The following is a 47,516-nucleotide window of genomic DNA, read 5'->3' as shown; positions in this document are numbered from 1 at the left end:
GAACATCGCGGGCTCTGGCCGCAACGGGCGTGTCACGCGCGCCGATCTCGCGGCTGCCGCGCGTCCTGCGCGTGCGACCTATCATGTTGAAACCGTGCATGGGAAAATCTTCTTCCGAGAATGGCCCGCGCAGGGCGTTGCCAGGGGTCACGCGCTTCTCATCCATGGGCTCTTTGCTGACTCACAGAGTTTCACCACGCTGGGACGAAAGCTTGCGGCGCAAGGATTTCGTACCTACGCACTCGATCTGCCCGGTCATGGCGAGACGGCCTGCAGCGCAACGAGCATCGATGACGTCTCATCTGCTGTATCGGCCAGCCTGCCTCCGGTAAAGTTCCATGTGGTGGCCCATTCCTATGGCGCGCTTATCGCCGCGAGATTGCTCGACAAGCTGTCCTCGCTCACGCTGCTGTCGCCCGCTGGCTGCGGCGAGGAAATCAACAGCGGCTTTGTTGCCGCAATGCTAAGCGGTGACATCGACAGGGCCATCCCCCTCCTCGGCGAAACAGTTCCAGCTGAGGCCCAGTCCGGACTTGCCGATCACATCGCGTTGCACGGCAATCAGCTCAAGGCCATCGCAGCTTCACTGGCCGAAGACGGATATCAGAAGGTTTCGATCCTCGCTGCATTGGCAAAAGCCACCTGTCCCGTGCAGGCCGTATTCCTCCGCGACGATGCGGTGATCCCGGCAACACATGTACTCAACCTGCCCTTCAACGTAGCGGGCCGGATCATGCCAGGCATGAGTCACCTGCCGCACTGGCGCGATCCGGATGCCGTTGCCGCGCTGGTTGCTGCCGTGTGATCAGAGCGGATTTTTCTCTTCCTGCAGACGCTTGTGGGCGGCGAGGGCCATCAGGCGTCTGTCTCGCCAGGCCGTGGCATCGTTGAGCTTTCCCTTCGAGACCACCGCGCGGCGTCCGGCATCGAGAATCTCGCCAATCGAATCCGGCCATGGCTTCGCCGCAGACTGGCTCTCGCCCACGCGGCGGATCGTTGGGCCATAGCGCTTCAGATAGTCCGCCACACCTTCCGGCGCATTGAGATCGATGGTCTCGATCGGCCCCATGAAGCTCCAGCGCAGGGCAAGTCCATCCTTTACTGTCTTGTCGAGGTCTTCGGCCGAAACATAGTCTTCCGAGATCAACCGGAATGCCTCGTTCAGCACGGCCAGCTGTAGCCGGTTCAGGATGAAGCCCTCGATCTCGCGCTTCACCGTGATGGGTGACATGCCGCAACTCGCCATGAAGACCCTAGTGCGCTCGAGCACCTCCGGAGAGGTGAAGTCCGCTCCGCACAGTTCCACGATAGGCGCCAGATGCGGTGGATTCAGGGGATGCGATACGAGGCAGCGAGACCGGCTCTTGAGTTCGCCGAAGATGATGGACGGCATGATCGCCGAGGTCGAACTCGACAGGATGCAGTCGGCGCTGGCGAGCCTCTCCATCTCCCCGAACAGCGCCTGTTTCGGCTCGGCTCGTTCCACGATGTTTTCCTGTACGAAGCCGGAACCGTCGAGCGCTTCTCCCAGAGTCGTCGCGCCCTTGATCCGTCTCCGGACGGAGTCCGGTTCGTCGATCAATCCTTCCTCTGCCATCTGTGGCAATGTCAGGGCGATGTGGGCCAACGCGCGGTCCACCTGTGCCGGATCCTGGTCCCACAGCGCCACCTCGTGGCCGCCGCGCGCAAACACCATGGCCCAGGACCTGCCGATGAGGCCCGAGCCCGCAATCGTCGCCTTCACTTCGGCACCGGTGCATCAGCCCGCAGCAATCCTTGCGCCTTGAGATCCTTCCACAGCGCCTTCGGCAGCTTCACGCTCATCGTCGCCGCGTTGAGCGCCACTTCCTTTGGCGTTACGCCGCCAGGAATGACACTCACCACTTGCGGATGGTGCAATGGGAAGCGCAGCGCCGCCTGTGGCAGCTTCACCTGGTGCGCCTTGCACACGGCCTCGATCCTCCGGACGCGATCGAGGATTTCCTTTGGCGCTGGATCGTAATTGTACCAGGCGCCAGGCTTGGGGCCGGTCGCAAGGATGCCGGAGTTATAGGGCCCGCCCAGCACGATGCCGACGCCGCGTTCCTCGCAGAGCGGCAAGAAGGAATTGAGCGCCTCCTGTTCTAGCAGCGTATAGCGTCCCGCCAGCAGGAAGATGTCGAAGTCGCCGGCGCGCGTCAGCGTCTCGGCCACCTGCCACTCGTTGATGCCAGCGCCGAAGGCCTTGATCACCTTCTGCTCGCGGAGCTTCACCAGCGCCTCGTAGCCGCCCGTCTTCTTCGCCATCAGTGTCTTCACGTGGGCATCGCGAGCCGCTTCGGACTTGTGGGTGAACACGTCCACATCATGTGCGAACACGATATCGATCGAATCGACGCCAAGCCGTTCCATTGAAAATTCCAGCGACCGCATCACGCCATCGTAGGTATAGTCGAAGCGCTCCTTGCGCGACGGCGTCTCGAAGAACTTGCCGATACCTGTCCGTTCCTCGGGCTTGCACACCTCCAGAAGACGGCCCACTTTCGTCGAGATGACGAAGTCCTTGCGCTTCTTGCCGACAAGGAAGCGGTTGAGTCGCGTTTCCGAAAGACCCAACCCATAGAGTGGAGCGGTGTCATAGTAGCGGATGCCGGCCTTCCAAGCCGCCTCCAGGGTCTTCTGCGCTTCTTCCGGATCAATGGCGCGATACAGATTGCCAAGCGGTGCCGCCCCGAAACCCAGCTCCGTGAAGCTGATGGTTTCGCCAGACGGCGCCTTGAAGTTGCGCTTCCTCATTTTGTCGTGCCTCCAGTGGTGTTGAGATCTGCAAAAAGTTCCGGCCGTTCGCGGGCGAAGGATTCGAGCTCCGCCAGAACAGCTTCAAGATGGTCGTTCATGGCGCGGGCAGCCTGATCGCCATCCCGCAACTCGATGGCGGCAACGATGGCCTGATGCTCGTTGAGGGTGAGCTCCATCCGACGCCTGGTGTTCAGCATTCGCCGCACGCGGTCAAGGCTGAGCCGCGCGGTCTCGGTCGCCATGCGCACGCGCTCGAAACCGAGTTGACCCTGCAGGGCCGCATGGAAGGCGAGATCGAAGCCATGAAAGCCATTCATGTCGCCGGTGTCGATGGCCGCCTCCTGGTAGCGGAGATTGCTGAGCAATTGTTCCACAAGCCCGGGCGCTGCGGTGGACGCAACCGTCCGTGCCGTCTCGACTTCCAGCGCGCGCCTGAGGAACATGTTTTCGCGCGCATCGGAAATCTTGATGAGCGCAACGCGAGACCCGCTCTGGGGAATGATGTCGACGAGCCCTTCCGTGGCCAGCCGGTTCATGGCCTCGCCGACCGGAAACCGTGAGACGCCCAGCCTTGTGGCGATCGCCTGCTTGTCGAGGAATTCGCCCGGCTTCAGGTCCAGCTGCACGATGGCTTCGCGGAGCGCCGTATGGACCCGTGCCGTCGCGCCTCCCTTGGCCGCCGCCCGGCCCGGAGACAGAAAATCATAGGTGACGGCGGCAACTGACATGCTAACATGTTAGTCAGATTCACGAGGCTGGCAAGCCCTGCAACGAAAAGAGAGACACCCATGATCGCCACCGTGCCGAAAGTGCCCCGCATGCTTCGCCTCACGCCCGAGGACAATGTCCTGGTGGCCATCGACACCGTCGACAAGGGAACGGTCGCTCCTGAGGGCATCACCGCGCTGGACCGCATCGGCAAAGGCCACAAGATGGCCTCGACCGACATCAAGTCAGGTGATGCCATCCGGAAGTTCGGCCAGATCATCGGTTTCGCCAAGCAGGACATTCCCAAGGGAACCTGGATCCACGAACACAACACCGGCATGCATGATTTCGCCCGCGACTATGCCTATGCCCAGGAAGCCAAGCCCGAGGACATCCTGCCGCTCGACAAGCAGGCCACTTTCCAGGGCCTTCGCCGCGCCAACGGCAAGGTTGGCACCCGCAACTACATCGGCGTCCTCACCTCGGTGAATTGTTCGGCCACGGTGGCGGGCTTCATCGCGGAGGAAGTGAAGCGGTCGGGCATGTTGAACGACTATCCCAACATCGACGGCGTGGTGGCGCTCAAGATGGACAATGGCTGCGTCGTCGATTATCGCGGTGCCATTTTCGACATCCTGAAGCGCACGGCATGGGGCTATGCCACCAACCCCAACATGGGCGGTGTCCTCATGGTGGGCCTCGGCTGCGAGGGCTTCCAGATTCCGCGATTCAAGGAAGCCTATAATGTTACCGAGAGCGAACTCTTCCGTACAATGACGATCCAGGAAACTGGCGGCACAAGAAAGACAGTCGCCGCCGGTGTTGCGGCCATCAAGGAAATGCTGCCGTACGTGAACAACGTGAAGCGTGAGACCTGCCATGCCTCCGAGCTCATCGTGGCGCTGCAATGCGGCGGCTCCGATGGCTATTCCGGCATCACTGCAAATCCGGCACTCGGCGCAGCGGTCGATATTCTGGTGAGGCACGGCGGCACCGGCATTCTCTCCGAGACACCTGAAATATATGGCGCCGAGCACCTTCTCACGCGCCGCGCCGCGAGCCGCGAAGTGGGCGAGAAGCTCGTCGACATCATCAAGTGGTGGGAAGACTACACGCAGCGCAACAACATGGAGATGAACAACAATCCGTCTCCGGGCAACAAGCTGGGCGGCCTTACAACCATTCTCGAAAAATCGCTCGGCGCGGCGGCGAAGGGCGGCACCACCACGCTCCGTCACGTCTATCGCTATGCAGAGCCGGTCACTGGCAAGGGCTTCGTCTTCATGGATACGCCCGGCTACGATCCGGTGGCGGCCACGGGCCAGGTCGCGGGCGGCGCCAATCTCCTGTGCTTCACCACGGGACGAGGCTCGGCTTACGGATGCAAGCCGGTGCCCTCGATCAAGCTCGCCACCAACTCCGACATCTACCATCGCATGATCGACGACATGGACATCAACTGCGGCGACATTCTCGACGGCGTCTCGATCCAGGAGAAGGGCCAGCAGATCTTCGACATGATGCTGAAGGTCGCCTCCGGCCAGCACACCAAGTCCGAAGACCTGGGCTATGGCGACAACGAATATGTTCCCTGGCACGTCGGCGCGATGATGTGAGGCCTCCGGGCCTCCAGTCATCATTGCACCATGATTCCAAGTGAAAGCAGTTCTGGCCCCGGCCAGGGCGGTTCACGATGCGTAAAGCGGGAACTGCTAGGTAGCCTCCGGGGAATGGGAGAACCGGGGTGAGATGGGCCTTTTCCGCTCGAAGAAGGTGAGCCGCGGAAAGCAGCGCGTCGAACCGCAGCTCTTCTCGGGCCGCGGACGCGAGCGCAAGGGTAGCTCCCGGACCAACAGTTCTCAAAAGAGCACCCGCCGCCGGTCGTTTTTCGGACGCCTCATCCGTTTTGGATTCATGCTGGCCTTTTTCGGCGCCGTCGGGCTGGCCGCGATTTTCGGCTACATCTGGGTCACCCTGAACGAGAATGGCCTGCTCAAGATTCCGGACCGCGAACCCGGGATCATGATTCTCGCATCGGATGGCACCGTGCTGGCCGAGCAAGGCGCATTCAACGGCGACGAAGCCCGCCTCGCCGATCTTCCGAGCTATGTGCCGAATGCCGTCATCGCCATCGAGGACCGCCGCTTCCGCAGCCACTATGGCGTCGATCCCATAGGCTTGATCCGCGCCTTCTATATCAACTATCGCGCGGGCCGACTCGTGCAGGGCGGTTCAACCCTCACCCAGCAGCTCGCCAAGAATCTCTTCCTCAGTCCCGACCGCACCATCGAGCGCAAGCTTCAGGAAGTGGTGCTGGCGGTCTGGCTCGAGACGAAGTTCACCAAGGACGAAATCCTCCAACTCTATCTCAACCGGGTCTATTTCGGCTCGGGCGCCACTGGCATCGAGAAGGCGGCCCGCACCTATTACCAGAAGCCGGCTTCCGAACTCACGATCACCGAGGCGGCGACGCTGGCCGGCGTTCTCAAGGCGCCCAGCGCCAACAATCCCGCCGCCAACCCGCAAGCCGCCGCCGATCGCGCCAGGCTCGTCATCCAGAGCATGGCCGATGCCGGCTTCATCACCAGCGGCGAGGCCGCCGAACTGGCGGACCATCCGGCGGAACTGAAAGCCAGCTCCTATGTTCCCGCCAAGCAGTACATCGTCGACTGGGTCGGCGAGCAGCTTCCAGAGTTCGTCAAGGACTACGAACAATCGCTGGTGATCGAAACCACCATCGATCCGCAGCTTCAATCCCAGGCGGAGACTTCGCTCCGCAAGCGCCTCAACACCGAGGGTGCAAAACTCGCGGCCTCCGAGGGTGCCATGGTGGTACTCGACGGCACCGGCGCCGTCCGTGCCATGGTCGGCGGCAAATCCTACAAGCGCAGCCAGTTCAACCGCGCCACCAAGGCCAAGCGTCAGCCGGGCTCGGCGTTCAAGCCCTTCCTCTATCTCGCCGCGCTGGAACAGGGTTTCACTCCCGACACGATCGAAGTCGACGAACCAGTTCGGATCGGCAACTGGAGCCCCGAGAACTACCGCAAGAAATATCTTGGCCCCGTGACGCTCGAGACAGCCCTTGCTCTCTCGCTGAACACGGTTGCCGCAAAACTCGTGATGCAGGTCGGCCCCGAAAACATGGTGGCCGTCGCGCATCGGCTCGGCATCACCTCCAAGCTCGGTACCGATGCCTCCATAGCGCTTGGCACGTCCGAAGTAAGCCTCCTCGAAATGACGTCGGCCTTCGTGCCCTTCTCCAACGGTGGCTATCCCGTGGTGCCCTTTGCCGTGACGCGAATTCTCACCCGCGACGGCAAGGTGGTCTACGAGCGTAACGGTTCTGGTTTCCCCAGGGCCATCACGCCCTCTGACCTCGGTGGCATGAACCGCATGATGCAGGCCGTCGTCACCGACGGCACCGGCAACCGTGCTTCCTTCGAGGGCTTCGAGATCGCTGGCAAGACCGGCACCAGCCAGGACTACCGCGATGCCTGGTTCGTCGGCTACACGAGCGAACTCATCGCCGGCGTCTGGGTCGGCAACGACGACAATTCACCGACAAAGAAGGTTACGGGTGGCCTGATCCCGGCCGAGATCTGGCACGATGTCATGGAGCCGGCCCACCGGAACCTCACGCCGAGGCCCCTGCCGGGCGATTCGCAAGTGATCGCCGGCGTGCCTTCCACCATCACGCAGGTGGACGTGCAGGAGGGGTCAGGCGACAGTGTTCCACCTCCCCGCTCCCAGAACGGCGGGTTCTTCGACAGCCTTTTTGGCAGCAAGAAGAAGACGCAGGCCGAACCCCAGCGCAAGCGCACCACCCTTACGGCGGCCGAGCGGACGAAGCGGGCGCAGGAAGAGCGCTGACGGTCTAGACGACCACGCGGTGCACGTCATGCCCGTGCGCTTTCAGCCATTTCTTGGCCCTGACGGCATCCGGACAATGGGTCAGAACCAGCCGCCAGAACCGCTGGCTGTGGTCGAGGTGCTTCAAGTGTGCCACCTCGTGGGCGGCGACATAGTCGAGAACATAGTCCGGCGTGAGAATGAGCCGCCACGAGTAGGAGAGGTCGCCCGCCGCGGTACATGATCCCCAGCGGGTCCGCTGGTCGCGGATGCTGATGCGCCGGAATTTCACGCCCATGAGCTTCGCATAGCGGTCCGAAGCCCTTGCCAGATCGGCACGCGCGGATGCCTTCAGCCAATCCAGCAAGCGGCGTTGCACATGGGCGCTGTCACCGGGAACATGGATCACGCCCCGTTCGGAATCGGCCGCGACCGTGCCGCGGCGGCTGTCGACATGGACGATCTCGTGCGTGAGGCCCCTGAAGGGAATGGCATGGCCGGGACGAAGATGGATGCTGCTGCCACGGCTCCGGACGTGCTGTTCGATCCAGCTTCGCGAGCGTTCGGTGAATTCGAGCGCCTTCGCGCGCGAGACGCCCTTCGGCACCGTCACCATCACGGCGGTGCCGCTGGTGCTGAGCCGCAGCACGAGGCGGCGCGCCTGCGCGTGGCGGCGAAACACCACGTCGAGGATGTCGCCGCCTATCTGGATTCGCGAAGGTTCAAGCGGTTTTGGCGCGACCGCCCGCTGCAGGCTTCGAAGCAGTCCGATCATGAGCGTTCTTATTCACGAACTCGACGATTCGCGGTACGATTTCTTTGCGGAATCGAGATCCGTTGAACACGCCATAATGTCCCACGCCCTGCTGCAAATGGTGCAGCTTCTTATCCTTGGCAAGGTTTGTGCAGAGATCCTGTGCCGCTTGCGTCTGGCCCACGCCGGAAATGTCGTCGCGTTCGCCTTCGATCGTCATCAGGGCCGTCTGAGTGATCTTTGACGGATCGACGAGCGCGTTGCGGTGTGTCAGCGTTCCCTTGGGCAGGTCATGGTTGACGAAGACCTTCTCCACCGTCTGCAGGTAGAATTCCGCGGTGAGGTCCATCACCGACATGTACTCGTCATAGAATTCGCGGTGCTTCTCGGCAGAATCGCCGTCGCCTTCGACGAGATGCCAGAACAGCTCGCGATGGGCATCGAGATGGCGGTCGAGGTTCATGGTCATGAAACCCCCGAGTTGCAGGAAGCCTGGATAGACGTCGCGCATCATGCCGGCATGGGGTGCCGGCACCTTCATGATGACATTGTTGCGGAACCAGTCGGAGCCCTTCTCCTGGGCCAGGTTGTTCACCGCTGTCGGGTTGCGGCGGGTATCGATGGGGCCGCCCATCAGGATCATGGTCTTGGGCGCGCAAGGGTCCTTCGCGGCATTCATCAGCGACACTGCCGCCATCACCGGAACGGAGGGCTGGCACACGGCCATGACGCTTGTGTCGGGTCCCAGGTGGCGCAGGAAGTAGGCCACGTAGTCCACGTAGTCATCGAGATCGAAGGTGCCTTCGAGAGCCGGAACTGTGCGCGCATCGACCCAGTCGGTGATGGACACGTCATAGTGCGGCAGCATCGCCTCGACTGTGCCGCGCAGCAACGTCGAATAGTGGCCGGACATCGGTGCCACGATCAGAAGCTTGTGCTGTGGGCGCTGCTTGCCCTCGATGAGCTTCTTGAAATTGAGAAGCTTGCAGAAAGGTTTCGTCAGCGCGATCTGTTCTTCGATGGCGATGAGATCGTCATCGACGATCGTGTCGGTGATGCCGAACTCAGGCTTGCCGTAGCGGCGTGTCGTCCGCTCGAACATTTCGATCGACGCGGCGCAGGAGCGGCCAAGCTGCGTTCCCGAAAGGGGATTGGCAGGATTTCTCCAGAAGTTCAGTCCAGCATCCGCCACGGCGCGCCACGGCGCCAGGGCAGCGTGGTTCATTTCGTAGAAATAATAAAGCACAAGCCTTTGCCCCCAAAATTAACACCGGACGCTAGCAACTCCGCCGGAACGGAGCAACCCGTCATTTCCTTCGACTTTAGGGGGAAACGGTTAGCGCGGCCTTTAAGTCCCGTGCCAGTCCGGGCGCATCTGCCGTATAGGTGAAATGCTTCACGTAACGTCCATCCGGCCCCATCAGGTAGATGATGCTGGAATGATCCATGAGATAGTCCCAGGGGCCGGAATTGCTTGCTTTCGCATAGTACACGCGATACGCCTTCGCCACGTCAGCGATCCTCTCAGCGCTTCCCGTGAGTCCCACGAGGCGTGGCCCAAAATTCTCAACGTAGGCCCTCAGCACCTCCGGAGTATCGCGTTCTGGGTCGATTGATATGAAAACCGGTGTGATCCTGTCCCCGGCAGGCCCCATCTGATCGATTGCCGCAGTCATCACCTGCAGTTCGGTAGGGCAGATGTCGGGGCAATAGGTGTAGCCAAAGAACACCAGCATGTATTGGCCGAGGAAATCCTTCTCGGTCACTCGCTTGCGATTCTGGTCGATGAGGCTGAAAGGCCCACCGTTGAGCGGCGTTCCACCGCCACCGGCGCCACCGGATCTCTGGGCAAAGAGGGCATAGGCGCCCACACCCATCGCGATGGCGAGAACGAGCACTGCAAACAGGAGGATCGAACGGCGCGGCATCTGGCTTCCACTTCCTTTCCTGAGGGAGATAGGCCTAGACTGGGAATAGCTCAACACAAACGGACGTTACCGATTACCGCATGTCTCTCGAGCTCATGAGCTATCCGCAGCTAATCTCCAGCGATGTGGAGATCGGAATGCTGCGCCTGAGAACCCTCGTGCGCCTGCGCTGGCTGGCCATTGTGGGCCAGGCGGGCGCCGTGCTGGGCGTCCATTTCGTGCTGGGCTTTCCAGTGCCGCTCGGCCTCTGCCTCGGCGCTATAGCGCTCAGCGCCTGGCTCAACATCTTTCTCACCATCCGCTGGAGAAAGAGCGTCCGGCTGCATGAAACCCATGCGGGCCTTCTTCTCGTCTATGACGTGATGCAGCTGGCCGTGCTGCTCTATCTCACGGGCGGCCTGGAAAATCCTTTCTCCTTCCTGTTCCTGGTGCCAGTGACGATCTCGGCGACTTCGCTGACGATGCGCTGGACGCTCTGGCTCGGCCTCATGGCCTTTGCCTGCGCCACATTCCTCGCCTTCAAGCACTACCCGCTTCCCTGGCTTCCTGGTGAAAGACTCGAACTGCCGGAGGTTTATATCGCCGGAATGTGGGCGGCCATCATCTGCGGCGTGGTGTTCTCCGCCATCTATGCCCGCCGCATCGCCGACGAGGCGCGCCAGATGTCGACGGCTCTTTCCGCTACCGAGATGGTGCTGGCCCGGGAGCAGCGCCTGTCCGCCCTGGATGGCCTCGCCGCCGCCGCCGCCCATGAGCTGGGAACGCCGCTGGCGACGATCGCCCTTGTGGCGAAGGAGCTGAAGCGCGAACTGCCGGCAAAAGGTCCGCATACGGAGGATATCGACCTCCTCATCAGCCAGACGGCGCGCTGCCGCGAAATCCTCGCGAGACTTTCGAACCGCGAGGCCCAGACCGACGAGATGTATCAGCGCACGAAAATCCTCGTCATGGTCGAGGATCTCATTGCGCCGCTCCGCGGCTCAGACGTGGTTATCGCGGTGACGAGCTCGGCCGATACCGACGAAAAGGCGCAGGAGAACGAACCGGTTCTGAAGCGAAATCCCGGCATCACCTACGGGCTCGGAAATCTTCTCGAGAATGCCGTCGACTTCGCCGAGACGAGAGTCGAAGTCGATGCGCGCTGGACCCCCGCTCAGGTCTCACTCACCGTCCGGGATGATGGACCGGGCTTCCACGAAAACATCTTCGATCGCCTCGGCGATCCCTTCGTGACCACGAGGCCAGGCTACGGAGAAGACACAGGCGAGCCCGGCCGCCACGAGGGCATGGGCCTCGGATTCTTCATCGCGAAGACCTTGCTCGAACGCTCCGGCGCCTCGGTTTCGCTCGCCAATCGCCCGGCACCCGAACATGGCGCGGTCGTCCATGTCGTGTGGCCGCGCTACCTTGTTGATCTTGGCAAGGCTTGAGCACGTAAGTGAAGTCATTGAACAGTCGGCTTTAAGGGTCTAGAGAGCCCTGAGGTTCTGTTGAAACAGCTGGACAGGTCACCCCTGGATGACAATCGCCGCCCTTCCCGCCGAGAAGACACTGCTGCTCGTCGATGACGACAAGCCTTTCGTCACCCGTCTCGCCCGCGCCATGGAAACGCGCGGCTTCGAAGTGCTGGTGGCTGAATCCGTGGCGGAAGGTGTAGCGCATGTGAAACGCTCGGCGCCCTCCTTCGCCGTGGTCGACTTGCGGCTGGGCGACGGCAACGGCCTTGACGTGATCGAGGCGCTGCATCAGGCAAGGCCGGATGCGCGCGCCGTGGTGCTTACGGGCTATGGCAACATTGCCACCGCCGTGACGGCTGTGAAGCTGGGCGCCATTGACTACCTGGCAAAGCCCGCCGATGCCGATGCCGTCTATGGCGCACTGGTGGGCGATACCGATAACCGGGCTGCCTTGCCCGACAACCCGATGTCGGCTGACCGCGTGCGCTGGGAACATATCCAGCGCGTCTACGAACTCTGCAACCGCAATGTGTCCGAGACGGCTCGCCGCCTCAACATGCACCGCCGCACTCTCCAGCGCATCCTCGCCAAGCGAGCGCCAAAGTAACGCTTCATTAACCGTACCGCACGCTGACCTTACAGTTTTGTAAGGTGAGGCATGGCGATTGCACCGTTTTCAGCAGACAGCGAAACGGAGACAGTTCCATGCCCTTCAAGCGCGACCTCGGTGCCTATCGTGAACAGTTGGAAAAGGATGGCTACGTCCTGCTGAAGGACATCCTCTCGGACAGCTTCATGGCATCCCTCCAGGCGTTTCTGGAGCGCTCGAAATCCGGACAGGTGGCCGAGTATGGCCAGTGGCGTATTGGCGGCAAGAAACACCAGTTCCTATATGATTTTCCCGACCAGATGATCGCGGAGCGCTTTCGTCAGGAACTCGCAGGCCTGACCGGCCTCAATGAGAATGGCTTCACCATCTCGGAGCGCCACCTCAAGCAATATGAGGACGATGCGCCGGACTACCCAGCCCCGCACAAGGACCGCGGCGCTTCCAAGTTTTCGATCGGCCTGCCGATCTTCCTCGGCCCCGAAACCAGCGTCTGCATGTTCCCCACCCTTGACCGGGCGCCCAACGAAAACGAGCGCGCCGTCTTCATGACGCCGCAGGACCATCCTGGCCTGGAAGGCATCTACAACTCGCCAGACGCCATGCCCCTCCACGAGGAGATGGGCGACATGATTGTGTTCCTCGGATCTGCGATCTATCACGAGCGCATTCGCCCGCGCGGAACGTCCGTGCTCTACATCAAGGTCAACGACGAGGGGTTCGATCCGCTGGGTGAGAACATCTACAAGCCTGCCAGGGAACTTGAACCAGCCTAAACGGCCGCCATCGGATCGTAGAGCCCATGAAGCCGCAGAGCCGCGGCCCTGGCGAAGGCCAGGGTCACGGCCTTTCGGCGTGAAGCGTGAAGCGCCATGGCCTCGGCCTGCCGCAAGATGTCGGCACCCCAGGCATCCGCCATGATCAGTCCGGTATCCGGGGGCATGATGTCGGGTTCCATGGTGGCGGGAATGGCGAAGAACAGACGGTCGCAATAATCGCGGTATTCCGGCCACTTGGTGTCGCAGCGGTAATCCTCGATCGAGGATTTGATCTCCACGATCCAGATTTCGCCGCTGCCGTTGAGGCCGATCAGATCTGCCCGCCGCCCGGTGGCGAGCGTGAACTCTGGGAGCACGGCAAATCTCGCAGCGCGCAACAGGCGTCCCACACCACGCTGGATCATCAGCGCCGTGTCTGACTGGCGTCCGTCGGATTTAAGTTGCAGGGGCATGATTGCCTCTTGTTCGTGTTGCCGTCCTGACCCTAATCTCTGCTCCATAATCATTGCGCCGGTCAACGGCGCGTCGAGACAATTGCGCCGGTCAACGGCGTGTCAGGGGAGAGGGACGATGGGAGCCTTGCTTGCCATCAGCCGCGGCATTGACGCGGTAACGCGCTTCGTTGGAGTACAAGTCCGCTGGCTCATTCTGGTCGCGGTCATCGTCTCGGCGGCCAATGCCATCATTCGAAAAACCTTCGACACCAGTTCCAATGCCTGGCTGGAGTTGCAATGGCTGCTCTTCGGCGCCGTCTTTATGCTGGCTGCCGCCTACACGCTCCAGAAAAATGCACATGTGCGGATCGATGTCATCTCCAGCCGCATCTCCAAGACCGCGCGTGATGTGATCGATCTCCTGGGGCACATCTTCATGCTGGCACCCATCACCCTTATCCTCATCTGGCTTTCAGCTCCCTATTTCGTTGACAGCTTTATGGAGGGCGAGAATTCCAACAATGCAGGCGGCCTGCCGGTCTGGCCCGCTAAGTTCCTCGTTTTTGCAGGGTTTCTTCTCCTCTTTTTCCAGATGATCTCAGAAATCATCAAGCGCTCTGCGGTGCTGATGGGCATCATTGCCGATCCTGCTGCCGAGACCGTTCATGGGCATTCGCCTTCCGACACGGCTCCCTCGGGAGGCCACAACGAATGATCGACCTCATTGCCCACAATCTCGCGCCGATCATGTTCCTGGCGCTCATCGCCTTCCTTCTGCTGGGCTATCCGGTCGCCTTCGCGTTGGCCGCCAATGGCCTCTTCTTCTTTTTCATCGCGGTCGAACTGTCGCCCTACTCGAACGAGATTTCGCTCTCCTGGCCGCTATTGCAGACCTTGCCGGGCCGCGTGCTCGATGTGATGCGGAACGATACACTACTCGCCATTCCTTTCTTCACATTCATGGGAATCATTCTCGAGAAATCCGGAATGGCGGAAGACCTGCTCGATACGGTGGGCCAGCTCTTCGGGCCCATCCGGGGTGGCCTGGCCTATGCGGTCATTCTCGTCGGCGCGCTTCTGGCGGCCACGACGGGCGTCGTCGCCGCCTCGGTCATCGCCATGGGCCTCATCTCGCTGCCCATCATGCTCCGTTATGGATATGACAGGCCGCTCGCCACCGGTGTCATCGCGGCCTCGGGTACACTGGCCCAGATCATCCCGCCCTCCCTCGTGCTCATCGTGCTGGCCGACCAGCTTGGCCGTTCCGTGGGCGACATGTATTCAGGCGCGCTCATTCCCGGCCTGATCCTCACGGCACTCTATTGCGCCTACGTACTCGTCATCTCCATCCTGCAACCGCAGAAGGTGCCAGCCCTGCCGCTTGCCGCGCGCACGCTGAGGGGAAGTGCGTTTCCTCTCCTGGTCCTCATGGTGGCCGCGCTGGCAATTGCGGTCGCTTGCTATCTGCTTTTACTGCCGCGCATCGAGAATGGCGCGGCCATCTGGGCCGCCACCATCGCAGTCGTCCTTGCCTATCTCTTCGCCTTTTCTGACAAGAAGTTCAGCCTGGGTTATCTGTCGGACCTGGCACAGCGTGTCGTCATCGTCCTCGTACCACCGCTCGCCCTCATCTTCCTCGTTCTCGGCACCATCTTTCTGGGGGTCGCGACCCCTACAGAAGGCGGCGCCATGGGCGCTGCGGGTGCGCTCGCCATGGCCATCGCGCGCCGTCGCCTGAGCTTTGGGCTTCTCAGCGAGGCGCTGGAGGCGACCACGCGGCTGTCCTGCTTCGTGCTCTTCATCCTCATCGGCAGCCGCATCTTCTCGCTCACCTTCTACGGCATCAACGGCCATGTGTGGGTGGAGGAACTGTTTCTGGGAATTCCGGGCGGCGCCTGGGGGTTCCTCATCGCAGTCAACGTGCTCGTTTTCATTCTCGGCTGCTTCATCGACTTCTTCGAGATCGCCTTCATCGTGGTGCCGCTGCTCGCACCCGTGGCGGCCAAGCTCGGCATCGATCTCGTCTGGTTTGGGGTGATTCTCGGGGTCAACCTGCAGACCAGTTTCCTCACCCCGCCCTTCGGCTTCGCGCTGTTCTACATGCGCTCCGTGGCCCCGGTGAAGGCCTACATCGACAAGGTGACGGGCGGAAAGATCGCAGGAATCGAAACCACCCAGATCTACAAAGGCGCGGTGCACTTCATCATCCTGCAGGCGATCATGATCGCCGTGATCGTGATGTTCCCCGGGCTCTCCATCACCGACGAAGGCCCGCAGGTCGATCCCAGCACGATTGACATCGAGATCCTAGGACCTGACCTGGGCGGAGGGGGCACCGATGGTGGAACTGACAGCGGCGTTCCTCCGCCACCATCCTTCGACTGATACAAAAAGGGCCCCCGAAGGGGCCCTTTTCGATTTCCGTAGTCCGGCCTTGCGGCTCAGAGCTGCTTCTTGCGCTGCAGCCCCATCATGAAGTTGTCGAACGTCGCCTCCGAAACCTGCTGCCAGAGATAGGCATCGGCGCGGAAAGCCACCATCGAATCATAGATCTTCTTGAACGCCGCATTGGTGCCGCTGATCTCGGCATAGGTCTCGTTCGCGGCGGCGAAGCATGCCTCCAGCACATCCTGCGGGAAGGGCCGGAGAACGGCACCGCCTGCCACCAGCTTGCGGATCGCAATCGGGTTCTTGGCATCGTAGCTGGCCATCATGTCGCTATTGGCCGCTTGCGAGGCCGTCCTGATGATGTCCTGATACAGCTTCGGCAGTTCCGCCCACTTGGCGGAGTTCACCATGGTGTGCAGCATGGCACCGCCTTCCCACCAGCCGGGATAGTAGTAATACTTGGCGACCTTGTAGAAGCCGAGTTTCTCGTCGTCATAAGGCCCCACCCATTCAGCGGCGTCGATCGTGCCCTTTTCAAGAGCCGGATAGATTTCACCGCCGGGAATCTGCTGCGGCACGACACCGATCTTGGATATGACCTTTCCGCCGAATCCGCCGATGCGCATCTTCACGCCCTGCAGGTCCGCCAGCGACTTGATTTCCTTGCGGAACCAGCCGCCCATCTGTGCGCCTGTATTCCCGCATGGAAAGCCGATGAGATTCTGGGTGGCGTAGAACTCGTTCATGAGTTCGATACCGCCGCCATAATACATCCAGCCATTCTGCTGGCGGGCGTTGAGGCCGAAGGGCACGGCTGTCGCCATGGCATATGTCGGGTCCTTGCCCCAGTAGTAGTAACTGGCGGTATGGCACATCTCGATCGAGCCCTTGCCCACCTCGTTGGCGGCTTCAAGGCCCGGCGCGATTTCACCCGCCGGAAACACCTGGATCTGGAACTTGTTGTCGGTGGCTTCCGCCACATACTTCGAGAAAGTCTCGGCAGCGCCGTAGATGGTGTCGAGCGCCTTGGGGAAGCTCGATGTCATGCGCCATTTGAGCTCGGGCGACGACTGGGCGATGGCGGGTGCGGCAAGGGCAGGCACTGTGGCGGCGGCTACGCCGGCCGACCGGATGAATTTGCGGCGATCCATTGTTTCTCCTCTTTGGCTCCAGGCCTTTGTCATTTTGTAATGCTTCCGGGTGGCCCGATCTCCCTAGTTCAGCACTATACGGAAAGAAATACTCTCGGCAATCTCTCTGCGCATGCCCGCAATTGGTTTAATATAGAAGTGAACTAACGATGAGGTCTCTTATGCCAAAGTCACGTATCGAGCGGGACTCAATCGGTGAAATGGCAATCCCGGCGGATGCCGACTACGGGATCCACACCGCGCGTGCAGCCGAGAATTTTCCAATCACCGGCATCCACCTGTCGCACTATCCGGAATTCATCGAATCGCTCGCCATGGTGAAAAAGGCGGCTGCCATCGCCAACCGCGAACTGGCCTCCCTGAAGCCCGAGATTGCCTCCGCCATCATTTCGGCCTGCGATCTCCTCATCGCGGGCGATCATCACGAGCAGTTCGTGGTCGACATGCTGCAAGGTGGTGCCGGCACCTCCACCAACATGAATGCCAACGAGGTCATCGCCAATATCGCGCTGAAACTTCTGGGCCATCGGCGCGGCGACTATGCACTGGTCAATCCCAACGACCACGTGAACCTGTCGCAATCCACGAACGACGTCTATCCGACGTCCGTGCGCCTCACCGTGCTGCGCGCCTGTCCCGAACTGATCGAGTGCCAGCGCCTCCTAAAGGATGCGTTGATGGCGAAGGCTGTGGAGTTCGACGATGTCATCAAGGTTGGCCGCACCCAGCTGATGGATGCGGTGCCGATGCGGCTGGGCTCCGAGTTCCGCGCCTTTGCGGTGACCATCGGTGAGGACATAGAGCGCCTCAAGGAATTCGCGGCTCTCCTGCGCGAGGTCAATCTCGGCGGCACGGCGATCGGCACCGGCATCAACACGCCCGGCGGCTATTCGGAGCGTGTCATTCGCCATCTGGCGGAAGTCTCGGGGATACCGCTCGTGCCCGCCTTCGACCTGATCGAGGCGACGTCGGACCTGGGCGCGTTCATCACCTTCTCAGGTGTCCTGAAGCGCATCGCGGTGAAACTCTCGAAAATCTGCAACGATCTCCGCCTGCTCAACTCGGGCCCGCGCGCAGGCTTCGGCGAGATCAGGTTACCCGCCGTCCAGGCCGGGTCGTCCATCATGCCGGGCAAGGTAAATCCGGTGATTCCCGAGGTGGTCAATCAGATCGCCTATCAGGTGATCGGCAACGACCTGACCGTGACCCTGGCAGCCGAGGCGGGCCAGCTCCAGTTGAATGCCATGGAGCCTGTCATCGTGCTGAACATCCTGCAGTCCATGCGGATGCTCATCAATGGCATGACGGTCTTGCGCGAAAGATGCATCGTCGGGATCGAAGCTGACCGCGAACGTTGCCGTGAATTGCTCGAAGGCTCGCTCGTCACCGTGACGGCCCTCAACCCTTATCTCGGCTATGCCGAAGCCAGCCGCGTGGCGAAGGAAGCCTTGAAGAGCCGCCGCAGCATTCGCGACGTCGCCCTTGCCGAGGGGTTGATGACGGAAGCCCAACTCGAGGAGGCCTTTTCCACCACCAACCTTCTGGGCAATCGCTGAGTCCTACATGCCCCAGCGCAGCGACGGCGTGTGGACCGGCGCGTCCCAGCCCCTGGCAATCTCGTCATCGATCATGGTGACGGTAATCGAACAGCCCGCCATGTCGAGCGAGGTGACATAATCGCCGACCAGCGAGCGCACCGGCCTGATGCCGTGCTTCGCCAATTGCTTCTGGGCCGCGTGATACATCAGATAAAGCTCCATCGCAGGCGTTCCGCCGAAACCATTGACGAAGAGCAGCGCATCCCCCTTCCGGCCGAGGTCGCCTGCGATGGCGGCCACCATTTCCTCGGCGATTTCGTCAGCACTCCGCACCGTCACACGACGCCGTCCCGGCTCGCCGTGTATGCCCACACCCATCTCCATTTCGGTGTCGCCGATGTCGAACGTCGGCTTGCCGGCGGCAGGCACCGTGCAGCTCGTCAGCGCCACGCCCATCGAGCGCGTCGCCTTGTTCACCTTGTCGCCCAGCTCCTTCAGGAACCCGAGGTCAGCGCCTTGTTCCGCCGCGGCCCCCACAACCTTCTCCACAACGAGCGTTCCCGCAACGCCACGGCGGCCCGTGGTGTAGAGTGAGTTTTCGACCGCGACATCGTCATCGGTGATGACAGTCTCGATGTTGCGTCCCGCCATCTCGCGCGCCATCTCGAAATTCATCAGGTCGCCTTCGTAGTTCTTGACGATGAAGAGCACGCCCGCACCGGTATCGACGGCTTCCGCCGCCGCGATCATCTGGTCAGGCGTGGGCGATGTGAATACCTGGCCGGGGCAGGCGGCATCGAGCATGCCATGGCCGACGAAGCCCGCATGCAGCGGCTCATGGCCTGATCCGCCACCCGAAAGCAGCGCCACCTTGCCGGGCTTCAGCACCTTGCGCTGCACGAACTTGTGCTCGGCCCCGAGGGACACGATGTCGGAATGCGCGGCCACGAAACCGTCCAGGCTTTCGGTGAGCACATTCGCCACGTCATTGATGAGCTTCTTCATCGCCGTTTCCCTTCTCCCAATTTGTCGTCGTTTCTGTCTTCGTCGATCAGCTTGGCAATCTGGCGCACGAAGCCGCTGACCAGTCCATGCAGTTTCCTGTTGCGGTCGTCGTCGCCAAGATCGGGCAACTGCACCGCAAGCATCGGGCGTTGTTGTGTTTCGCGCAGCACCTTCTTCGGGTGCGCTGCCGCATAGAGCCTGGTGAATTCGCGCCGCTCTGGCGCTGAGAAATGGCAAACCTCGAAGATCTGTGCCAGATGGTTCGCCGGAATGGGCGTGGCGTAAGCCGGATTGGTGATCTGGCTCACGAAGCTGCGGTTCTTGGCAAGTGCAGTGGCGAGCCGCTGCCGCGTGCCCGAAGGCCTGCGCTCGATGATCTCCGCCAGCATCCGCTTGTAGGCGGCGACCTCGTCGTGCGGAACCTTCTCGCTCGTTGAAACCTGCGCCATGCTCACATCTCCGCCAGAGCAGCCTTGATCCGCGCTACCCGCGAAGGCGCAACCGAGAGCGAGGTGAGGCCCGCATCCAGCAGCGTCTTCAGGTGCCGAACATCGCTTGCCATGTCGCCGCAGAGACTGACCGGAATGCCATTCTCGCGGCCGAAGCGGGCAACGGACGCGATCAGCCTCCCTACGGCCGGGTGCCCGCAATCGTTGAGGGCAGCCACTCGTCCGTCATCGCGCGATGAGGCCGTCACATACTGCGTGAGATCGTTTGACCCGATGGAGAAGAAAGCAGCATCGGCGAAAAGTTCCGGCGTCACCGCTACGGCGGGAACTTCCACCATGATACCCAAGGGCGGCCTGCTGCAGGCAATGCCTTCCGCTTGAAGCTCCGCTACGCAGGAGGCGAGAAGCGCTGCGCTTCGCACAAGTTCATCCGGCACCGTGACCATGGGAATCATCACCTTGAGGCGGCCATGGACCGATGCCCTTGCGAGTGCGCGCAATTGCATGCGGAACACGTCTTCACGCGCCAGCGTCAGCCGCACGCCGCGAAGGCCAAGGAAGGGATTGGACTCGCCTTCGGGCGTCAATCCGCGCACCGGCTTGTCGCCACCAATGTCGAGCGTGCGGATCGTGACAGGCCGTCCCTCGGCCCATTCGAGAAAGCGCTTATAGGCACTGTACTGTTCGTCCTCTCCGGGAAGGGGTGCTCCATCACGGAACAGGAATTCCGATCGCATCAGCCCGATGCCATCGCAGGTCTTCACATCGAGATGGTCCAGTTCCTCGATTCCCGCCACGTTGACGAGAAGCTCGATCCGGCTGCCGTCGTTCCGCCGTGCGGGCAGGAGCCGGAATTGATTTTCAATGGCCTGCGCGTCACGGAGCTTCGCGAAATCTTCGGCATGGCGCGACAGGGCATCCGTATCGGGATCGGCGATCACCACGCCCTTCGTCCCGTCGACGATCAGCGTCGCCGCCTCATGCAGCACAGTCGCGCCGAGACCAACCACCATGGCAATGCCGCGTGCCCGCGCCAGCATCGCCACATGGCTTGTGGCGCTGCCGCCCCCGAGCGCGATGGCTCCGCCCTTGCTCCAGTCGGTCTCCAGAAATGCCGTGGGCGCGATGTCCTCACCCACCAGTACGGCGCCCTCTGCGGATTGCACCGCCTCAGCGCCCGACAGATGCCGCAATACGCGGTCACGCATGTCCTTCAGGTCAGCCGCACGTGCGCGGAAATAATCATCGTCGGAGGCCTCGTAACCCGCGATCTCGCTATTGAGCGCTGCGGCCCATGCCTGGTCGGCCACCACTCCGGAATCGATCGCCATCAACGCCGGTGCCGACAGCGCATCATCCTCAAGCATCGCCACCTGAAAACCGAGAATGTCCTGCGCCTCGCCGTCCACGCGTGCCATCAGGTCCGAGAGTTCCGCGATGGACAGGGCGAGCGCGTCCTTCAGTGCTTCGCGCTCTGTGTGAGGATAGCCCGATCCAGCACGCTGGGCCGCCTGACCCGACAGGTGCCGCACCGGCCCCAGATAGAGCCCATCGGATGCAGCGATGCCCCTGATCTCAGTGCCCATTGCCCGCTTCGTCGAAGTCACGCGTGACAAGACCGAGCACCGCGTCTAGTGCTGCCGTGGCGTCGGTGCCGGAGGCTCGCACGAACAGGGTGGAATGCTGCTTCGCCTTCATCGCCATCACTTTCACGATGCTCTTGGCATCGATCCAGGGACCGGCCTCGCTGCCCGCAATCTCGATGGTCGCGGAAAATCCCTTCGCCACCTTGGTCAGCTTCACTGAAGGCCGCGCGTGGAGTCCCACATCATGGGTGATGACCACCGATCCTGAAACCATCTCGCTCATTGCGGCGACAACTCCTCTGCCGTGCGCTTCACATCGGCGAGCGACCCGCCGCCCCAGGCCTCGGTTGCCGCCATTACTGCACCCTCCACCACGGGCGCATTGCAGATCACGATCTTGGACTGCCGCTCCTCGGGCAGCATCTCGATCGCCATTTCGCTGTTGGTCTCGGCCCCGCCGAGGTCGACGAGAATGGCTACGCCATCCTCCGACCATGCGGCATCGATGGCCGCCATGATCTTTTCCACGCTGGTGCCAAGCCCGCCATCGGGGTTGCCGCCGCAGAAGCCGAGCGGCACCTCGCTGCCCACCATCTGGCGCACCATGTCGGCGGCACCCTTCGCCACATCGGGTGAATGCGAAACGATGACGATCCCGACGGTCATGCCGTGCCCTCCAGAACCTCGCAGACGGATTCGATGATGATCTGGCTCGACCGCGAGCCGGGATCCATATGTCCGATGGAACGCTCGCCAAGGAACGACGCGCGGCCGCGGATGGCCTTCATGGGCACGGTGGCTTGTGCACTTTCCGCTGCCAGCGCGCGAACGCTCGCAAAAGTTGCCTGGCCGGAGGAGAGATGCACGGCGACCGGCCCCAGAACGTCGAGCATGGTCTTGTTGTTGAAATCCGCCTTGCCGCGCGCCTTCAGGGCTTCGACCGCCGCTGAGAGTGCACGAGCAAGATCGTCAAGCGTGGGCTCCGCGGGGAGTTCCTTGCCGAGCGTCATGAAAAGTGTACCATAGAGCGGGCCCGAGGCGCCGCCCACCTTCATCACCAGCGTCATGCCCAGAGCTTTCAGGGCCTCGGGCAGGGGCTTCGCAAGGATGTTCGCCTTGTCGGCCAACACCGCCTCGAAGCCGCGCTTCATGTTCAGGCCGTGGTCGGCATCGCCGATGGCGGAATCGAGCGTTGTCAGATCTTCGGAAGCGGCGATGATCCGCGCCGCGACAGTGTCGATCAATGCTTGCAGGGGAGGGGCCATGCCGGTGCCGTCCTGTGTTTAGTAATTTGAATTACTAAACACAGCATCGCTAAACATGCAAGCGCCCAGCTTCGCAGGTGCGAAAGCGTGCGCCAACTAATGGAGCGGGCGTCCTAGCTCCGCCGCTTCGGCGTCAGCAATGTTGCCGGCCGGCGTTCTTCCGCGGCCTTGAACAGCGAGAAGGTCTGGTTGACGTAGTTCACCGCGCCCGAGATCAGCTGAATGTAATTTTCCAGTTCGGGCGTGCGCTCGGCCTCCATCATCACCACCGGACGGTCCTGCGGCATCGTCTCGAACATGCAGTAGAACAGCGGCTCGCCCCGTGTGAGGACCAGTTCCTTCGACGTGTCATGCCATTCGAAGGCCCACATCAGCGGACGCGGCCACAGGTTGATCGGGAAGCGCCCGCCGAAGATCGTGCCCGGCATCGGATCGGGCCGGTAATGCATGAACGGCGCAACCTGGTTCAGGTAGACGGGTTCGTCAGTGATGAACACATAGGGCAGCGACATCTGGATCGTCGGTCTACCGGGGTAGCGCCACTCCTGCTCGGGAACCATGTGAATGACGTTCCCCAGCTTGTTGCCGCGCACCGGGCTGCTGTCGCCCAGCATGTTGCGAAGCCCCGCCTCACCCTTGGCACCACGGACGAAGCCCAGCCGCATGTCATAGGGGCAGGCAATCGAGAAGTAGCGGCTCTCGAGATTGATGACGGCCGGGCAGCGCGAGGCTGACTTGGCGTGCTGCTTGTTCATGTCCGCCGAGCGCACGCGCTCGGGCGGGTCGAAAAGGATGCCGCCCTTGTCTTCGTTCAAGAGCCAGCCCACCTTGACAGGTCCTGACCGGGGTCCATCGTCGTCAGGCCGCGCATATGTGATGTTGATGTCCATGGGTTGCGAGCCTACCGCGTGTTCGCCGCCGGTTTCAAGCTGAACGGCAGGAACGGCCGGGGCCGGATAACGCTACAGCCTGTCGGCACTCGCAATATGATCCAGCCTGTGCTTGGCTTCCGCGCAAAGGAGGAATCCCGTTCATGTCCGTGTTTGGAACCGACGATGCGAAGTATCCCCCGCCCAGCCGCCGTTTGCGGCTCGGTTTTGTCGGTGGCGGCCGCGGCGGACTTGTCGGCGAATGGCATGCCTCCGGTGTGCGCCTTTCGAATCGCTGGGACATTGTCGCAGGCGCCCTCTCCTCCAACCCGGAGAACGCACGCGTTTCTGCTGTCGACTGGGGGATCGCGCCCGATCGCGCCTATGCCGACTTCCACGCCATGGCCGAAGCGGAAGCCGCGCGTGCCGACGGCATCGATGCCGTCACCATCTGCACGCCCAACTGGAACCATCACGAAGCCGCCTCGGCCTTCATGAGGGCCGGCATCGACGTGATCCTCGACAAGCCGATGACGACCACGCTGGAAGATGCCATCGACCTCGTCCGCATCAGCCGCAAAACTGGCGTCTTCCTCGGTCTGACCTATCCCTATACGTTTCACGCCATGGTCCGCCAGATGCGGCACATGGTGCTGGCGGGCGCCATCGGCGAGGTGCGGCAGGTCCTTGTTGAGTATGCGCAGGACTGGGCCACGGGCCCCGGAGACCCAGGCTCCAAGGGTGCGGCCTGGCGGCTTGACCCCCGGAAGGTGGGCCGTGCATCCGCCACGGGCGACATCGGCACCCATGCCTTTCACATGCTGCATTATGTGACCAGCCAGCCCGTCACCCAGGTCCGCGCCGATTTCCATGTCTGCGGCGCACCGAAGCCGATGGAGGACACGTCCTTCATGAACCTGAGGCTCGGGAACGGCGCACCGGGTTCCATCTGGATCACCCAGGCCGCACCGGGCAACTATTGCGGTCTCAGGGTCCGCATCTATGGCCTCGAGGGTGGCCTCGAGTGGAACCAGGAGTTCCCCGAGCACCTCAGGTTCAACCGGCTGAATGCGCCCGAACAGGTCATCGTGCGCGGTCATGGCGCCGGCATGCTACCTGCCGCCCAGAGGCTGGCGCATCTCCCGCGCGGTCACGGCGAAGCGCTGACCGACGCCTGGGGCAATCTCTATACCGAGCTTGCCATCGCCATCGCGGCGCGCCGGGATGGAATCGAACTGCCGGCCGGCTTGCTGGAGCTGACCGGCGCGGAGGATGGCTCGCGCGGCGTGAAGTTCATCGAGGCCTGTGCCGACAGCCACGATGCGGGCGGCGTGTGGACGGATTGCTGGATCGATCCCTGACGGCCTGATCCCTAAGCGACAACCCGGCCCTTGCGGACTCAGCGCAGGTGAATGGCGTGTTCGCCAGTGGCCAGCGGCTTTCTGTCGGGGAAGCCCCCGCATGGCACCAGCCATGACTCGAACATGTCGGCGCACTTTTCCCACGTGAAGTGCCGTGAGCCTTCGGAAACCGTCCTGCGGTCGAGCTTCTGCGCGCGTTCGACCGCCTCTTCGAGGCTGCCGGCAATGCATCCGGTCACGCCATCCTCGACCACATCGAGGGGACTCGGGGCGTTGTAGGCTGCAACGGGCGTGCCGCAGGCCATGGCTTCCAGCATCACGAGGCCGAACGTGTCGGTGCGGCTGGGGAATACCATCACATCGGCGGAGGCGAGGGTCCGCGCATAATCCTCGCCATGCCGGAACCCGAGAAAATGAGCCGATGGATTGAGCCGCTCCAGCCGCTCGCGCTCCGGCCCATCCCCCACCAGCACCTTGCTGCCCTTGACCTTCAGCGCCATGAAGTCGTCGATACCCTTTTCGATGGCAAGGCGGCCGGCATAGAGAACGATGGGGCGCGGAAGGTCGAGATGGTCGCGCGGATAGTCGCGGAACTGCGCGCGGTCGACGCCGCGTGTCCAGATCCTCACATTCCTGAACTTCCGGCGGTCAAGTTCGGTACCGATCGATTTCGTCGGCACCATCACGGCCTCGCTCGGGGCATGAAAGCGCCGCAGCACCTCCCACCCAAGGCTGAGCACGCCGGGAACGGGCAGGCGCTTCGCCGCATATTCCGCAAAGCGGGTGTGAAAGCCGGTCGTGAACTTCAGCCCGTCTCTCAGGCACGCCCGCCGGGCCGCCCAGCCGAGCGGGCCCTCGGTGGCGATATGGATCGCATCGGGCCTCACGCGCGCGATTTCGGCGCTGATCTCGCCGGCTGTGATCCGTGTGAGCGAGATTTCCCGGTAGAATGGCAACGGCCGCGACGGCCTGCCCTCGGGATTGATGGTGTGGACGTCGTGGCCTTTTGACACCAGCTCGCGGATGACGGCGTTCAGCGTGCGAACAACCCCGTTAACCTGCGGCAACCAGGCGTCGGTCACGATCAGGATGCGCATGGTCTGTCTCCGCCTGCTCGAGTTCCGGTGAATTCCAGTCGATGATTTCGAAAGAGCCGTTCGCGTGCTCGACGAGTGCCGTGCAGCTCTCTACCCAGTCGCCATCGTTGAGGTAGTGGATCCCGTCGATGTCGCGGTCGTCGGGCGTGTGGATGTGACCGCAGATGACGCCCTGGCAGTTCCGCATGCGCGCCTCCCGCACCACCGCGTCCTCGAAATGCGAGATAAACTCGACGGCCTTCTTCACCCGGTATTTCAGGAAGGCCGACAGCGACCAGTAGGGCAGCCGGAACAGGCGCCGCACGCGATTGACCCCGGCATTGAGGCTCATCGAGAACTCATATGCAGTGTCGCCAAGTTTCGCGAGCCAGGGTGCGAAGCGGACCACGCCGTCGAACTTGTCGCCGTGCAGCACCAGGTAGCGCTTGCCATTCGCGGCAACATGAACCGTCTCGCGCAAGACGGCGACACGGCCGAACCTGAGGTTCACGAAGTGGCGGAAGTTCTCGTCATGGTTTCCCGGAATGTAGACGAGCTTCGTCCCCTTGCGCGCCTTGCGCAGAAGCTTCTGGATAACGTCGTTGTGAAGCTGGTCCCAGTGCCACGCCTTGCGCAACGACCAGCTGTCGATGAAGTCGCCTACGATATAGAGCTGGTCGGACTCCGTGGCCTTCAGGAAGTCGAGCAGCTTTGCCGTCTGCGCGCGCTTTGTGCCAAGGTGAATATCGGAGATGAAGATCGAGCGGTAATGCCGCGGCGGCAGAGAGGGTGAAAGCATGTGGCATCTGCCTTGTGGCAACTGCCGTCCTTAAGTCTGACTCCCGTGAAGGTTTGATGACGTCAGCTCCGGTTCTTGCCGTTGCCCATGCCTATCATCTGATCACCAATGACGACCGGCTGGAGAAGGTGGCGGACGATCTCGTCAAACACTTCTCGCGGCGGGGTTATCGCGGCAAGGCCATGTTCATCGCCATCGACAAGGTGACGGCGGTGCGCATGTTCGACAAGGTGAAACGCCGCTGGGCGGAGATGATCGCCCGCAAACGGGCGCGGCTGGCGGAGGTCGAGGACCAGACCGAACGCGCCGCACGGCAAGAGCAGGTCGAATGGCTGGCTGCAACCGACATGGCTGTGGTTGTCAGTCAATCGCAGAATGAGATCCAGTCCATGGCCAGGCTGGGCCTTGATATCGAGCCGCACCGCAAGCGGCTGGTGAAGGAAAATCTCGACGAGAAGTTCAAAGCCGACAATGACCCGCTCCGGCTGGTTTTCGTCTGCGCCATGTGGATCACCGGCTTCGACGTGCCGACCTGTTCGACCGTCTACCTCGACAAACCCATGCGCAACCATACGCTCATGCAGACCATTGCACGGGCAAACCGGGTCGCGCCGGACAAGAAAGCGGGATTGATCGTCGATTATGTTGGCGTATTCCGCAATCTCAAGGAGGCACTGGCCATCTATGGGAGCCGGATCAAGAGTGATGGCGACGGACCGATCAAGGACAAGCAGGAGCTTGTGCGGCAGCTCGCGGCGGCAATGGCGCTGGCGCTCGCCTATACCGGAGAGCGTGGCGTCGATCCAGCAGTGATTATCGCGGCGAAGGGCTTCGAACGGCAGGCCCGGCTTGTGGCAGCAAGGGAAGCGCTTCTTGGCAAGGAGGAGGACGTCAAGGCCTACTTGAGCCTTGCAGACGCCGTCTGGCGCTTGTTCAAGGCGATCCTGCCGGACGAGGCGGCGATGGTGCATCATGGTAATGCCGCCGTGCTGCGCGTGATCGCCGAGATGATCCGCAGCATGAGCCGCAAGAGGGGCCGCGACCTTTCCGAGGTGATTGCCGAAATCGAGCGGCTTGTGGACGAAGCCGTGACTGGCGCAGCAATAAAGGCGCCGATCCCATCCGGCGACGACCTTCACAGGCTCCTCGACCTTTCAACTATCGATTTCGAGAAACTCGCTCGACTCTTCGATCAGGGCGCGCGCAAGACGGCCACGGAAGTGCTGAAGGCCCAGGCTGAGGAGAAGGCCAGGAGCCTTGCTGCAAGAAATCCGACGCGGGTGGAGATTCTGGAACGGTTGCAGGCGCTCATTGATCAATACAACACCGGCAGCATGGGTGTTGAGGAGCTTTTCCAGGAGTTAAAGGCATTCACCAGCGAGCTCGATGCCGAAGAAGCGCGTCATTTGCGTGAGGGGCTCAGTGAGGAAGAGTTGGCAATCTTCGATATTCTCACGCGTCCGGAGCCGGTGCTTTCCAAGGCACAGGAGGTTCAAGTCAAGAAGATCGCGGGTGCGCTGCTGTCAAAGCTCAAACGCGACAAGCTGATTCTGGACTGGAGGCTGAAGGAAAATGCCAAGGCGGCGGTTCGAGAAGCAATCCGGGAGGAACTTGATCAACTGCCGGACGTGTACGAGCGGAAGATATGGGAAGAGAAGGTTGAGCGGACCTATCAATTCGTGTTCGAACAATTTGGTTTGAACTGAAGCCGCATTCTGAGCGCTAGCGGTTGCCAATTGGTTGCCAGACATGAAGCGCAATCACGCATCCAATAGTCAGTTCCATTTCATGCAATGATTTCAGTTTGTTATGGCGCACCCGACAGGATTCGAACCTGTGACCTCTGCCTTCGGAGGGCAGCACTCTATCCAGCTGAGCTACGGGTGCAGCTAGGTTCCGAGTCGTATATACCCGATTGGCATGGCGGTCCGCAATGGCCGGCGCTAACAAGCCGATTTTGGAGGTTCCAGCATGAAAGCAGCCATATTCGAAGCCTATCGGGGTCCGCTGGAGATCCGAAGCGTGCCCGATCCGTTCTGTCCTCCGGATGGCGTGATCCTGAAGGTCGAGGCCTGCGGCGTCTGCCGGTCGGATCATCACGGCTGGAGCGGGGCCGACCCTGACGTGGCCCTGCCGCATGTGCCGGGCCATGAATTTGCTGGAACTGTCATCGAGGCCGGTCCCGATTGCCGCCGGTTCCGCATGGGCGACCGCGTCACGGCTCCCTTCATTCTGGCCTGCGGCGATTGTGCCGACTGCCGGGGCGGCGAGCCGACCGTGTGCAATCATCAGTTCGTGGTGGGCTTCTCGGGCTGGGGTGCCTTTGCCGAAATGCTCGCCGTGCCGCACGCCGACTTCAATCTCGTGATGTTGCCCGACGAGATGGGCTTCGCCGAGGCCGCAGCCATGGGCTGCCGCCTGACCACGGCCTTTCGTGGCTTGGTGGACCGCGCCGCGCTTCAGCCTGGCGAATGGCTGGCCGTCCATGGCTGTGGCGGCGTCGGCCTGTCCGCCATCATGATCGGCGCGGCCATGGGCGCGCGGGTGCTGGCGATCGACGTCAATGACGAGGCGCTTGCCATGGCCGGGAGGCTGGGCGCCAATCTCACGCTCAACCCGAATTCCGCGCCTGACACCGCCCTCGCCGTTCGCGAGATCACCGGCGGAGGAGCTCATGTCTCGATCGATGGCCTCGGCATCACCGCAACCTTTAACAATTCGATCCGTGGGCTGAGGAAATTGGGCCGCCACGTTCAGATCGGCCAGCCGCTTGAAAAACACGCCACGCCGCCGATCCCGCTGCTCGAAACGGTCTACGCGCGCCAGATCTCCATCCTGGGCACGCGCGGCATCGCGGCCAGCAGGTTTTCTTCGCTGCTCGGCATGATTGCTGCTGGAAGGCTTGACCCCGCCCGCATGATCACAAGGCGCATTGCCTTGTCCGGTGCGGGTGCCGCACTTGAAGCCATGAATGGCTATACGGGCGTTGGCGTCACCGTCATAGACCGCATGAGGGAATAGGTGAAGGCTGGCATCGGCGTAACCGCGGTGGCATAGTGGCGCCCATGTCAGCCACATCCCCCCTGAAGCCCGGCGACCATCTCTATCTGATCGATGGATCGGGCTACATTTTCCGCGCCTATCACGCGCTTCCGCCCTTGACGCGCAAGTCCGACGGGTTGCCCGTCGGCGCCGTACAGGGTTTCTGCAACATGCTGTGGAAGCTTCTGAAGGAAACCAATGCCGGCCACAGGCCCACGCATCTCGCCGTCATCTTCGACCATTCCTCGAAGACCTTCCGCAATGCCATCTACCCGGAGTACAAGGCCCACAGGCCGGAGCCGCCGGCCGATCTACGCCCGCAGTTCGGCCTGATCCGGCAGGCGACGCGCGCCTTCAACGTGCCCGCCATCGAGCAGGAAAACTACGAGGCCGACGACCTGATCGCCACTTACGCGCGCCAGGCCGTCGAGGCAGGCGCCACCTGCCGCATCGTGTCGTCCGACAAGGACCTGATGCAGCTGATCAGGCCGGGCGTGGCGCTCTATGACACGATGAAGGACCGCGAGGTCGGGGAAGCAGAGGTCTTCGAGAAATTCGGGGTCAAGCCTGAGAAGGTCATCGACATCCAGGCGCTCGCTGGCGATTCGGTGGACAATGTGCCGGGCGTGCCCGGCATCGGCGTGAAGACCGCCGCGCAGCTGATCACGGAGTATGGCGACCTCGAAACCCTGTTGGCCCGCGCACCCGAGATCAAGCAGCAGAAGCGCCGCGAGAACCTGATCGAGTTTGCCGAGCAGGCCCGCATCTCGAAACGGCTCGTCACGCTCGATGAAAGCGTGCCGCTTGACCACGATGTCAGCGGCTTCGCAGTGGACACGCCGCGGGCAAGCGCGCTCATCGGTTTCCTCAAGGCGCTCGAATTCACGAGCTTCACGAAAAAGGTTGCTGGTGAACTGGATTGCGACATGGGCGCGATCGACCCCATTCCTGTCGAGGTGAAGTTCTGGCCGCCCGAGGGTGGCGAGCTTGCGCTGCAGGCGGCGTCGTCACGGCCTGAGAAGCGCACAGCGAAAACAGCGGTCTCGAATGGCAATGCACCTGTCTTGCTGGCACAGGCCGAAGGAACAGCGAGGGACGTCTCGGGACTCCTGTCGCTTCCGTTTGTTCACGCAGATTATGAAACTGTCACGGACCCAGAGGCGCTCGACCGCTGGATCACGTCAGCATACGAAAAAGGTTACATCGCAGTTGATACTGAAACCGACTCTCTCGATTCCATGCAGGCCAATCTCGTTGGCGTGTCGCTGGCCACAACACCCGGCAAGGCGTGTTACATACCGCTCACGCACAAGGCGGCGGGCGGCGGGCTGTTTGGAGGTGAGATTCTCGAAGGCCAGATTCCGTTTGCCGATGCCATCGCGAAGCTGAAGCCCCTGCTCGAGGATCCGTCCATCCTCAAGATCGGCCAGAACCTCAAGTATGACATCGAGGTGCTGAACCGCACCGGCATCGACGTCAGTCCGATCGACGACACGATGCTGATGTCCTACGTGCTGGAGTCGGGCGACGTGGGCCACGGGATGGACGAGCTCTCGCTTCGCCATCTCAATCACAAGTGCATTTCGTTCAAGGAGGTGGCGGGTTCCGGCAAGTCGATGATCACCTTCGACCGCGTGCCGATTTCCAACGCCTCGCACTATGCCGCCGAAGATGCCGACGTGACGCTGAGGCTCTGGCTCTTGTTGAAGCCTCGTCTTGCGGAAATGGGCAAATGCGCCGTCTACGAGACGCTGGAGCGTCCACTGGTCCGTGTGCTGGCCGGAATGGAGATCGAAGGAATCCTCATCGACCCGGAGCTGCTGCGGAGATTGTCGAACGATCTCGCCACGGCTGCGGCCGAGATTGAAAAGGAAGTCTACGAACTCGCTGGCGAACGCTTCAACATCGGTTCGCCGAAGCAGCTGGGCGACATTCTCTTTGGCCGCATGGGCTTGCCCGGCGGACGAAAGACGGCGACTGGCGCATGGAGCACCGACTCCGATGCGCTGGAAGACCTGGCCTCGCACGGCGTGCATCTCGCCCGCCGCGTGGTGGACTGGCGCCAGCTCTCAAAGCTGCGCTCGACCTATACCGAGGCGCTCCCCAACTACATCAACCCGGTGACGAAGCGCGTTCATACATCTTACTCTCTGGCGGCAACGTCCACTGGCCGTCTCGCATCCACCGAGCCCAACCTGCAGAACATTCCCGTCCGCACCGAGGAGGGCCGCAAGATCCGCGCGGCGTTCATCGCTCCGCAAGGCTTCAAGTTGGTCAGCGCCGACTATAGCCAGATCGAACTCCGCGTCGTGGCGCACGTGGCCGACATTCCGCAGTTGAAGAAGGCCTTCGCCGAGGGCCTCGACATTCACGCGATGACGGCATCCGAGATGTTCAATGTGCCCATTGTGGGCATGGACCCGATGGTGCGACGCCGCGCCAAGGCCATCAACTTCGGCATCATCTATGGGATTTCAGCCTTCGGGCTCGCAAACCAGCTCTCGATTGGCCGCGAGGAGGCGGGCGAATACATCCGCACCTACTTCAAGCGTTTCCCCGGCATCCGCGATTACATGGAAGCAACCAAGCAGGCCGCGCGTGAGCATGGCTATGTCGAGACGATCTTCGGCCGGCGCATGCACTTCCCGCGCATCAAGTCACCCAACGCTTCGGAGCGGGCTTTCCTTGAGCGAGCGTCCATCAACGCGCCGATTCAGGGCGCCGCAGCCGATATCATCCGCCGCGCCATGATCCGCATGCCGGACGCGCTCAGGAACGCGGGCCTCGGCGCGCGCATGCTGCTTCAGGTGCATGACGAACTGATCTTCGAATGCGTGGATGCGGAAGCTGAAAAGACCATGGTCGTGGTGAAGCGCGTGATGATCGCGGCACCCGAGCCCGCCGTTCAGCTCAGCGTGCCGTTGCAGGTCGATGCGAGAGCCGCCCAGAACTGGGAAGCAGCGCATTAGATCGGCATTCGCTCAACGGGAATGAGAGGTCAAGTTCCACAGAAAGTGCGGTACAGGGCTTCTCCGGGAACAGGCGCCTCGGAATAGCGCTCCATGCCCGGCTGCTCCTGATACGGCATCATCAGCACACGGAGCATGTTTTCGAAGGGCTGGTAGTCTCCACGCTCGATGGCGGCCTGGATCATCTCTTCGACCAGATGATTGCGCGGGATGTAGGCGGGGCTGACGGAGCGCATCAGCTTGTGGCGCTCCTCGTGCGGCTGCGGGTCGCGCTCCAGGCGGTCGTGCCACTTCGGCGTCCAGCTCTGCAGCCCGGATGCCTCCTCGCCATTGGCCAGCTTGCGGAATGTGATGGTGAAATCCAGCCGCGCCAGCTGCATCGCGTCGAGCAAGGCCTGGATCAGGTCGAGATCGCCGTCTTCTTCAGAGACGAGGCCGATCTTCTTCCTGAAACCATCGAGCCAGTATCGCGTGTAAATGGCTGGAAACCCTTCGATCCGTTCCGTCGCGATCTTGATCGCCTCGTCACGGTTCTCGTGCAGGAAGGGCAGCAGAGTCTCAGCCAGCCGCGCGAGGTTCCACTGAGCGATGGGCGCCTGGTTTCCATAGGCATAACGCCCATATTCATCGATCGAGCTGAACACAGTCTGGGGGTCGTAGGCGTCCATGAAGGCGCAGGGGCCATAGTCGATGGTCTCGCCCGAGATCGACGTATTGTCGGTGTTCATCACGCCATGTATGAATCCCACCTGCACCCAGCGCGACACCAGCTTCGCCTGCCGTTCCATCACCGCATCGAGCAGCGCCAATGCCTTGTTTTCAGCGGTGGCGAGATCAGGGTAGTGCCGCGCGATCACATGGTCGACCAGAAGGTTGAGCGAATCGAGGTCGCGCCGCGCCGCGAAGAACTGGAACGTACCCACCCGGATGTGGCTCGCCGCCACCCGCGTCAGCACGGCACCTGGCAACATGGTCTCGCGATAAACCCTTTCGCCGGTCGTCGCCGCCATCAGAGCGCGCGTCGTGGGAATGCCCAGCGCATGCATCGCCTCGCTCATCAGATATTCGCGCAAGACTGGCCCCAGCGCTGCCCGCCCGTCGCCCCGCCGCGAGAACGGCGTGGGCCCCGCGCCCTTCAACTGGATGTCGCGGCGGATGCCGTTGCGATCGACGACCTCGCCCAGTAGGATCGCCCGGCCATCGCCCAACTGCGGCACGAAATTGCCGAACTGGTGCCCGGCATAGGCCTGCGCGATGGGTGCCGCACCCTCCGGCACTGCATTTCCCACGGCTACCTCTGCGGTGAGCGCCTCGGGGTCGATGCCCAGTTCATCCGCCAGTCCGCTGTTCACCTTGATGAGCCGGGGCGCCTCCACGAACGTGGGGTTCACACCAACATGCATGGTGCCGGGCAGCCGGGCATAGCTGTTATCGAAAGGGATCGGGCGGGGGGCGGAGGAGGCTGTTGTGGCTGTCATGTCCCCAATATAGTCGGGTCCTGCCAGAAGTTCCCGGAAAAGCCTGCCTTCATCTTAAATATAAAGATTTCTTTATGTCGTTATGGACAGGCAGCGGTGCCCCTGCTATAGCAACCGCCGATTTCAGATATCCCGAGGACAAACATGACCCGTGCCCACCACGACTACCACGTTGCCGACATCAAGCTCGCCGATTGGGGACGCAAGGAACTCGACATGGCCGAGGTCGAGATGCCGGGCCTCATGGCGACGCGCGCCGAATACAAGGCGCTGCAGCCGCTCCGTGGCGCACGCATCTCGGGCTCGCTCCACATGACCATCCAGACCGCCGTGCTGATCGAGACGCTGGTCGCTCTCGGTGCGGAAGTCCGCTGGGCCTCTTGCAACATCTATTCGACGCAGGATCACGCCGCCGCAGCCATTGCCGCCGCCGGCATCCCGGTCTTCGCCTTCAAGGGCGAGTCGCTGAAGGAATACTGGGACTTTACCGCCAAGATTTTCGAGTGGCCGGACAACCAGCCCTCCAACATGATCCTCGACGACGGTGGCGACGCGACCCTTTATATCCTCCTCGGCTCCAAGGCCGAGAAGGACCCGGCCCTCGTTGCGCACCCGAAGACCGAAGAAGAGGAATATCTCTTCGCCGCCATCAAGAAGCGCATCAAGGAGCAGCCGGGCTGGTTCGACACGGTGAAGGCCGCCATCAAGGGCGTGTCCGAAGAGACCACCACCGGCGTCCACCGCCTGTATGAACTCCAGAAGAAGGGCGAGCTTCCCTTCCCGGCGATCAACGTCAACGACAGCGTGACGAAGTCGAAGTTCGACAACAAGTATGGCTGCCGCGAGTCGCTCGTCGACGCGATCCGCCGCGGCACCGACGTGATGATGGCCGGCAAGGTCGCCGTCGTCGCCGGTTATGGCGACGTGGGCAAGGGCTCGGCTGCTTCGCTGAAGGGCTCGGGCGCCCGCGTGATCGTGACGGAAGTCGATCCGATCTGCGCGCTGCAGGCCGCAATGGACGGTTTCGCCGTGCAGACCATGGAAGACGTGGTTGCGACCGCCGACATCTTCGTCACCGCGACGGGCAACAAGGATGTCATCACCGTCGATCACATGAAGCAGATGAAGGACATGGCCATCGTCTGCAACATCGGCCACTTCGACAACGAAATCCAGGTCGCCGAGCTCCGCAACTTCAAGACCACCAACATCAAGCCGCAGGTGGACATGGTCCACATGCCGAGCGGAGCCCGCGTCATCCTGCTGAGCCAGGGACGTCTGGTGAACCTCGGCAACGCCACCGGCCACCCGAGCTTCGTGATGTCGGCGTCCTTCACCAACCAGACCCTGGCGCAGATCGAGCTCTTCACCTCGTTTGGAACAGGCAAGTACAAGAACGAAGTCTATGTGCTGCCGAAGCACCTTGACGAGAAGGTTGCCCGCCTCCACCTCGAAAAGCTGGGCGTGAAGCTGACGAAGCTGCGCGACGATCAGGCGGCCTATATCGGCGTCACGCCGCAGGGCCCCTTCAAGCCGGAATATTACCGGTACTGATTCGCCTCCGGCCTACCATATGCAGGGCCCGGTTCCTCGGAACCGGGCCTTTTGCTTTAGGAGACCAGTTTTTATGCCGTGTTCTCGTGCCGGACCGCCAACAAGGATTCCGGCGCACCCCGTCTTTGGCTATACCTTTCGCGGGGCGGATGACTGCTGATTCGTGCGGCATCCCTGGACTTGGACCGGAGAGGACATGGGCGCCGGTTTCGGCAACACACTGGCGGGCGATCCGATTGCCCTCATTGCGGTTTTGGCCGTCCTCGCGGTATTCGCGTGGGCGCTCTATTCCGTCCGCAAGATGGCCAAGGACGATCTCTCCAACCGCCGCCGCATCGCCGATCTCGAAATCCGCCTCAACGAGGCCGAGACCGCCATGGCGTCCGAAGCCCATGTCATGATCATCTGGACCGGGCGCGATGACAGGCCCGACAGGATCGTGGGCTCCATGCATGGGGCCGCGCAGCTTCCCTCGGAACCAGACATGCTGCTGGACTTCGGCTACTGGCTGGAGCGCGACTCCGCCGTGGCGCTCATCGAGGCGCTGCATGAATTGCGGAGCGCCGGCACGCCCTTCAACATCGGGATCCGGACGCTGGCAAATGAATTGCTCGAGGCTGACGGGCGCACGGCGGGCGGCCTTGCCACGCTGCGCTTCCGGCCTCTGGCCGGCGAACGCCGCAACATGGCGGCACTCGCCTATGATGCCCACAAGCTGGGCAAGCAGGTCGAACGCCTGAGCGCGGTGCTCGATGCGGCACCGCTACCGGTCTGGCTGCGCGGAGCCGATGGCAAGCTTGCCTGGGTCAACCAGGCCTTTGTGGCCTCGGTTGAAGCACCTGATGGCGACGTGGTGGTGAAGGCAGGAATCGAAATCGCCAGCAACGCCAGCATCGACAAGACCCGGGCCGACCCGAAGACCGGATGTGTCGGGCGCATTCATTCGGTCATCGGCGGTGCGATGCGTGCCCTCGATATCCATGAGGTCGGCTTGCCGGAAGGAACAGCCGGCTTCGCCATCGACATCACCACGCTCGAGGAGGCCGAAAAGGAACTCGACCGCCATATCAAGGCGCATACATCAACGCTGAACAAGCTCGACACGGCCATCGCCATCTTCGGGCCTGACCAGCGCCTGCGCTTTCACAATGCGGCCTATGCGCTGCTCTGGCCACTCGATTCGAAGTGGCTCGATACGCACCCGACCGATGGGGAAATCCTCGACCGCCTGCGCTCGCAACGCTGCATCCCGGAACAGGCGAACTACCGCGAATGGAAAACCAAGCAGCTCTCTGCCTATACGACACTCGAACTGCGCGAGAGCTGGTGGTATCTTCCTGACAACCGTTCGCTCCATGTGGTGTGCGAGCAGCATCCCTTCGGCGGCGTCACCTATCTCTACGAGAACGCCACGAAGGAGATCCAGCTCGAAAGCCGCTACAACGAGTTGATCGGCGTCCAGCGCGAAACCCTCGACAATCTCGAGGAAGGCATTGCCCTTCTCGGCTCCGATGGCCGCCTCAAGCTTTTCAATCCCGCCTTCGCGCGGTTCTGGAGCCTCGATCCGGCCTTCCTCGAAACCGAGCCGCATATCGAGGACCTGACCAGGCATGGCCGCCGCGTCGTCACCGATTCCGCCGCCTGGGACGAGGTGAAGTATGGCGTCACCCGGCTCGACGTCGAGCGGAAGCCCATCACCGGCAAGATCAACGCGGCCGACCATATCCTGCAGTTCACTGCAGTTCCGCTGCCCGACGGCAATACGCTGCTCACCTTTGCCGACGTCTCCGATTCGGCGCGCATGGAGCGTGCGCTGCGTGACCGCGCTGACGCGCTGGAAGCCGCCGACCGTCTCAAGAACATGTTCCTGTCGAATGTGTCCTACGAGATCCGGACGCCCCTCACCTCCGTTCTCGGTTTCGCGGAAGGCCTTCAGATGGGCATCGCCGGTCCGCTCACGCCGAAGCAGCAGGACTATGTACGCGATATCCGCCGTTCTTCGGCTGATCTCAAGACCATCATCGATGCGATCATCGACCTCACCGCCATCGACGCCGGCGCCATGGAGCTGAGGCTCGAGCGCATCGACGTCACCAGCCTGCTCGAGGCCGTTGCCGAGAAACTGGCCCCCTCGATCGACAACCGCGACCTGACGCTCAATGTCGAGGTGGGATCCGACGTCACCTCGCTCGTCGCCGATGCCAAGAGGCTGGAGCAGATCCTCTCCAATCTTCTTTCCAACGCCATCGGCTTTTCAGAACCGGGTGGCACCATCCGCATGGGCGCCAAGCGGTCCGGCAACAGCTTGCAATTCTGGGTGTCCGACTCCGGCCGCGGCATCGATCCCGAGTTCCAGAAGCAGGCGTTCGAACGATTCCAGTCGCGTCCCATTCCCGGCGGCCACCGCGGTCCGGGCCTCGGCCTGTCCATCGTCAAGAGCTTCGTCGAGCTGCATGAAGGCCAGGTGTCGCTGCTCTCCAAGGTTTCGCAGGGCACCACCGTGCTCTGTACCTTCCCTGTCGATGGCCCCGGCTCCGCGCAGCGCAGTGCCGCGCAGGCCCTCGGTGCACGGAAGCTGGCCTGATCATGCAGTTTAACCATCTGTTCGATTCGCCCGAAGCGTCCGAAGCGTTCGCCGCCGAGCTCTCGCTCTTCGCGCGCCCCGGCATGGCGTTGCTGCTGAAGGGCGATCTCGGCGCGGGCAAGTCCACCTTCGCCCGCGCCTTCATCCGGTCGCTTGCGCAGAACAAGGACTTCGATGTACCAAGCCCCACCTTCACGCTGGTCCAGACCTATGACGAGACGCGCGTGCCGGTGGCCCATGCCGATCTCTATCGCATCTCTTCAGTGCGCGAGCTCGATGAGCTTGGCTTCGACGATCTCCTGAAGACCCATGTTCTGGCCGTCGAATGGCCGGAAAAGATACTGGACTGGCCGCTGGCTGACAGGCTCCTTGTCGAACTTTCAGGTTCCGGAAGGAGCCGGGAGGCGAAATTCACCGCTGGCGGCGCATGGATACAGGCGCTTGACCGGAACGCCGCCATCAGGGGTTTTCTGGAGCCGACGCGTTGGGGCAAGGCTGAGCGGCGCTTTCTCGAGGGCGATGCCTCGTTTCGCCGCTATGAGACGTTGCATCTGGATCACGAGCAGTCGATCCTGATGGACATGCCGGCGCGGCCCGATGGACCGCCCGTGAAGAACGGCAAGCCCTACAGCGCCATTGCCCACCTCGCCGAGGATATCCGCGCCGTCATTGCCGTGAATGGTGTCCTCGTCGAAAGGGGCTACAGCGCGCCGCGGGCAGAAGTCTTCGATCTGGAGCAGGGCTTCGCGGTAATGGAAGACTTCGGCCGCAACGTCTATGGCCGCATGATGCAAGCAGGCGAGGACATGCGCGAACCAATGGCCGAAGCGATTGCCGTTCTGGCCGGCATGGCGGCACGCGACTGGCCTGCGGATGTTGTCATCAAGGGCGGCACCTACCATGTCCCGCCTTATGATATCGAAGCGCAGTTGATCGAGGCCGATCTGCTCGCATCGTGGTTCTGGCCCTATATCACAGGCACCGATATTCCGGATTCCGCGCGCGCCGAGTTCGAGTCGCTCTGGTGCGACCTGCTTCCCCTTACGCAGGGCGGCAAGCGCGTCTGGGCGCTGCGCGACTATCATTCGCCGAACCTCTTGTGGATGCCGGAACGCGAAGGCCTCCGGCGCGTCGGGATCATCGACACGCAGGACGCGCTCATGGGCCACCCCGCATACGACGTTGCTTCCATGCTGCAGGATGCGCGCGTCGACATCGGCTTCGATGTTGCAGAGACACTTTATGAGCACTATTGCGCCCTGCGCGGCAGGGTCGGTGCATTCGACCGCGCCGAGTTCGATCTCGCCTACGCCATTCTGGGAGCCCAGCGCGCCACCAAGATTCTCGGCATCTTTGCGCGGCTTTCGAAGCGCGATGGCAAGCACGGCTACCTCCGTCACATTCCGCGCGTGTCGCGCTATCTCGAACGGGATCTTGCCCATCCGCGTCTTGCCAAACTGAAAGCCTGGTTCGACCGCCACATGCCCGCTACCGTGCGCGAGCGCAGCCAATGAGCCGCGTCGGCAGAACGGCCATGGTTCTTGCCGCAGGCTATGGCCAGCGCATGAGGCCATTGACGCTCACTTGCCCCAAGCCTCTGGTGGAGGTCGCGGGCCGCTCCCTCATCGACTACGGCTTCGACCGGCTTCGTGAGGCGCGAGTCGATACCGCTGTCGTCAACGTGCATTATCTGGCGGAGCAGATCGAGGACTGGGCTCACCGCCAGACAAGTCCGCAGATCATCATTTCCGACGAGCGCGCTGAAATCCTCGATACCGGCGGCGGCGTAGCCCTGGCCCTTCCGAATCTGGGCCCTGATCCCTTCTTCGTCATCAACAGCGACAGCTTCTGGATCGAGCGCGGTGAACCCGCGCTTGATCGGCTGCGCGCGGCGTGGGACGATGAAACGATGGATTGTCTCCTGTTGCTCTGCCCCCTCGGCCAGACGGTCGGCTATGATGGAACGGGCGATTTCGTGCGCGGCGCCGATGGCCGCCTCGCACGGAAGTCGGCTTCCGCCGGAGAGCCATTGGCCTATATCGGCGGCTATCTCGTTTCGCCCCGCCTCTTCCACGATGCCCCCATGGGCAAGTTCTCGATGAACCTCCTGTGGGATCGCGCCATCGCGAAGGGACGCCTTTTCGGCCTCTCGCATCTCGGCCGCTGGCTTCATGTCGGAACGCCAGAGGCCATCCCTCTGGCCGAAGCCGCGCTGAAGGGATGAGCGATGAGTGGACAGCCGCCGCGCGTCTTCACCATCGCGCCAGACAAGCCCTTTCTCGAGGTTCTTGCCCGCGCTGTCCTGAAGGGTTTCCCCCGCGCCGACGGTAGCGCTCCCGGCAGCCTCGATCTCGCGCGCTGGACCATCCTGCTTCCCACCCGCCGCGCCGTGCGCGAGCTTGAGGACATTTTCTTCCGGCTCACCGGCGGCAGCGGCGTGCTCCTGCCGCGCATCAGGCCCATCGGCGACATTGACGAGGACCTGTTGGCGCCTGACCAAGCAGGCGTTGAACTCGGCACGCCGGTCTCGCAGCCGGGCCAGCTCCTGCTTCTCATGGACCTCATTGATGACTGGGCAAAGGCTCATCCTGAAGCCCGTCTGGCACAGGAAATCGCCCAGGCGCCGCAGCAGGCCACAGGGCTGGCCCAGTCGCTCGGCGAATTCCTCGACGCGATCGAGACCGAGGACATCGAGGTGGCGAGGATACCGGAGCTCTACGGTATCGAGTCCGCCCACCACCGAGAGGCCATCCTCGACTTCCTAGCCATCGCCCGGGAAAGCTATCCGCAGCGGCTGGCAGGTGAGAATGCCATCGGCCCGCAGGCTCGTCGCTCGAAGGTTCTGAGGCATGAGGCGGCACGGCTTTCCAACACCCGCACCAGCCTTCCCTTCATTGCAGCAGGCTCTACCGGATCGATACCCGCGACGTGCGAACTGCTGAAATCCATCGCGGCCCTTCCCAACGGCGCCGTGGTGCTCCCCGGCCTCGACCAGGTGATGGATGAGCCAAGCTGGCTCGCGCTTGGCCCCACCCATCCGCAGCATGCGCTGAAGCAGCTCCTGATGAGGCTCAACACGCAGCGGCAGGATGTGAGCGAACTCGGCGAGGCACAGCCCGGCCCCCGCAATTGGCTGGTGAGCGAACTGATGCGCCCCGCCGAAACCTCGCACCTCTGGCATGCGGCCCTCAAGGGCCAGGAGCACCGCGTGGCCGAGGCCATGCAGGGCGTGGAGCTCGTCGAGACGCGGAGCATTCCCGAACAGGCCACAGCCGCTGCCTTGATTTTGCGCCAGTGCCTCGAAACGCCCTGCCGCACCGGTTGCCTCGTGACACCCGACCGCCAGCTCGCGCGCCGCGTGAAGGTGGAGCTCAAGCGCTGGAACGTGACGATCAATGATTCCGCTGGCGAACCGCTGGTCCGCTTCGGTGGCGCCTCGCTTCTCAATCTCCTGCTCGAATGCCTGCTGCAGGATTTCTCCGCCGAAACACTGGCCGCCCTCCTGCGCCACGACCTCGCAACATTCGGCTTGACGGCGAAAGAGGCGCGGCATCATGCGAGCGTCATTGAACTCGCACTGCTGCGCACCGGAACCGGTGCACCTGAAATCGGCAAGCTGTCGCACGCGCTTCGCCTCGCAAGCGAGGATCGCAACTCGCTTCATCTGCTGATCCGCGATTTAACGCAGGAGCAGTGGGAACAGACCATCGCTTCTTGCGTGCGGATTGCGGACGTCCTGGCGCCGCTGCTCAACAACCCACCGCAGGGCCTTCGCGACCATTTGGACCGACTCGCTGAAGCTTGCGGAAATATCGCTGGCGAGGCCCTCTGGCTGGGCGAGGGTGGTGACGTGCTGCGGGAGGCCTTCGAGCTCCTGCGCGAGGAGTCGCGCTTCCTCCGGTCCTGCGACGTGGCCCGCGCCGCCTCCATCATCCGTCACTGGCTGCACGGCCTTCCCGTGCGGCCGCAGCAGCGTGACGAAACTCCGCTCACCATTCTGGGCCTTCTCGAAGCACGCCTCATCCGCGCCGACGTAACGGTGCTGGCTGGATTGAACGAGGGCACATGGCCCGGTGCCGCTGACTGCGGCCCCTGGATCAATCGCCCCATGCGAGACACGCTCGGCATGAAGCAGCCCGAATCGCAGATTGGCCAGACCGCGCACGATTTCGCGCAGGCCTTCGGCAATTCCGACGTGAAGCTCCTGTGGTCGCGCCGCATCGGGGACTCGCCCGGAACGCCGTCGCGCTGGATTCACCGCCTGCAGATGATCCTTGAAACCGCACAGCGTAAAGACCTTGCAGGCGGGGCCTCGCCGTGGCCGGGACTGGCGCGAAAGCTTTCCGAGCCCGTGGCGGTGGCACCCGTCGCCATGCCGAAGCCGCGCCCGCCGGTGGCACTCCGCCCCACCAAACTCAGCGTCACCCGCATCGAGACCCTGGTGCGCGATCCCTATGCCATCTACGCGCGCCATATCCTGAGGCTGGAACCGGTGAACCCGATTTCGGCAGCGCCCGATCCGGCCCGCCGCGGCCTCATCTTTCATGGCGCCATCGGTGACTTCCTGACGGCCTTTCCGAAGGACCTGCCTCCCGATGCAATCCAGCGGCTGGAGGATTACGGCCGCCGTCATTTCGAGCAGATTGCCGACTATCCGGGCCTTGTGAGTTTCTGGTGGCCGCGCTTCCGGCGTATCGCCATGTGGATTGCCGAGCAGGAGCCGGAGTTGCGCGAAGGCGTCGACAGAATCGTGGCGGAAACCGGAGGCGAGATGTCGCTCGACATCATCGGCATGGCGGAAGCCTTTCGCCTCACCTGCCGCGCTGACCGTGTCGACCTTCTGGCCGACGGCACGGCCCGCATTGCGGACTACAAGACGGGTTCGCCGCCGACCAAGCCACAGGTCGAGGCGGGCCTCTCACCACAGCTCACCTTGCAGGCTGCCATACTGGAGCAGGGCGGTTTCGAGCATATCGGCAAACGCGCCACCAGCCGCATCGCCTACATCCATCTCACGGGCGGCGATCCGGCCGGAGAGCTGAAGCCCCTCGACGTTCCCGTCATGGAAACCGCGCATCGCCATCTCGACGGCTTGAAGCGCATGCTCACGGCCTATGCCTCGCCGAAACAACCCTATTACCCGCGCGCCCTGATGGAGAAGGACGAAGACCAGGGCGACTACGATCATCTTTCGCGCTTCCGCGAGTGGACGCTGTCGGGGGATGTGTCTTGACCGTCAATCTCCAGGCCAGTCTTGACCAGCTCGCGGCATCCGATCCCGCGGCCACCGTCTGGGTCAATGCCAATGCGGGCTCCGGCAAGACCCATGTGCTGGTCGACCGTGTAATCAGGCTCATGCTTGGGGGCACCGAGCCATCGCGCATCATGTGCCTCACCTTTACCAAGGCAGCAGCGGCTGAAATGGCGAACCGGCTTTTCGAGCGCTTGAGCAAGTGGATTGCGCTCAGCGATGAAGAGCTTTCTGCCCGCCTTGCTAGTCTTGGTTCAGCCAATGCCGATGCGATGCTGCTCGAGCGCGCCCGCCAGCTCTTTACCCGCGCACTCGAAACACCGGGCGGCCTCAAGATCCAGACCATCCATGCGTTTTGCGAACGCGTGCTGCAGCTCTTCCCAGTCGAGGCTGGCATCGTTCCGCATTTCACCATGCTCGATGACCGCCAGTCGCTGAACTTGTTGCAGACGGCGCGCAATTCGGTTCTCGCAATGGCGAAGACCGAAGGCGCGACGGAAATCGGTGCTGCCCTGCTGGACATTGCCAACCGCGTGAGCCCGGATGGCTTTGACAGCCTCTTGACCCAGTTGCTGGCCAAGCGCGCCAATCTCCGGGGCGTGTTGCAGGAGGAGAGTGGCCTCGTACGCGCCGAGGCTCTCCTGAGGATTCACATGTCGCTGGTCCAGGGCGAGACGAAAGACTCTCTCACGGCCGGCCTCACCTGCGACGTCGAACGCTATCTCGACGTCGCATCTGCACTCGAAACCGGATCGAAGACTGAGAAAGATCGCGGTGCCGAGATCCGGGCGATCTGTGCCGCCGGCAACGTGAGCCTTCTCGCGCTGCAATCCATTCTGCTTACCAAGCAAGGCGAGCCGCGGAAGGCGGTGGCGAACAAGTCCACGCTCGATCGTCATGGCTGGCTTGGCGACTTCATCGGCGAAGAGCAGTCCCGCCTCGCTGATGCCATGGGCCGGATGGGCGATCTTGAATGCCTCTCCGCCACGCTGTCGGTCCTCCGGTTGGGCAGCGCCATCGTCGAGACCTTCGAGCAGATGAAGCGCCGGCAGGGAAGCTACGACTTCGACGATCTCATCATCAAGACCGGCGAGCTTCTCAGCGAGAAGCCCGATGCCGCCTGGGTGCTCTACAAGCTTGACGGCGGCATCGAGCATCTTCTCGTCGACGAGGCCCAGGACACGAGCCCGATGCAGTGGCAGATCGTCCGTTCACTGACGGAAGAGTTCTTCTCCGGCGAGGGCCGGCACGGCCGCAAGCCCCGCACGCTATTCGTGGTGGGTGACCGCAAGCAGTCGATCTATTCCTTCCAGGGCGCCGATCCCAATGTGTTCGAGCGCGTGCTTGTCGATGTGAAGGCGCAGGTGAAGGCTGCGGGTCAGGAGTTCCGGCCAGTCGATTTCACCGTCTCCTTCCGCTCGGCGCCTGAAATTCTGCAGGCCGTCGACGATGTCTTCGCACCCGACTCACAGGCGCGTCTGGGCCTTGACGGCGAGACGGCGCGCGACTGGCACCACGAATCGAATCGCCGCTCCGCGAAGGGCACGGTCGAGATCTGGCCGCTGATTGCGCCCGAGGATACCGATGATCGTGACCCATGGCAGGCCCCCGTTGACCGCGAGCCCGCCCATTCCCCACGCCGTAGGTTGGCGAAGAAATTGGCGCAAACCATCAAGGGCTGGATCGGCCGACGCCAACTCATCTCGCTGGGGCGCGCCGTCACGCCCGGAGACATTCTCATTCTCGTCCGCCGCCGCAACAGCTTCTTCGATGCCATGATCCGTGCCTTGTGGAACGAACAGGTGCCGGTTGCCGGTGCCGACCGCCTCAAGCTCAGTGAGAACATCGCGGTACTCGACCTGATGGCGCTCGCACAATTTGCCGTGATGCCGGAAGACGACCATGCGCTGGCCTGCATCCTGAAAAGCCCGGTCTTCCCCCGTCCCCTGACCGAAGACGAATTGATCGCGATTGCGGCGAAACGGAATGCGCTGTCACTGTGGGAGAGCCTGCAGAAGCAGGATGGCCCGCCCTTCGCTGCGGCTGCGGAAATCCTGCGGCCGCTCATCGCGGAAGCTCCATCGGCACGGCCCTTCGAATTCCTGTCTGGCGTTCTGGCAAAGTCACGGCTTCGCTTCGTGTCGCGTCTGGGCAGCGAGGCCAATGACGCCATCGATGCACTTCTCGACCGCGCCCTCGACTACGAAGAGGCAAGCGGCACCTCGCTCGCTGGCTTCGCCAACTGGTTCGCCGCGGGCGAGATCGAAATCAAGCGCAACATGGAGCAGGGCGCCGACGAGGTCCGCGTCATGACGGTGCACGGCGCCAAGGGTCTCGAAGCGCCCATCGTGATCCTTCCGGATACGGCGGCCGCTCCCACGCAGAGCCGTTCCAGCCCGCTCCTCATGCTCGATGGCGGGGACGTTCACGCCAGGGTGCCTCTGTGGCCCGTGCCAAAACTTGGTGCTTCCAAAGCGGTCAAGGCGCTCAAGGCCCTGCAGAAGGATGTGGAGGCGGCCGAGTACCAGCGCCTCCTCTATGTGGCCATGACGCGGGCCCGCGATGAACTCTACGTCTGCGGCTATGAGGGAAAGAACAAACCCTCCGACAACTGCTGGTATGAGACGATCAAGGCGGCGCTGACGCCGAAGATGGAGTCGCTGGGCGAGGACATTGGCTGGCGGCTCGGGGTCCCTCCCGTCGTCGCAAGCGAAGCTGCTGCAAGCCAGGTGGTTGCCAAGCAATCCGTTCCGGACTGGATCGCGCGTGACGTCGAACCCTCGCCGGCACTCGCCGTCCCGCTGATGCCTGTCCGGCCGGCGCGGTTTGGGCAGGTGGCGCGCGGCATTCTTATTCATCGCATCCTGCAGCAACTCCCCGAGCTGGGTGATGCCGAGCGCGCTACTCACATCGCCGCTGTTGTAAAGCACGCAGGTTTCGCTCCCGCACTCTCGGACGAACTGATAGCGCTCATCGGGAACCCCATGTTCGTTGAACTCTTGTCGGGCGAGGGCAGCTCTGAGGTTCCGCTCATCACGCAAGGGGCGGCCGGGCGACCGGAACGCCGCCGCATCGACCGTCTCGTGCGCACTGCCTCGGGAATCCTGATCGCCGACTACAAGACCGACCGTTCGGTGCCAGCCACACCTGAGGCTTGCAACCCGGAGTACTTGTCGCAGATGGCGACTTATCGGAATGCGCTCCGTCTCATTCACCCCGGAGAGGCGCTGCGCGTCTGCCTAGTGTGGACGGAGACACCGCTGCTGATGGCGATTCCCGATGAACTCCTGGACCGCATGTCAGGCCTGCAACAGCCCCGCCCTTGACCCGGATGGAGGGGACCCCTACCTTCCAGCCATACGCAACGGCGAATCCCGCCACACCCCACGAGGTTACTCCCATGTCCACCCACAAGGCGTCCGATGCATCCTTCGAAAAGGACGTTCTCCAGTCCGACACACCCGTCGTCGTCGATTTCTGGGCGGAATGGTGTGGCCCCTGCAAGATGATCGGCCCGGCCTTGGAAGAGATCGCCGCCAGCCTCGGTCCCAAGGCCAAGATCGTGAAGGTCAATATCGATGAGAACCCGGGCGTTCCCTCGCGTTATGGCGTGCGTGGCATCCCCACGCTCATGGTGTTCAAGGGTGGGCAGGTTGCCGCGACCAAGGTAGGGGCTCTGCCCAAGAACCAGCTTCAGGCCTGGATCGAGCAGTCGATCTAGGCTCAGGACCTATTAAACTGGTTGCGGATCAGTTGCAGTTTTGATTCAAGGCTTCCGATAGAGGAGGCCTTCATGAGCAAGCTGTTTCTGCTGAGCAAGTCCCAGATGTCGCGAATTTCGCCATGTTTTCCGCTGG

The 47,516-nt window shown here is 62.4% G+C and carries 38 protein-coding genes and 1 tRNA gene; 20 read left to right on the top strand and 19 right to left on the bottom strand.

Features of this window, described 5'->3' with window-relative positions; genetic code table 11:
* Positions 1-805: alpha/beta fold hydrolase (locus ACEW8Q_RS17110; RefSeq protein WP_373505264.1), on the top strand; the 805-nt coding region annotated here is incomplete at its 5' end.
* Here the strand turns inward: ACEW8Q_RS17110 and ACEW8Q_RS17105 are convergent.
* The 3 genes from ACEW8Q_RS17105 to ACEW8Q_RS17095 are packed head-to-tail and all read right to left on the bottom strand — an operon-like array spanning position 806 to position 3,506.
* Positions 806-1,744, bottom strand: a complete 939-nt coding sequence (locus tag ACEW8Q_RS17105; protein WP_373505263.1) for a 3-hydroxyacyl-CoA dehydrogenase — start codon at positions 1,742-1,744, stop codon at positions 806-808.
* Positions 1,741-2,775: an aldo/keto reductase gene (locus ACEW8Q_RS17100; protein WP_373505262.1), complete on the bottom strand. Its 1,035-nt coding sequence runs from the start codon at positions 2,773-2,775 to the stop codon at positions 1,741-1,743. The genes ACEW8Q_RS17105 and ACEW8Q_RS17100 overlap by 4 nt, the downstream gene beginning before the upstream one ends.
* On the bottom strand, positions 2,772-3,506 hold the full coding sequence (locus ACEW8Q_RS17095; protein ID WP_373505261.1) for a GntR family transcriptional regulator: 735 nt from the start codon (positions 3,504-3,506) through the stop codon (positions 2,772-2,774). The genes ACEW8Q_RS17100 and ACEW8Q_RS17095 overlap by 4 nt, the downstream gene beginning before the upstream one ends.
* Positions 3,507-3,566: 60 nt before the next feature.
* Between ACEW8Q_RS17095 and ACEW8Q_RS17090 the strand changes: the two genes are divergently transcribed.
* A complete protein-coding gene (locus tag ACEW8Q_RS17090; protein ID WP_373505260.1) occupies positions 3,567-5,102 on the top strand; it encodes a UxaA family hydrolase in 1,536 nt (511 codons plus the stop codon).
* A gap of 133 nt (positions 5,103-5,235) precedes the next feature.
* Positions 5,236-7,356 carry a transglycosylase domain-containing protein gene (locus ACEW8Q_RS17085; RefSeq protein WP_373505259.1) on the top strand — a complete coding sequence of 707 codons (2,121 nt, stop codon included), beginning with the start codon at positions 5,236-5,238 and terminating at the stop codon, positions 7,354-7,356.
* Positions 7,357-7,360: 4 nt separating this feature from the next.
* Here ACEW8Q_RS17085 and ACEW8Q_RS17080 read toward each other — a convergent pair whose 3' ends face one another.
* The 3 genes from ACEW8Q_RS17080 to ACEW8Q_RS17070 form a co-directional block, all read right to left on the bottom strand.
* Positions 7,361-8,110 (bottom strand): M48 family metallopeptidase, encoded by a 750-nt coding sequence (locus ACEW8Q_RS17080; RefSeq protein WP_373505258.1) that lies wholly within the window; start codon positions 8,108-8,110, stop codon positions 7,361-7,363.
* Positions 8,058-9,335 carry a polyhydroxyalkanoate depolymerase gene (locus tag ACEW8Q_RS17075; RefSeq protein WP_373505257.1) on the bottom strand — a complete coding sequence of 426 codons (1,278 nt, stop codon included), beginning with the start codon at positions 9,333-9,335 and terminating at the stop codon, positions 8,058-8,060. The genes ACEW8Q_RS17080 and ACEW8Q_RS17075 overlap by 53 nt, the downstream gene beginning before the upstream one ends.
* Before the next feature lie 76 nt (positions 9,336-9,411).
* Positions 9,412-10,017 (bottom strand): SCO family protein, encoded by a 606-nt coding sequence (locus tag ACEW8Q_RS17070; RefSeq protein WP_373505256.1) that lies wholly within the window; start codon positions 10,015-10,017, stop codon positions 9,412-9,414.
* A gap of 80 nt (positions 10,018-10,097) precedes the next feature.
* On the opposite strand from ACEW8Q_RS17070, the gene ACEW8Q_RS17065 reads away from it, so the two are divergent.
* From ACEW8Q_RS17065 to ACEW8Q_RS17055, 3 genes are all read left to right on the top strand, one after another.
* Complete coding sequence (locus ACEW8Q_RS17065; protein ID WP_373505255.1) at positions 10,098-11,447, top strand: ActS/PrrB/RegB family redox-sensitive histidine kinase; 1,350 nt, start codon at positions 10,098-10,100, stop codon at positions 11,445-11,447.
* A gap of 88 nt (positions 11,448-11,535) precedes the next feature.
* On the top strand, positions 11,536-12,081 hold the full coding sequence (locus tag ACEW8Q_RS17060; protein ID WP_373505254.1) for an ActR/PrrA/RegA family redox response regulator transcription factor: 546 nt from the start codon (positions 11,536-11,538) through the stop codon (positions 12,079-12,081).
* 98 nt (positions 12,082-12,179) lie between these two features.
* Positions 12,180-12,857: a hypothetical protein gene (locus ACEW8Q_RS17055; RefSeq protein WP_373505253.1), complete on the top strand. Its 678-nt coding sequence runs from the start codon at positions 12,180-12,182 to the stop codon at positions 12,855-12,857.
* Here ACEW8Q_RS17055 and ACEW8Q_RS17050 read toward each other — a convergent pair.
* Positions 12,854-13,312, bottom strand: a complete 459-nt coding sequence (locus ACEW8Q_RS17050; protein WP_373505252.1) for an MmcB family DNA repair protein — start codon at positions 13,310-13,312, stop codon at positions 12,854-12,856. The two genes, ACEW8Q_RS17055 and ACEW8Q_RS17050, sit on opposite strands and share 4 nt — an antisense overlap.
* Here ACEW8Q_RS17050 and ACEW8Q_RS17045 point away from each other — a divergent pair.
* Both ACEW8Q_RS17045 and ACEW8Q_RS17040 read left to right on the top strand, forming a co-directional pair.
* Positions 13,311-14,009 carry a TRAP transporter small permease subunit gene (locus tag ACEW8Q_RS17045; protein ID WP_373505251.1) on the top strand — a complete coding sequence of 233 codons (699 nt, stop codon included), beginning with the start codon at positions 13,311-13,313 and terminating at the stop codon, positions 14,007-14,009. The genes ACEW8Q_RS17050 and ACEW8Q_RS17045 overlap by 2 nt on opposite strands.
* Entirely contained in the window at positions 14,006-15,679 is a 1,674-nt protein-coding gene (locus tag ACEW8Q_RS17040) for a TRAP transporter large permease subunit (RefSeq protein WP_373505250.1), read from the top strand. Before ACEW8Q_RS17045 ends, ACEW8Q_RS17040 begins: the two co-directional genes overlap by 4 nt.
* Before the next feature lie 56 nt (positions 15,680-15,735).
* On the opposite strand, the gene ACEW8Q_RS17035 is transcribed toward ACEW8Q_RS17040, so the two are convergent.
* Entirely contained in the window at positions 15,736-16,833 is a 1,098-nt protein-coding gene (locus ACEW8Q_RS17035; protein WP_373505249.1) for a TRAP transporter substrate-binding protein, read from the bottom strand.
* Positions 16,834-16,994: 161 nt separating this feature from the next.
* Between ACEW8Q_RS17035 and ACEW8Q_RS17030 the strand changes: the two genes are divergently transcribed.
* The gene (locus tag ACEW8Q_RS17030) at positions 16,995-18,389 is read left to right on the top strand and encodes an aspartate ammonia-lyase (protein ID WP_373505248.1); all 1,395 of its coding nucleotides are present in this window, start codon (positions 16,995-16,997) and stop codon (positions 18,387-18,389) included.
* A gap of 3 nt (positions 18,390-18,392) precedes the next feature.
* Here ACEW8Q_RS17030 and dhaK read toward each other — a convergent pair whose 3' ends face one another.
* From dhaK to ACEW8Q_RS16995, 7 genes are all read right to left on the bottom strand, one after another.
* Positions 18,393-19,376 carry a dihydroxyacetone kinase subunit DhaK gene (dhaK, locus tag ACEW8Q_RS17025; RefSeq protein ID WP_373505247.1) on the bottom strand — a complete coding sequence of 328 codons (984 nt, stop codon included), beginning with the start codon at positions 19,374-19,376 and terminating at the stop codon, positions 18,393-18,395.
* On the bottom strand, positions 19,373-19,825 hold the full coding sequence (locus ACEW8Q_RS17020; RefSeq protein WP_373505246.1) for a hypothetical protein: 453 nt from the start codon (positions 19,823-19,825) through the stop codon (positions 19,373-19,375). Before ACEW8Q_RS17020 ends, dhaK begins: the two co-directional genes overlap by 4 nt.
* A gap of 2 nt (positions 19,826-19,827) precedes the next feature.
* The gene (gene ptsP / locus ACEW8Q_RS17015) at positions 19,828-21,411 is read right to left on the bottom strand and encodes a phosphoenolpyruvate--protein phosphotransferase (protein WP_373505245.1); all 1,584 of its coding nucleotides are present in this window, start codon (positions 21,409-21,411) and stop codon (positions 19,828-19,830) included.
* Positions 21,401-21,694: an HPr family phosphocarrier protein gene (locus ACEW8Q_RS17010; RefSeq protein WP_373505244.1), complete on the bottom strand. Its 294-nt coding sequence runs from the start codon at positions 21,692-21,694 to the stop codon at positions 21,401-21,403. The genes ptsP and ACEW8Q_RS17010 overlap by 11 nt, the downstream gene beginning before the upstream one ends.
* A complete protein-coding gene (gene dhaM / locus ACEW8Q_RS17005) occupies positions 21,691-22,077 on the bottom strand; it encodes a dihydroxyacetone kinase phosphoryl donor subunit DhaM (RefSeq protein ID WP_373505243.1) in 387 nt (128 codons plus the stop codon). The genes ACEW8Q_RS17010 and dhaM overlap by 4 nt, the downstream gene beginning before the upstream one ends.
* Positions 22,074-22,676, bottom strand: coding sequence for a dihydroxyacetone kinase subunit DhaL (dhaL, locus tag ACEW8Q_RS17000; RefSeq protein WP_373505242.1), 603 nt, complete (start codon positions 22,674-22,676; stop codon positions 22,074-22,076). Before dhaL ends, dhaM begins: the two co-directional genes overlap by 4 nt.
* 113 nt (positions 22,677-22,789) lie before the next feature.
* Entirely contained in the window at positions 22,790-23,566 is a 777-nt protein-coding gene (locus ACEW8Q_RS16995; protein WP_373505241.1) for a hypothetical protein, read from the bottom strand.
* A gap of 143 nt (positions 23,567-23,709) precedes the next feature.
* Here ACEW8Q_RS16995 and ACEW8Q_RS16990 point away from each other — a divergent pair, with 143 nt between their 5' ends.
* Positions 23,710-24,906 (top strand): Gfo/Idh/MocA family protein, encoded by a 1,197-nt coding sequence (locus ACEW8Q_RS16990; RefSeq protein ID WP_373505240.1) that lies wholly within the window; start codon positions 23,710-23,712, stop codon positions 24,904-24,906.
* A 38-nt stretch (positions 24,907-24,944) separates the two neighbouring features.
* Here the strand turns inward: ACEW8Q_RS16990 and ACEW8Q_RS16985 are convergent, their stop codons facing one another.
* Complete coding sequence (locus tag ACEW8Q_RS16985) at positions 24,945-26,003, bottom strand: glycosyltransferase family 4 protein (protein WP_373505239.1); 1,059 nt, start codon at positions 26,001-26,003, stop codon at positions 24,945-24,947.
* Positions 25,960-26,781: a UDP-2,3-diacylglucosamine diphosphatase gene (locus ACEW8Q_RS16980; protein WP_373505238.1), complete on the bottom strand. Its 822-nt coding sequence runs from the start codon at positions 26,779-26,781 to the stop codon at positions 25,960-25,962. The genes ACEW8Q_RS16985 and ACEW8Q_RS16980 overlap by 44 nt, the downstream gene beginning before the upstream one ends.
* 56 nt (positions 26,782-26,837) lie before the next feature.
* Here ACEW8Q_RS16980 and ACEW8Q_RS16975 point away from each other — a divergent pair, with 56 nt between their 5' ends.
* Positions 26,838-28,487 (top strand): type I restriction enzyme endonuclease domain-containing protein, encoded by a 1,650-nt coding sequence (locus tag ACEW8Q_RS16975; protein ID WP_373505237.1) that lies wholly within the window; start codon positions 26,838-26,840, stop codon positions 28,485-28,487.
* Between the two features lie 104 nt (positions 28,488-28,591).
* On the opposite strand, the gene ACEW8Q_RS16970 is transcribed toward ACEW8Q_RS16975, so the two are convergent.
* Positions 28,592-28,668: transfer RNA gene (locus ACEW8Q_RS16970), tRNA-Arg, on the bottom strand.
* Positions 28,669-28,752: 84 nt separating this feature from the next.
* Here ACEW8Q_RS16970 and ACEW8Q_RS16965 point away from each other — a divergent pair.
* Both ACEW8Q_RS16965 and polA read left to right on the top strand, forming a co-directional pair.
* The gene (locus ACEW8Q_RS16965; RefSeq protein ID WP_373505236.1) at positions 28,753-29,802 is read left to right on the top strand and encodes a zinc-dependent alcohol dehydrogenase family protein; all 1,050 of its coding nucleotides are present in this window, start codon (positions 28,753-28,755) and stop codon (positions 29,800-29,802) included.
* A 62-nt stretch (positions 29,803-29,864) separates the two neighbouring features.
* Positions 29,865-32,792: a DNA polymerase I gene (gene polA / locus ACEW8Q_RS16960; RefSeq protein ID WP_373505265.1), complete on the top strand. Its 2,928-nt coding sequence runs from the start codon at positions 29,865-29,867 to the stop codon at positions 32,790-32,792.
* 29 nt (positions 32,793-32,821) lie between these two features.
* Here the strand turns inward: polA and ACEW8Q_RS16955 are convergent, their stop codons facing one another.
* A complete protein-coding gene (locus tag ACEW8Q_RS16955; RefSeq protein WP_373505235.1) occupies positions 32,822-34,270 on the bottom strand; it encodes a YdiU family protein in 1,449 nt (482 codons plus the stop codon).
* Between the two features lie 144 nt (positions 34,271-34,414).
* On the opposite strand from ACEW8Q_RS16955, the gene ahcY reads away from it, so the two are divergent.
* The 7 genes from ahcY to trxA all read left to right on the top strand — a co-directional run bounded on the left by ahcY (position 34,415) and on the right by trxA (position 47,380).
* Entirely contained in the window at positions 34,415-35,824 is a 1,410-nt protein-coding gene (gene ahcY / locus ACEW8Q_RS16950; protein WP_373505234.1) for an adenosylhomocysteinase, read from the top strand.
* A 196-nt stretch (positions 35,825-36,020) separates the two neighbouring features.
* Positions 36,021-38,408: an ATP-binding protein gene (locus ACEW8Q_RS16945; RefSeq protein WP_373505233.1), complete on the top strand. Its 2,388-nt coding sequence runs from the start codon at positions 36,021-36,023 to the stop codon at positions 38,406-38,408.
* Between the two features lie 2 nt (positions 38,409-38,410).
* Positions 38,411-39,922: a tRNA (adenosine(37)-N6)-threonylcarbamoyltransferase complex ATPase subunit type 1 TsaE gene (gene tsaE / locus ACEW8Q_RS16940; RefSeq protein WP_373505232.1), complete on the top strand. Its 1,512-nt coding sequence runs from the start codon at positions 38,411-38,413 to the stop codon at positions 39,920-39,922.
* Between the two features lie 20 nt (positions 39,923-39,942).
* Positions 39,943-40,632, top strand: coding sequence for a nucleotidyltransferase family protein (locus tag ACEW8Q_RS16935; RefSeq protein WP_373505231.1), 690 nt, complete (start codon positions 39,943-39,945; stop codon positions 40,630-40,632).
* Positions 40,633-40,635: 3 nt separating this feature from the next.
* Positions 40,636-43,641, top strand: coding sequence for a double-strand break repair protein AddB (addB, locus tag ACEW8Q_RS16930; protein WP_373505230.1), 3,006 nt, complete (start codon positions 40,636-40,638; stop codon positions 43,639-43,641).
* A complete protein-coding gene (gene addA, locus ACEW8Q_RS16925; RefSeq protein WP_373505229.1) occupies positions 43,638-46,985 on the top strand; it encodes a double-strand break repair helicase AddA in 3,348 nt (1,115 codons plus the stop codon). Before addB ends, addA begins: the two co-directional genes overlap by 4 nt.
* 74 nt (positions 46,986-47,059) lie before the next feature.
* Positions 47,060-47,380 (top strand): thioredoxin, encoded by a 321-nt coding sequence (gene trxA / locus ACEW8Q_RS16920; protein WP_373505228.1) that lies wholly within the window; start codon positions 47,060-47,062, stop codon positions 47,378-47,380.
* The last annotated feature ends 136 nt before the right edge of the window (positions 47,381-47,516 follow it).

Origin of the sequence: Aestuariivirga sp., from assembly GCF_041738905.1 — a bacterium.
Taxonomy (GTDB): domain Bacteria; phylum Pseudomonadota; class Alphaproteobacteria; order Rhizobiales; family Aestuariivirgaceae; genus Aestuariivirga.
The sequence above is the reverse complement of the archived record's forward strand: the minus strand, read 5'-3'. Positions and strand labels throughout refer to the sequence as shown.

What these genes read in the sequence shown, in the direction of transcription:
- ACEW8Q_RS17100 (WP_373505262.1), bottom strand. Translation starts at nt 2,775, where the DNA reads ATGAGGAAGCGCAACTTCAAGGCGCCGTCTGGCGAAACCATCAGCTTC.
- ACEW8Q_RS17095 (WP_373505261.1), bottom strand. Translation starts at nt 3,506, where the DNA reads ATGTCAGTTGCCGCCGTCACCTATGATTTTCTGTCTCCGGGCCGGGCG.
- ACEW8Q_RS17090 (WP_373505260.1), top strand. Translation starts at nt 3,567, where the DNA reads ATGATCGCCACCGTGCCGAAAGTGCCCCGCATGCTTCGCCTCACGCCC.
- ACEW8Q_RS17085 (WP_373505259.1), top strand. Translation starts at nt 5,236, where the DNA reads ATGGGCCTTTTCCGCTCGAAGAAGGTGAGCCGCGGAAAGCAGCGCGTC.
- ACEW8Q_RS17080 (WP_373505258.1), bottom strand. Translation starts at nt 8,110, where the DNA reads ATGATCGGACTGCTTCGAAGCCTGCAGCGGGCGGTCGCGCCAAAACCG.
- ACEW8Q_RS17070 (WP_373505256.1), bottom strand. Translation starts at nt 10,017, where the DNA reads ATGCCGCGCCGTTCGATCCTCCTGTTTGCAGTGCTCGTTCTCGCCATC.
- ACEW8Q_RS17065 (WP_373505255.1), top strand. Translation starts at nt 10,098, where the DNA reads ATGTCTCTCGAGCTCATGAGCTATCCGCAGCTAATCTCCAGCGATGTG.
- ACEW8Q_RS17060 (WP_373505254.1), top strand. Translation starts at nt 11,536, where the DNA reads ATGACAATCGCCGCCCTTCCCGCCGAGAAGACACTGCTGCTCGTCGAT.
- ACEW8Q_RS17055 (WP_373505253.1), top strand. Translation starts at nt 12,180, where the DNA reads ATGCCCTTCAAGCGCGACCTCGGTGCCTATCGTGAACAGTTGGAAAAG.
- ACEW8Q_RS17045 (WP_373505251.1), top strand. Translation starts at nt 13,311, where the DNA reads ATGATTGCCTCTTGTTCGTGTTGCCGTCCTGACCCTAATCTCTGCTCC.
- ACEW8Q_RS17050 (WP_373505252.1), bottom strand. Translation starts at nt 13,312, where the DNA reads ATGCCCCTGCAACTTAAATCCGACGGACGCCAGTCAGACACGGCGCTG.
- ACEW8Q_RS17040 (WP_373505250.1), top strand. Translation starts at nt 14,006, where the DNA reads ATGATCGACCTCATTGCCCACAATCTCGCGCCGATCATGTTCCTGGCG.
- ACEW8Q_RS17035 (WP_373505249.1), bottom strand. Translation starts at nt 16,833, where the DNA reads ATGGATCGCCGCAAATTCATCCGGTCGGCCGGCGTAGCCGCCGCCACA.
- ACEW8Q_RS17030 (WP_373505248.1), top strand. Translation starts at nt 16,995, where the DNA reads ATGCCAAAGTCACGTATCGAGCGGGACTCAATCGGTGAAATGGCAATC.
- dhaK (WP_373505247.1), bottom strand. Translation starts at nt 19,376, where the DNA reads ATGAAGAAGCTCATCAATGACGTGGCGAATGTGCTCACCGAAAGCCTG.
- ACEW8Q_RS17020 (WP_373505246.1), bottom strand. Translation starts at nt 19,825, where the DNA reads ATGGCGCAGGTTTCAACGAGCGAGAAGGTTCCGCACGACGAGGTCGCC.
- ptsP (WP_373505245.1), bottom strand. Translation starts at nt 21,411, where the DNA reads ATGGGCACTGAGATCAGGGGCATCGCTGCATCCGATGGGCTCTATCTG.
- ACEW8Q_RS17010 (WP_373505244.1), bottom strand. Translation starts at nt 21,694, where the DNA reads ATGAGCGAGATGGTTTCAGGATCGGTGGTCATCACCCATGATGTGGGA.
- dhaM (WP_373505243.1), bottom strand. Translation starts at nt 22,077, where the DNA reads ATGACCGTCGGGATCGTCATCGTTTCGCATTCACCCGATGTGGCGAAG.
- dhaL (WP_373505242.1), bottom strand. Translation starts at nt 22,676, where the DNA reads ATGGCCCCTCCCCTGCAAGCATTGATCGACACTGTCGCGGCGCGGATC.
- ACEW8Q_RS16995 (WP_373505241.1), bottom strand. Translation starts at nt 23,566, where the DNA reads ATGGACATCAACATCACATATGCGCGGCCTGACGACGATGGACCCCGG.
- ACEW8Q_RS16990 (WP_373505240.1), top strand. Translation starts at nt 23,710, where the DNA reads ATGTCCGTGTTTGGAACCGACGATGCGAAGTATCCCCCGCCCAGCCGC.
- ACEW8Q_RS16985 (WP_373505239.1), bottom strand. Translation starts at nt 26,003, where the DNA reads ATGCGCATCCTGATCGTGACCGACGCCTGGTTGCCGCAGGTTAACGGG.
- ACEW8Q_RS16980 (WP_373505238.1), bottom strand. Translation starts at nt 26,781, where the DNA reads ATGCTTTCACCCTCTCTGCCGCCGCGGCATTACCGCTCGATCTTCATC.
- ACEW8Q_RS16975 (WP_373505237.1), top strand. Translation starts at nt 26,838, where the DNA reads ATGACGTCAGCTCCGGTTCTTGCCGTTGCCCATGCCTATCATCTGATC.
- ACEW8Q_RS16965 (WP_373505236.1), top strand. Translation starts at nt 28,753, where the DNA reads ATGAAAGCAGCCATATTCGAAGCCTATCGGGGTCCGCTGGAGATCCGA.
- ACEW8Q_RS16955 (WP_373505235.1), bottom strand. Translation starts at nt 34,270, where the DNA reads ATGACAGCCACAACAGCCTCCTCCGCCCCCCGCCCGATCCCTTTCGAT.
- ahcY (WP_373505234.1), top strand. Translation starts at nt 34,415, where the DNA reads ATGACCCGTGCCCACCACGACTACCACGTTGCCGACATCAAGCTCGCC.
- ACEW8Q_RS16945 (WP_373505233.1), top strand. Translation starts at nt 36,021, where the DNA reads ATGGGCGCCGGTTTCGGCAACACACTGGCGGGCGATCCGATTGCCCTC.
- tsaE (WP_373505232.1), top strand. Translation starts at nt 38,411, where the DNA reads ATGCAGTTTAACCATCTGTTCGATTCGCCCGAAGCGTCCGAAGCGTTC.
- ACEW8Q_RS16935 (WP_373505231.1), top strand. Translation starts at nt 39,943, where the DNA reads ATGGTTCTTGCCGCAGGCTATGGCCAGCGCATGAGGCCATTGACGCTC.
- addB (WP_373505230.1), top strand. Translation starts at nt 40,636, where the DNA reads ATGAGTGGACAGCCGCCGCGCGTCTTCACCATCGCGCCAGACAAGCCC.
- trxA (WP_373505228.1), top strand. Translation starts at nt 47,060, where the DNA reads ATGTCCACCCACAAGGCGTCCGATGCATCCTTCGAAAAGGACGTTCTC.